The organism is Paenibacillus sp. 1SOY10 (assembly GCF_056836745.1).
In genome coordinates this window covers 115344-173014 of record NZ_JBXENK010000006.1, presented here as the reverse complement: position 1 = coordinate 173014, position 57671 = coordinate 115344, and the positions used below count along the sequence as shown (strand labels likewise).

50 protein-coding genes (2 of these 50 cut by a window edge) are annotated in these 57671 nt (G+C 49.9%); 35 read left to right on the top strand and 15 right to left on the bottom strand.

Features of this window, described 5'->3' with window-relative positions:
• The 11 genes from AC1VOR_RS15970 to AC1VOR_RS15920 all read left to right on the top strand — a co-directional run.
• On the top strand, positions 1-795 hold the 3' portion of the coding sequence (locus AC1VOR_RS15970; protein ID WP_482619144.1) for a LacI family DNA-binding transcriptional regulator. Its footprint begins 237 nt before the window's first position; the window shows 795 of its 1032 coding nt (coding positions 238-1032); the start codon falls outside the window, past its left edge; its stop codon occupies positions 793-795.
• 55 nt (positions 796-850) lie between these two features.
• Positions 851-2296: an extracellular solute-binding protein gene (locus AC1VOR_RS15965; protein WP_482619143.1), complete on the top strand. Its 1446-nt coding sequence runs from the start codon at positions 851-853 to the stop codon at positions 2294-2296.
• A gap of 50 nt (positions 2297-2346) precedes the next feature.
• Positions 2347-3225, top strand: coding sequence for an ABC transporter permease subunit (locus AC1VOR_RS15960; protein WP_482619142.1), 879 nt, complete (start codon positions 2347-2349; stop codon positions 3223-3225).
• 2 nt (positions 3226-3227) lie between these two features.
• The gene (locus AC1VOR_RS15955) at positions 3228-4100 is read left to right on the top strand and encodes a carbohydrate ABC transporter permease (RefSeq protein ID WP_482619140.1); all 873 of its coding nucleotides are present in this window, start codon (positions 3228-3230) and stop codon (positions 4098-4100) included.
• Between the two features lie 28 nt (positions 4101-4128).
• Positions 4129-5439: a CehA/McbA family metallohydrolase gene (locus AC1VOR_RS15950; protein ID WP_482619138.1), complete on the top strand. Its 1311-nt coding sequence runs from the start codon at positions 4129-4131 to the stop codon at positions 5437-5439.
• Positions 5436-6677 (top strand): MFS transporter, encoded by a 1242-nt coding sequence (locus AC1VOR_RS15945; RefSeq protein WP_482619136.1) that lies wholly within the window; start codon positions 5436-5438, stop codon positions 6675-6677. Before AC1VOR_RS15950 ends, AC1VOR_RS15945 begins: the two co-directional genes overlap by 4 nt.
• Before the next feature lie 85 nt (positions 6678-6762).
• The gene (locus tag AC1VOR_RS15940) at positions 6763-7110 is read left to right on the top strand and encodes a hypothetical protein (RefSeq protein ID WP_482619134.1); all 348 of its coding nucleotides are present in this window, start codon (positions 6763-6765) and stop codon (positions 7108-7110) included.
• A gap of 162 nt (positions 7111-7272) precedes the next feature.
• The gene (locus AC1VOR_RS15935; protein WP_482619132.1) at positions 7273-8565 is read left to right on the top strand and encodes an ATP-binding protein; all 1293 of its coding nucleotides are present in this window, start codon (positions 7273-7275) and stop codon (positions 8563-8565) included.
• On the top strand, positions 8562-9740 hold the full coding sequence (locus AC1VOR_RS15930) for a substrate-binding domain-containing protein (RefSeq protein ID WP_482619131.1): 1179 nt from the start codon (positions 8562-8564) through the stop codon (positions 9738-9740). The genes AC1VOR_RS15935 and AC1VOR_RS15930 overlap by 4 nt, the downstream gene beginning before the upstream one ends.
• Positions 9741-9859: 119 nt before the next feature.
• Positions 9860-11740: a molecular chaperone HtpG gene (gene htpG, locus AC1VOR_RS15925; RefSeq protein ID WP_482619130.1), complete on the top strand. Its 1881-nt coding sequence runs from the start codon at positions 9860-9862 to the stop codon at positions 11738-11740.
• A gap of 116 nt (positions 11741-11856) precedes the next feature.
• Positions 11857-13377 (top strand): aminotransferase-like domain-containing protein, encoded by a 1521-nt coding sequence (locus AC1VOR_RS15920; protein ID WP_482619128.1) that lies wholly within the window; start codon positions 11857-11859, stop codon positions 13375-13377.
• A gap of 2 nt (positions 13378-13379) precedes the next feature.
• On the opposite strand, the gene ald is transcribed toward AC1VOR_RS15920, so the two are convergent.
• Complete coding sequence (ald, locus tag AC1VOR_RS15915; RefSeq protein ID WP_482619126.1) at positions 13380-14495, bottom strand: alanine dehydrogenase; 1116 nt, start codon at positions 14493-14495, stop codon at positions 13380-13382.
• Positions 14496-14726: 231 nt separating this feature from the next.
• Here ald and alr point away from each other — a divergent pair, with 231 nt between their 5' ends.
• The gene (gene alr / locus AC1VOR_RS15910) at positions 14727-15896 is read left to right on the top strand and encodes an alanine racemase (protein ID WP_482619124.1); all 1170 of its coding nucleotides are present in this window, start codon (positions 14727-14729) and stop codon (positions 15894-15896) included.
• A gap of 74 nt (positions 15897-15970) precedes the next feature.
• Here the strand turns inward: alr and AC1VOR_RS15905 are convergent, their stop codons facing one another.
• The 3 genes from AC1VOR_RS15905 to AC1VOR_RS15895 all read right to left on the bottom strand — a co-directional run bounded on the left by AC1VOR_RS15905 (position 15971) and on the right by AC1VOR_RS15895 (position 19554).
• On the bottom strand, positions 15971-16900 hold the full coding sequence (locus AC1VOR_RS15905; RefSeq protein ID WP_482619122.1) for an S-layer homology domain-containing protein: 930 nt from the start codon (positions 16898-16900) through the stop codon (positions 15971-15973).
• 99 nt (positions 16901-16999) lie between these two features.
• Positions 17000-17776 carry a Cof-type HAD-IIB family hydrolase gene (locus tag AC1VOR_RS15900; protein ID WP_482619121.1) on the bottom strand — a complete coding sequence of 259 codons (777 nt, stop codon included), beginning with the start codon at positions 17774-17776 and terminating at the stop codon, positions 17000-17002.
• A 68-nt stretch (positions 17777-17844) separates the two neighbouring features.
• Positions 17845-19554, bottom strand: a complete 1710-nt coding sequence (locus AC1VOR_RS15895; RefSeq protein WP_482619120.1) for an ABC transporter substrate-binding protein — start codon at positions 19552-19554, stop codon at positions 17845-17847.
• Between the two features lie 139 nt (positions 19555-19693).
• Here AC1VOR_RS15895 and AC1VOR_RS15890 point away from each other — a divergent pair, with 139 nt between their 5' ends.
• Both AC1VOR_RS15890 and AC1VOR_RS15885 read left to right on the top strand, forming a co-directional pair.
• Complete coding sequence (locus AC1VOR_RS15890; protein WP_482619118.1) at positions 19694-21265, top strand: DUF4153 domain-containing protein; 1572 nt, start codon at positions 19694-19696, stop codon at positions 21263-21265.
• A gap of 313 nt (positions 21266-21578) precedes the next feature.
• Entirely contained in the window at positions 21579-22079 is a 501-nt protein-coding gene (locus AC1VOR_RS15885; RefSeq protein WP_482619117.1) for a CYTH domain-containing protein, read from the top strand.
• Between the two features lie 104 nt (positions 22080-22183).
• Here the strand turns inward: AC1VOR_RS15885 and AC1VOR_RS15880 are convergent, their stop codons facing one another.
• Complete coding sequence (locus tag AC1VOR_RS15880; RefSeq protein ID WP_482619116.1) at positions 22184-22945, bottom strand: SGNH/GDSL hydrolase family protein; 762 nt, start codon at positions 22943-22945, stop codon at positions 22184-22186.
• Positions 22946-23298: 353 nt separating this feature from the next.
• Between AC1VOR_RS15880 and AC1VOR_RS15875 the strand changes: the two genes are divergently transcribed.
• Positions 23299-24282: a Gfo/Idh/MocA family protein gene (locus tag AC1VOR_RS15875; protein ID WP_482619211.1), complete on the top strand. Its 984-nt coding sequence runs from the start codon at positions 23299-23301 to the stop codon at positions 24280-24282.
• A gap of 149 nt (positions 24283-24431) precedes the next feature.
• Here the strand turns inward: AC1VOR_RS15875 and AC1VOR_RS15870 are convergent, their stop codons facing one another.
• Entirely contained in the window at positions 24432-25595 is a 1164-nt protein-coding gene (locus AC1VOR_RS15870; protein WP_482619209.1) for a phosphodiester glycosidase family protein, read from the bottom strand.
• Positions 25596-25715: 120 nt separating this feature from the next.
• On the bottom strand, positions 25716-27338 hold the full coding sequence (glgP, locus tag AC1VOR_RS15865) for an alpha-glucan family phosphorylase (RefSeq protein ID WP_482619114.1): 1623 nt from the start codon (positions 27336-27338) through the stop codon (positions 25716-25718).
• A gap of 207 nt (positions 27339-27545) precedes the next feature.
• Here glgP and AC1VOR_RS15860 point away from each other — a divergent pair, with 207 nt between their 5' ends.
• A complete protein-coding gene (locus tag AC1VOR_RS15860; protein WP_482619112.1) occupies positions 27546-29384 on the top strand; it encodes an HSP90 family protein in 1839 nt (612 codons plus the stop codon).
• The gene (locus AC1VOR_RS15855; protein WP_482619110.1) at positions 29377-30450 is read left to right on the top strand and encodes a hypothetical protein; all 1074 of its coding nucleotides are present in this window, start codon (positions 29377-29379) and stop codon (positions 30448-30450) included. Before AC1VOR_RS15860 ends, AC1VOR_RS15855 begins: the two co-directional genes overlap by 8 nt.
• Positions 30451-30512: 62 nt before the next feature.
• On the opposite strand, the gene AC1VOR_RS15850 is transcribed toward AC1VOR_RS15855, so the two are convergent.
• Positions 30513-31109, bottom strand: coding sequence for an SLOG family protein (locus tag AC1VOR_RS15850; protein WP_482619108.1), 597 nt, complete (start codon positions 31107-31109; stop codon positions 30513-30515).
• 447 nt (positions 31110-31556) lie between these two features.
• The gene (locus tag AC1VOR_RS15845; protein WP_482619106.1) at positions 31557-32327 is read right to left on the bottom strand and encodes a helix-turn-helix domain-containing protein; all 771 of its coding nucleotides are present in this window, start codon (positions 32325-32327) and stop codon (positions 31557-31559) included.
• Between the two features lie 210 nt (positions 32328-32537).
• Between AC1VOR_RS15845 and AC1VOR_RS15840 the strand changes: the two genes are divergently transcribed.
• The 6 genes from AC1VOR_RS15840 (at position 32538) to AC1VOR_RS15815 (ending at position 39730) form a co-directional block, all read left to right on the top strand.
• Positions 32538-33662 carry a BMP family ABC transporter substrate-binding protein gene (locus AC1VOR_RS15840; protein WP_482619104.1) on the top strand — a complete coding sequence of 375 codons (1125 nt, stop codon included), beginning with the start codon at positions 32538-32540 and terminating at the stop codon, positions 33660-33662.
• Positions 33663-33785: 123 nt separating this feature from the next.
• On the top strand, positions 33786-35354 hold the full coding sequence (locus tag AC1VOR_RS15835; RefSeq protein ID WP_482619102.1) for an ABC transporter ATP-binding protein: 1569 nt from the start codon (positions 33786-33788) through the stop codon (positions 35352-35354).
• Positions 35341-36387 carry an ABC transporter permease gene (locus AC1VOR_RS15830; protein ID WP_482619100.1) on the top strand — a complete coding sequence of 349 codons (1047 nt, stop codon included), beginning with the start codon at positions 35341-35343 and terminating at the stop codon, positions 36385-36387. Before AC1VOR_RS15835 ends, AC1VOR_RS15830 begins: the two co-directional genes overlap by 14 nt.
• On the top strand, positions 36384-37331 hold the full coding sequence (locus AC1VOR_RS15825) for an ABC transporter permease (protein WP_482619098.1): 948 nt from the start codon (positions 36384-36386) through the stop codon (positions 37329-37331). The genes AC1VOR_RS15830 and AC1VOR_RS15825 overlap by 4 nt, the downstream gene beginning before the upstream one ends.
• A 51-nt stretch (positions 37332-37382) precedes the next feature.
• Positions 37383-38339 carry a nucleoside hydrolase gene (locus AC1VOR_RS15820; RefSeq protein WP_482619096.1) on the top strand — a complete coding sequence of 319 codons (957 nt, stop codon included), beginning with the start codon at positions 37383-37385 and terminating at the stop codon, positions 38337-38339.
• A 2-nt stretch (positions 38340-38341) separates the two neighbouring features.
• A complete protein-coding gene (locus AC1VOR_RS15815; RefSeq protein WP_482619094.1) occupies positions 38342-39730 on the top strand; it encodes an ADP-ribosylglycohydrolase family protein in 1389 nt (462 codons plus the stop codon).
• 123 nt (positions 39731-39853) lie between these two features.
• On the opposite strand, the gene AC1VOR_RS15810 is transcribed toward AC1VOR_RS15815, so the two are convergent.
• Positions 39854-40369 (bottom strand): hypothetical protein, encoded by a 516-nt coding sequence (locus AC1VOR_RS15810; protein ID WP_482619093.1) that lies wholly within the window; start codon positions 40367-40369, stop codon positions 39854-39856.
• 181 nt (positions 40370-40550) lie between these two features.
• Between AC1VOR_RS15810 and AC1VOR_RS15805 the strand changes: the two genes are divergently transcribed.
• Positions 40551-41540, top strand: a complete 990-nt coding sequence (locus tag AC1VOR_RS15805; protein WP_482619091.1) for a Gfo/Idh/MocA family protein — start codon at positions 40551-40553, stop codon at positions 41538-41540.
• Between the two features lie 194 nt (positions 41541-41734).
• Here the strand turns inward: AC1VOR_RS15805 and AC1VOR_RS15800 are convergent, their stop codons facing one another.
• On the bottom strand, positions 41735-41956 hold the full coding sequence (locus tag AC1VOR_RS15800; RefSeq protein ID WP_482619089.1) for a hypothetical protein: 222 nt from the start codon (positions 41954-41956) through the stop codon (positions 41735-41737).
• A gap of 173 nt (positions 41957-42129) precedes the next feature.
• Here AC1VOR_RS15800 and AC1VOR_RS15795 point away from each other — a divergent pair, with 173 nt between their 5' ends.
• The 6 genes from AC1VOR_RS15795 to AC1VOR_RS15770 all read left to right on the top strand — a co-directional run bounded on the left by AC1VOR_RS15795 (position 42130) and on the right by AC1VOR_RS15770 (position 46900).
• Positions 42130-42474 (top strand): hypothetical protein, encoded by a 345-nt coding sequence (locus AC1VOR_RS15795; RefSeq protein ID WP_082673049.1) that lies wholly within the window; start codon positions 42130-42132, stop codon positions 42472-42474.
• The gene (locus AC1VOR_RS15790) at positions 42423-42644 is read left to right on the top strand and encodes a helix-turn-helix domain-containing protein (protein WP_482619087.1); all 222 of its coding nucleotides are present in this window, start codon (positions 42423-42425) and stop codon (positions 42642-42644) included. Before AC1VOR_RS15795 ends, AC1VOR_RS15790 begins: the two co-directional genes overlap by 52 nt.
• Before the next feature lie 199 nt (positions 42645-42843).
• Positions 42844-44310, top strand: a complete 1467-nt coding sequence (locus tag AC1VOR_RS15785; RefSeq protein WP_482619085.1) for a spore germination protein — start codon at positions 42844-42846, stop codon at positions 44308-44310.
• A gap of 47 nt (positions 44311-44357) precedes the next feature.
• Entirely contained in the window at positions 44358-45485 is a 1128-nt protein-coding gene (locus AC1VOR_RS15780) for a GerAB/ArcD/ProY family transporter (RefSeq protein ID WP_482619083.1), read from the top strand.
• Complete coding sequence (locus AC1VOR_RS15775; protein WP_482619081.1) at positions 45482-46672, top strand: Ger(x)C family spore germination protein; 1191 nt, start codon at positions 45482-45484, stop codon at positions 46670-46672. The genes AC1VOR_RS15780 and AC1VOR_RS15775 overlap by 4 nt, the downstream gene beginning before the upstream one ends.
• 12 nt (positions 46673-46684) lie before the next feature.
• Positions 46685-46900: a hypothetical protein gene (locus AC1VOR_RS15770; RefSeq protein WP_482619080.1), complete on the top strand. Its 216-nt coding sequence runs from the start codon at positions 46685-46687 to the stop codon at positions 46898-46900.
• 95 nt (positions 46901-46995) lie between these two features.
• Here AC1VOR_RS15770 and AC1VOR_RS15765 read toward each other — a convergent pair whose 3' ends face one another.
• Positions 46996-47667, bottom strand: coding sequence for a pectate lyase (locus AC1VOR_RS15765; protein ID WP_482619079.1), 672 nt, complete (start codon positions 47665-47667; stop codon positions 46996-46998).
• A 258-nt stretch (positions 47668-47925) separates the two neighbouring features.
• Between AC1VOR_RS15765 and AC1VOR_RS15760 the strand changes: the two genes are divergently transcribed.
• The 5 genes from AC1VOR_RS15760 to AC1VOR_RS15740 all read left to right on the top strand — a co-directional run bounded on the left by AC1VOR_RS15760 (position 47926) and on the right by AC1VOR_RS15740 (position 55305).
• Entirely contained in the window at positions 47926-48951 is a 1026-nt protein-coding gene (locus tag AC1VOR_RS15760) for a LacI family DNA-binding transcriptional regulator (protein ID WP_482619078.1), read from the top strand.
• A gap of 246 nt (positions 48952-49197) precedes the next feature.
• Positions 49198-50601, top strand: coding sequence for an ABC transporter substrate-binding protein (locus AC1VOR_RS15755; protein ID WP_482619076.1), 1404 nt, complete (start codon positions 49198-49200; stop codon positions 50599-50601).
• 131 nt (positions 50602-50732) lie between these two features.
• On the top strand, positions 50733-51815 hold the full coding sequence (locus tag AC1VOR_RS15750; protein WP_482619207.1) for a carbohydrate ABC transporter permease: 1083 nt from the start codon (positions 50733-50735) through the stop codon (positions 51813-51815).
• Complete coding sequence (locus AC1VOR_RS15745) at positions 51815-52924, top strand: carbohydrate ABC transporter permease (RefSeq protein WP_482619074.1); 1110 nt, start codon at positions 51815-51817, stop codon at positions 52922-52924. Before AC1VOR_RS15750 ends, AC1VOR_RS15745 begins: the two co-directional genes overlap by 1 nt.
• On the top strand, positions 52921-55305 hold the full coding sequence (locus AC1VOR_RS15740) for a glycoside hydrolase family 65 protein (protein WP_482619073.1): 2385 nt from the start codon (positions 52921-52923) through the stop codon (positions 55303-55305). Before AC1VOR_RS15745 ends, AC1VOR_RS15740 begins: the two co-directional genes overlap by 4 nt.
• 59 nt (positions 55306-55364) lie before the next feature.
• On the opposite strand, the gene AC1VOR_RS15735 is transcribed toward AC1VOR_RS15740, so the two are convergent.
• The 3 genes from AC1VOR_RS15735 to AC1VOR_RS15725 all read right to left on the bottom strand — a co-directional run.
• Entirely contained in the window at positions 55365-56399 is a 1035-nt protein-coding gene (locus tag AC1VOR_RS15735; RefSeq protein ID WP_482619072.1) for a Gfo/Idh/MocA family protein, read from the bottom strand.
• Positions 56400-56469: 70 nt separating this feature from the next.
• Positions 56470-57582 carry a Gfo/Idh/MocA family protein gene (locus AC1VOR_RS15730; protein WP_482619070.1) on the bottom strand — a complete coding sequence of 371 codons (1113 nt, stop codon included), beginning with the start codon at positions 57580-57582 and terminating at the stop codon, positions 56470-56472.
• A gap of 8 nt (positions 57583-57590) precedes the next feature.
• On the bottom strand, positions 57591-57671 hold the end of the coding sequence (locus AC1VOR_RS15725) for a sugar phosphate isomerase/epimerase family protein (RefSeq protein WP_482619068.1). Its footprint extends 768 nt past the window's final position; the window shows 81 of its 849 coding nt (coding positions 769-849); its start codon lies off the right edge, out of view — the gene reads right to left on this strand; it ends in the stop codon at positions 57591-57593.

Sequence of the window (57671 nt, the reverse complement as noted above, 5' to 3'; positions counted from 1 at the left end):
TCGTTATTAAGCGGGATATTGCCCATTTGTTATGAGAAGGGATACAGGCTACTCATTAATTCCTTATCTCCAGCCTTTTTGAATCAAGTAGAGTACATGGCCTCCGATCCGGTTGACGGTGAGATTATTCTTGACTCGGTCATCGGGGATTCACGAATTGAAGATTGCTTGCAACGGGATGTACCGATTGTCGTCATTGGGCGGCCATCGGATGAAGATCAATCAAGGGTCTGCTATGTGGACAACGATAATGTTGGCATCGGGATGATGGCGACACAGCATTTGCTCTCTATGGGCCATCGACATATTTTGTTTCTGAATGCGCCGGCCAACCGAACCGTGGCTGTTGACCGCAAGCAAGGATTCTTGCATGCCTATGAACAGGCAGGTCTGCTTCCTGCTCCGGAGAGAATTATGCATAAGCCGGACTCGATTGCCTCCGCAGTTGCCTTTGGCTATGAGGCGGTATTGACTGAGTTGCGTGCTAACCCCGAGACCACGGCAATTCTGGCAGATACGGATTCCATGGCACTTGGAGCATACCAGGCAGCGGAAGAACTGGGTTTGCGCATTCCTGAGCAATTGTCGGTATTGTCCTTCGCCTATGACAGCCCGGTGACCCAGGAGTTCACACCACCCTTAACCGGTATTCGCATTCATGCCGATCAGTTGGGGCAGGAGTCTATCCTGCTGCTGCTGGAGCAGATCAAATCGGGGAAACGTCTGGCCAAGCGGACGCTAATTCCCGCAGAACTAGTGGTTCGAGGCTCATGTGCACCTCCAAGCCAAGTATAGAGATAGTCAGGATGGGAGTCCATTTCATGCAATTACCAAAGGAGGAAATCAAACGGTGAAACGTCAAACAAAGAGTGTGCTGTTACTTTTAACTATCGGTTCCATGTTGTTATCTGCTTGCGGGGGGCCTTCAGGCAATAATGGCCAGAATGTCGGTAATTCTCCGAGCAATGCGCTAGGTTCCGGACAGCAGGAGGCGCCTGTCGGGGAAATGAAGCTCCGCATGTTGTCGGCCAACGTAGGTGGGAAAACGCCGGAAGAGAACGCCAAGTTTGAGCAGGAGATCAAGCGGCTGACTGGTATCGATATCTCAATTGAGCGCCCGGCCAGTGATTACGACCAGAAAGTATTGACAGCGCTTGGGTCCGGAGAAAAATATGATTTGATCGAAGGCAGTGACCTTGGCAAGTTGAATAGCTTTATTGATCAGAATGCAGTGTCTGATTTGACCGATTTTGTTCAAGGCTCTAGCCAGTTATCGGATTCAACGGTGATTCCACAAGCGGAGTGGGATCAACTGAAAGGCCAGGATGGGAAAATTTATGCCGTATTCTCCAAATTCCAGGGGGGTACGATGCCCATAGTCCGCAAGGATTGGCTGGACAAGTTGGGCTTGCAGGAGCCCAAAACATTGGACGATTACTATACCGTGCTTAAGGCCTTCAAGGAACAGGACCCCGATGGGAATGGCAAAGATGATACCTATGGGCTTAGCACCGCAGGGCTCTATGAGATTCAAGGCTTCATGAGTGCCGCCGGTCTTAAATATCGTTATGTCATAGAAGATGGTAAACGGACGATCCCCTACGCCTCGGATGCGGCCATCCCTATGTATGAATGGTTCGCTAATCTGACGCGGGATGGGATCATGGACCCGAACTTCGTCACCAATGATACGGGGAAAATGCGGAATCTGTTCCTGAGCGACCGCGTGGGTATGGTTACCTACTGGGATGCCTGGGTAGGCATGTTCAATAATACGAGACAAGAGGCTGACCCGAATACGACATTCGAGGCCAAAGCGCTAGCCAGCGCGACAGGACCTGACGGAACGCTGCTGATGCGCCGGGGTGACCCTGATTACTGGATGGTGCCGGTCAATGCAGAGAATCCGGAAGCGGCCAAGAAATTTCTGGAGTTCTGGCATACGGAAGCGGGTATTATGTTAGGCAGCCTGGGCATTGAAGGTGAGGACTACACGAAGGAGGGCGGCCAATATACGCTGACGGCAACTGGCAAGGAGCACAATATGGACCACGGGGTGCCGTTCTGGTACAACGAGAATGTGGAGCCTCCTTTCGGCAAGCTGCCGGGTGTTCAGGATGCCCAGGATCTGGTCAAGCAGTATGCTTCCCTCGAACTGTCACTGCCGGAGTGGGCCGATGCGGAGAAGATTGTTCAGAACTATGCCCTCAAGGCCATGTCTGGAGAGATGCCGGCAGCCGAAGCTGTTAAGCAAATGCGACATGACCTTCAAGCAGCCGATTTAATTGATGAATAAGCCAGCGTAGAGCCTCGCTTCTTGCTATGGATAGGATGTGAAGATAAAGCGTGAAGGCGTTGCGAAAATACAGGGCATTGTACGTGATGATGGTGCCGGTAATCATTTATTTTCTCGTGTATGGATATTATCCGCTCGTCAAGGGGCTGCAAGTCAGCCTCCAGGATTATCGACTCATGGGAGGCGGTTCTTACGCCGGGCTTGCGAATTATTCGCAGGTCTGGCAGGACCCCTTTTTCTGGAGATCATTAACGAACACTCTAATTATTGGCGGGGGAATCTTGGTTTTTGGATTTATCGCTCCGCTTGTGTTGTCTCTCTCACTTAACGAGGTTCTACAAGCTCGATTTAAGAAAATGGCCCAAATGGTACTTTACGTCCCTCATTTATTGTCTTGGGTCATCGTTGGCGGCATTTGGATTCTGCTGCTCTCGCCGGATACGGGGCTGGTCAATCTGCTCTGGCAGCAATGGACAGGGGCGCCCCCTATTCATTTCCTGGCTGATTCCTTCTGGGCTCGTTGGGTGATGATCTTGGTGGCAACCTGGAAGGACATGGGATATAACTGCATCTTGTTTCTGGCAGGCATTGTGACGATTAATCCGTCTCTCTATGAGGCTGCCCTCATGGATGGGGCCTCTCGCTGGCAGCAAGTGCGATATGTGACATTGCCTCGCTTGCTGGGGACGATGAAGGTTGTTCTGTTACTTAACACGATGGGCGTCCTTCGTATTTTTGACCAGGTATTTGTATTGCGTAACCCTTCGACCTCCCCGGATGTTGATGTGTTGATGGTGTATACGTTTGAGAAGGGAATTATGAACATGCAGGTGGGCGTGGCTTCGGCAGCCAGCTTTCTGGTCCTGTTATTTACACTAATCCTGACCTTGACTGTACGGAAAATAACGCGATTTGATGAGGTGGGTTAGCGATGAACGTGGTGCGCTTTGAACGAATGGGATGGAGAAGCAAGCTGTTTGACCTGGTCAATTTGCTATTTCTGATACTGCTGATGCTGGTTATGATTGTCCCGTTCCTGAACGTGTTGGCTCTATCCTTATCGACCGGTCTGGCGTCTATGCAGCCTGATATTGTACTTATTCCCAAGGAATTTAGTCTTGAAGGATATTCGACAATCTGGGCGAGCCTGGATTTGTGGCGTCCATTCATGAATAGCGCAATCGTAACGGTTGTAGGGACGGTCCTGCATGTATTTCTGTCCTCACTGGCCGGGTATGTCTTGATTCATCCGCAACTTCCGGGCAAGAAAATGATGCTCTCGTTTATTTTGCTGACCATGATGATCCCCCAGGAGGCTATTCTAATTCCGCTCTACGTAGTTAACCGGGACTTCCACCTCATCAATACTCTGACGGTGTTGATACTGTCTGGTCTGGTATCGGGCTTCTCTATTTTGCTGATGCGCAATTTCTTCATGGTTATTCCTTACGAGATTGCAGAATCGGGACGAATTGACGGAGCCGGGGAGTTTTGGATTTTCTTTAAAATCTTTATACGCTTGGCGGCCCCGGGGCTTGCGACCGTCTCCTTATTTGAATTTGTGGGGCGCTGGAACATGTTCACTCCGCCATTAATCTTTATTAACGATAGTATGAAATACACGCTGCAAGTGGCACTCAAATCCATCATTGTCGATACAGGCAGTGTGTCGAGCAACTATCTGGTCACGGCTAACGTGAAGATGGCTGGCATTGTCATTGCTATTATTCCGCTACTCGCCATTTACCCGTTCGTACAACGTTTCTTCATGAAGGGGATTATGCTAGGAGCGAGCAAGGAATAGCAGGATTCAGGAAAGGATGCATACACGTATGGCAAAAGCTATATCGAACTCTGCACCGGAGGTTCGTTTGGCACGGACGGTTGAACTGGTTCACGAGCAGGAGCGTAGCTATCAGGAGGAAGTTTTCGACGTTCCGGCGGATGTGGAATCCCTGGAAGTTCACTATCGTTATCCCAAGAACAATCGGTCCGTGGTAGACCTTGGCTTACGTTCCCCAACCCGCATTATAGGGTGGAGTGGCGGGGCAAGAACGGGCTTTCATATAAGCAAAGAAATGGCTACGCCCGGGTATCTGGCCGGGACGTTAGTCCAGGGACAATGGGCTGTGCTGCTGGGAGCTTATCGGGTGCCGGAGGAAGGAATCACCGTGGAATTGGACATTACAATGGTCTTGAAGCATCCCCACTGGTTGAAGGGAGATCTACATGCCCATACAGTTCATAGTGATGGCAGCTATAATGTTGAAGAAGCCATAGCTTCCTGTAGGGAGCGGGGGCTTGATTTTCTGGCACTGACCGATCACAATACGTCCTCCCAAAATCAGTCGGTTGCCTTGCACAACGAGCGGTTATTGCTGATTCCTGGTGTGGAGATGACCAGTTATCGTGGCCATGCCAACTTGTTAGGCCATACCGATGCCCTGACGGATTTTCGCCGATTGACCCCGGAAGCCGCAGCGATGGAGTTGACTCTTGCCAGGGAGAAGGGGGCGTTGGTGTCGCTAAATCATCCATTTTGCCCGGATTGCCCCTGGGAGCTGGGGTTTGACGTACCTTATGATGCTATTGAGGTGTGGAACGGGCCGTGGAGAAAGCTCAATGAAAGAGCGGTAGAATGGTGGCAGCAACAGTTGTCTGAAGGACGACGAGTGGTGGCTGTTGGAGGTAGTGACACGCATCGGGTGGACCCGTTCGTCAGACACGGAAGTCCGACGGCTTACGTCCACGTTTCGGAGAATACGGCGGCAGGGGTACTGGAAGGCGTGCGCTGTGGCGCTGTTGTGCTGTCGCATCGACCGGATGATATTTTTATGACACTATCGGTAGGTGACCAAGGGGTTGGGCAAGTAATTGAGATAGCCGCTGGGGAAGAACAAGTGGAACTGCAAATCATCGTCGATGGGGCCCGGCAGGATTGTGTCACACTATGGTCGGACCGTGGGCCGGAGATGCAGTGGAGGGTAGAGCAGGCCGAGAAGTGGATAATTCATGTCCCGACAGATCGGTTGTTCTATCGGCTGGAGGCGCGTCGAAACTTGCCAGAGTTGGGCGGGGAGGTTATGACCTGCATGACCAATCCTTTATATCTGGCTGGGCACCCAAGCGGGGAATATTCATGAAGCCGGATGGCACTGGTACTTTGGCTGCTCGTCAGATTTTAGCCAGGCCAGCCAAAGCGTTGTTATCCGTGAATGGGCTGAATGCGCTGGGGAACAGCTTGTCCAATATATTTATCAATGTTTATTGGTACAAGCTTACAAATGACATGTCGCAAACGCTACTGTTCAACTTGGCTTCCTATTTGGTGTGGCTACCTGCCTTTGTATTAGCCGGATATCTTAGTAAGCGAACTGACCGTACAATCCCTTTATGGATCGGCAGTGGTTTACAAATGCTCTTTTATGTGTCTGTATTACTGCTGGGAAGCAATTCTCCCCGATACTTGTTGGGGCTAGGACTATTGTACGGCATCGGACAGGGGTTTTATTGGCTAGCTATCAATGTGTTATCCGTGGATGTAACGGAGGCGGGGAACCGCAACTGGTTCAATGGAATTAATGGAGCGCTTGGAGCATTGACTGGAATGGTTGGACCCCTGATTGCGGGAATGATCGTGGAAGCCTTACCTGCTCTGGCGGGGTATGCCATGGTGTTTTTGGCCAGCTTGCTCTGTTTTGCCCTCTCATTAAGCTCGGCCCTGCTCTTGCCTAGACAAAAAATGAAGAGCCGATTTGAATGGGGTAGCATGATCCGAGTGCTGCTCCACCAAGAATGGCGCAGTTTGAGCTGTGCTTTTGTCGGGATTGCCTTTCGCGACGCGGTATTGACTATTGCAATCTGGCTGTGGGTCTATATCGCTACCGGCAGTGAAAATGCGACGGGCCAATTCGCCTTTGCGACAACGCTGCTATCTATTGCGAGCTTCTATTGTATTGGCCGTTATGGGCGGGAGCACTCCCGTTGGTCCTATCTTGTCGTCGGCTCGTTGTTCATGGGGATATCCGTGATCAGTATTACCTTTCATTTATCGACCTGGACGCTGGTTATCTATGGTGTGTTGAGTGCGGCGGCCAGACCGCTTTTTGACACGCCGTTCAATACGCTGACCTTCAATGCCGTAGGCCGTTATGATAATGGTGGACGTATTCGCATCGAGCTAGTAGTCTGGCGGGAGATGATATTAAGTCTGGGACGGATCTCCAGCGTAGGGATGTTATACTGGATTTACCGGATGGGTTCTGAAGGATTGGAGATAAAATTGACATGGTTTCTTATCATCGTCATTGTTTTTGGTTTGCTACCCTTATATTTTATCCATAAGACCATCGCAGCCGAAAAATTGATTACAAACAAATAAATAAAGTCCTCCTGTTCAAGCAGCAGCCGAGCGCATCATCCCGGCGGCTGCTTCATATATATCGTCTAGAAGGAGGGCGATATACATGGAGCAGAAAGTACAAAGGTACCATGAACTGAAGCAATTGATGAAGGACATGGAGCAGGCGTTGTCCGAACTGCGCGGGGATATCCTGAACTATTGTCAGGATTTGGGCGTTACCGAAGTGGATGTGGGTGATTACAAAATCAAGAGCATTCAGCAACAGAGGAAGGAATACGATGACGGCAAGCTGTACGAGGCGCTTCCTGATCCCGAGGTATGGCGGCTGATATCCAAAGCGGATGCGCAGAAAGTAGCCGGCTTGGTTAAATTGAACGTCATTCCCGAAGCAAAGCTGGCGGACACCTATTCCGTCAAAAACATTACCCTGCTACAAGTAGATAAGAAATGAATCAAAGGCTGAAGACTATGGCGGTTCCGAGAAGGTTCCGGTGGGCTTCAGCTTTTTTCAAGTTTTTGTAACGACAGGAAGAAGGGTTTACGAGAAAAATATGGAATAAACAGGATATACATAAACGGGCGAGCGCTTTTTAGCCCCTGAAGGGTGACTGGCATGTTTTATCTGAAGGAATTAATCTTGCAACTTTTCTTTGCTCATATGCCGTTTGTGATGTTTCATGTGTTTTATCGTGATCAGCCACGGAATTACACAGCAAAATTCATTACAGTCACGAGCATGATTTGCCTGTTTCTTTCCATGACGTTTGGAACGAGTGTGGTGGACGGTTATTTCTACGATACTCGTTATATTATTATGTTCTTTGGCCTGATCTTTGGCGGGCTGCAAACCGGGCTTGTGCTGCTCGCGGAATTTATTCTATATCGTCTGTATTTAGGGGGCTCAGGGGCCTTGTTGGCTTTGTTTACGATGCTGATTACTTTCCCGGTCTCCTATCTTTTGTCCCGACTGTATGTGCGTGTGGAGCGTAAGCGGATGATCACCTCCGGCGCAGGCCTGTTTTTTGCGGTCATTCCCATAGTTCTGTTATATTTGGAGAATCCGGCCACAGTTAGCCATCATCTGCTTTTTCATCTGGTGGCGGTTCCCTTGCAAAATGTGCTGGGATGCTGCCTGCTGATCAGTTTGTTCCGCAAAGCCGTAGCGGATAAGGAGCTATTCATTAATTATGCGCAAAATGAGCGAGTTCGGGCGGTGAGCCACATGGCAGCTTCACTGGTGCATGAGGTGCGTAATCCGTTAACCGCCGTCAAAGGCTTCCTGACCTTGATTCGAGAGGGAGCCACTGACCGTGGAAGAACGGAACGGTATATTGAGATTTGCATGAGTGAGATTGCCCGGACCGAATATATTTTATCGGAGTACCTAGCGATCTCCAAACCGATTGGGGACAAGCTGCTTCCTACGAATTTAGGAGATTTGCTGAGCGTGACCAAAGACGTGATGAGCCCCTATGCCAACATGCATAATGTATTGCTGGAGATTGAACATCCGGAGGAACAGGTTTGGATATTGGCTAACCCTGACAAGATGAAGCAGGTGCTTGTCAATTTTATCAAAAATGCTGTGGAGGCCTGTGCTGAGGTACCACAAGGTCAAGGCAAGGTGTCCCTGGAGCTGCAAATGGCCGCTCGCAAAGTGACATTAAACATCAGGGATAATGGGGTGGGCATGTCGGAGGAACAGGCCAAGCGGCTGGGTTCTATCTATTTCTCTACCAAAGCAAGCGGCACAGGGCTTGGAATGACCTTCTCCTATCAGCTTATATTGTCACTTGGTGGCAGCATATCAGTGAAGAGTGCGCCGGGAGCCGGTACGGAGTTTAAGATCAGCTTGCCAATCTATGCCCGCAAAGATGACCACATCAAGGAGGAATTGGAAGCATGAATAAATCTTACGGAGCGCTAGTCGTCAAAATAATTATAGCCATACTCCTGGGCATGACCATTCTGGCCTTTGGCCTGGTGGGGGCCATCTTTGTCTCGTTATATGGGGGTGCGTTGTTCTATGCGCCGCTGATGTTTGTCGTAACCGGAGTGGCTATGGTGTTCACCTGGTTATATTTGTTTGTTCCGTCTCGCCATCATCGGAAGTTGCACATATCGTTAATTGCTGCGGTGGTGCTGATGGGACTGACGTCGGCAGGCTATGAGATTCGTCTGGCCTATCATAACAGTATCCCTGTCATAAGCGATCAGGAAGTGGATATGGAGCAGTATCGTCCTTTCATGGATCATGGCAATCTTGCGGAGTTATCGGAACCGGCCACCTTGAAAATAACCTCTGACTTGCCGCGTATGGATGGGGCGACTGCCTTGTATCCGCTCTATGCGGCTTTTGCCCAAGAGGTATATCCTAACCGGGATTATCCTCTGTATGACAGCGAGGTCTCGCTTACTCAAACCCAGGAAGCCTATAAGCGTCTGATTAATGGCGAAGTGGATATTATTTTTGCAGCTCCACCTTCTGAAGGTCAGAAGTCTGTGGCTCGCAGGAACGGCCGAGAGCTTAAGCTGACGCCCATTGGTCGTGAAGCGTTCGTATTCTTCGTCAACGGAGAGAATCCGGTAGAGGGCCTCACGACGGAGCAGATACGGGGAATATACTCCGGGGAGATTACCCGGTGGAACCAGGTGGGCGGAGAGAGTAAGTCCATCCGTGCCTTCCAGCGACCGGAGGACAGTGGGAGCCAGACGATGCTGGAGCAAGTCATGGACGGACGGAGCTTGGCTGATCCCCCTCGGGAGAACAGGGTATCCGGCATGGGCGGGATTATCAAGCGAACAGCGGATTATCGCAATTACAAAAATGCGCTGGGTTTCTCATTTCTGTTCTATGCCACCGAGATGGTACGGGATGGAGACATCCGGCTACTGGCCATCGATGGTGTGATGCCTGAACGGACTACTATAGCCAATGGAGAGTATCCGCTGGCCACTGAATTTTATGCAGTTACGGCGGGAAGCGAAAACCCCAATATCGAGCAGTTGATTGCGTGGATTTTGTCGCCCCAAGGGCAGAAGCTGGTAGAGCTAACCGGATATACACCGCTAAATCCATAGCCTAAGTATTGACACGTTGAGAGCGTATCGATAAACTTGAAATTGGGAATTAGCACTCTGGTTACTAGAGTGCTAACATAGGGATTATAGATTATGATCTGTGGAAGGAGATTAGCTTAATGGCCAAGAAGCAATTTAAAGCCGAATCCAAGAGATTGCTGGAAATGATGATCAACTCTATTTATACTCAGCGGGAGATTTTTCTGCGGGAGCTGATATCCAATGCCAGTGACGCTATTGACAAGATTTATTATCGGGCGCTAACTGACGACAACCTGGTATTTAATAAGGACGATTATTTCATTAAAATTGCGGTGGACAAGGCAGCGCGTACACTGACGATTTCCGATACCGGTATTGGGATGACCAAGGATGATTTGGAGAATAACCTGGGGATTATCGCCAACAGCGGTTCCTTCGCGTTCAAGAACGAAAATGAATTGAAGGATGGTCACAATATCATCGGTCAATTTGGCGTGGGTTTCTACTCCGCCTTTATGGTAGCTGATGTCGTTACCGTTATCAGCCGCGCGCTGGGGAATGAGGAAGCGTACAAATGGCAGTCGAAGGGTGCGGATGGTTACACGATTGAAGCGTGTGATAAGGAGACTGTAGGTACGGACATTAATTTGCAGATCAAAGACAATACCGAAGATGATCAGTACGATGAATACCTGGAAGAGTATCGGTTGAAGTCGATTATCAAGAAATATTCTGATTTCATTCGCTATCCAATCAAGATGGATGTGACGGGTAGCCGCGCCAAGGAAGGCGCTGAGGACGAATATGAGGAATATACCGAAGAACAAACGGTTAACAGCATGGTGCCGATCTGGCGCAAGAACAAATCCGAGCTGACGGACGAGGATTACGAGAATTTCTATATGGAGAAGCGTTACGGGTTCGATAAGCCGGTATCCCATATCCATATCAAGGCCGACGGTGCGGTGGTTTATAATGCCATTCTGTACATTCCAGAGAATACGCCGTTCGACTACTATACCAAGGAGTATGAGAAGGGGCTGGAGTTGTACTCCAATGGCGTGCTGATTATGGATAAATGCGCTGACCTGCTGCCAGACTATTTCAGCTTCGTTAAAGGGATGGTAGATTCGGAGGACTTGTCGCTGAATATCTCGCGCGAGATGCTCCAGCATGACCGTCAGCTTAAAGCGATTGCGAAGAACATCCAAAGTAAAATTAAAAGTCAATTGCAAACTTTGCTGAAGGACGACCGGGAGAAATATGAGAAGTTCTATGCCTCGTTTGGCCGTCAACTCAAGTTCGGCGTTTACAATGACTATGGTATGAACAAGGAAGTGCTGCAAGATCTGCTTCTGTTCACCTCCTCCAAGGAGAAGAAGCTGGTATCGCTCGATGAGTACGTATCCCGTATGCCGGAAGATCAAAAGTATATTTATTACGCAGCAGGCGAATCGGTAGAGCGTTTGGAGAAATTACCGCAAACCGAATTGGTAGCAGATAAAGGCTACGAGATTCTATACCTCACCGATGATATTGATGAATTTGCCATCAAGGTCATTTTGAAATACAAGGACAAGGAATTCAAATCGGTCTCCAGCGGGGATTTGGGTATCGAGGCGGATACGACTGAAGAGAAAGCAGATACCGAGGAGAATCAGGAATTGTTCACCGCTATGAAGGACCTGCTGGGGGATAAGGTGAAGGAAGTCAAAGCTTCCAAACGTCTAAAATCTCATCCGGTATGTATCTCTACCGAAGGTGAATTGACCATCGAGATGGAGAAAGTGCTGAATGCCATGCCAAATGCAGGCGGACAAGCGGTGAAGGCGGATAGGGTCTTGGAAATCAACGTCAACCATGACGTATTCCAGTCCCTTAAGAAGGCCCATGAGACTGACAAGGAGAAGTTGAGCCTTTATACCAGTCTGCTGTACAATCAGGCTTTGCTGATCGAAGGCTTGCCCGTGGGTGATCCGGTCGAGTTTACGAATGATATTTGCAAAGTGATGGTATAATCTAGAATAGTGTTCCGCAAACGGTGTGAACCACTCTCTGCTAGAAAAAGCAGCAGAGTGGTTCTTTTATTTTAATCCGGTGGTATGCCATCATGAGAGTGGGGGAGATATAATTTATGTTTAATGAATTCAGGCTTGCAGCCGGGACGCCGGTATACTTGCAGGTGAAAAATTATATTTTGAGGCTCATCACCAAGGGAGCATGGCAGGAGGGGGAACGATTGCCCTCCACCCGAGAGCTGGCTGGCTTATTGGGCGTGAGCCGCGGTAGTGTAATTGCGGCCTATGAATCCTTGCAGGACGAAGGGTTTGTTCATGCCGTTACCGGTAAGGGGAACTTTGTCGCCGGTATTTCAGTAGCTGGAGGAGACGCCCTGGAGCCTTGGCGCATGAACTGGTCTGCACGGATGAATCATCAAGCCCGAATTGCCGTGGAATTGGACCACATGAAGCGGAAGCAACCTGGCCTCACTGCCGGTCAAGGAATCATATCCTTCACAAGTATTGCCCCCGATGAACAGTTGTTTGATCTCGATAATGTCAAGCGTGCCTTCCTGGATCGTATGGCGGTGGAAGGCCGCGTGTTGCTTAACTATGGCTATGCCAGAGGTTATAAGCCCCTGATTGATTATTTGATGAAATATATGGAGCGCAAGGGTGTGAATTTGGCAGGGAAGGAAATGTTGATCACCAGCGGATTTACAGAAGGCCTGGATATCGTATTGTCATCCCTTAGCGGGACGGCCTCAGATAGCCAGCCTCTACGCTTAACAGGCCGGGTACTCTGCGAAAATCCAACGCATCAAACAGCCATCAAGAACCTGCGCAAGCACGGCTTTACCATTACGGGAATACCGATGCAGCCTGATGGGCTTGACTTGACGGCCTTGGAGCAGGCCTTGCAGAAGCATATCTATGATTGCGCTTATCTGGTCCCTTCTTATCATAATCCTACGGGTATCGTAACCTCTGCCGAGAAGAGGCTGGCCCTGCTGCAATTGCTGGGGCGTTATCGTGTGCCTGTAATTGAAGACGGGTTCAATGAAGAGTTACGTTATTCCGGCGCTCATGTGGCGCCACTAATTGCGATGGCTGGGCAGGGGAACGGCGTTGTGTATATCGGCAGCTTCTCCAAGGTCCTGTTCCCGGGTATTCGCGTCGGTTGGGTGCTGGCGGACCGGGAATTAATTGAGGTGCTGGAGAGCGTTAAGCGGGCGCGTAGCATCCACACCTCGACCTTGGATCAATCGCTGCTATATCAATATTTGCACAATGGACACTTGGAGAAATATGTGAAGAAGGCCAGGAGCGAATATAAGCGAAAATACGAGCTGGCCCGGGCATGTTGTGAGGAATTTGTTCCTTATGCCCGGCTGTCAGGCAGCGGAGGATTGCATCTGTTCGTGGAGTTCAGGGAGGGCTTCGATACGTGGGAGCTATTGGAGGCATGTACGATGCAGGGCGTTATCTTTACACCGGGGGATATGTTCTTCACGGACGGGGGCGGACGCCATACGCTGCGCCTTGGAATTTCCCGTGTCAAGGATGAAGACATTACCAAGGGTATCCGCCTGATCGGCGAAACGGCGGCCAGGTTGCTGGCCAGTAAGCCGTCAGGCGGTACGCCCACGGGTTGATTTTACAGCTTCAAGACCTGTTCGACTGGAGTATATTCAAGATGAAGATCCTGAGCAACGGAAGCGTAGGTAATGAAGCCGGCGGCCACATTTACTCCTCTTCTCAGAGCATCGGACTCGCTTAATGCCAGGTGGACGCCTTTGGAGGCAATATCAAGTGCATAAGGCATAGTGGCATTAACGAGGGCCAGTGTGGAGGTGCGGGGAACGGCACCAGGCATATTGGCTACGGCATAATGAATCACACCATGCTTCACATAGGTAGGCTCGGAATGAGTCGTGATGTGGTCGACCGTCTCAAATATACCGCCCTGATCGATCGCTACGTCAACAATGACGGACCCGGCAGACATAGACCGGACCATCTCCTCGGTCACAAGCTTGGGCGCCTTGGCTCCGGTAATCAGCACTGCACCGATCACAAGATCGGATTCCCGAACCGCCTCAGCTATGTGCTGCGGACTGGACATTAAGGTTTGCACGCCTTTGTCAAAGGTATCCTCCAACTCGCGCAGGCGTTCGGCACTCAGATCGATGATCGTGACATCCGCGCCCAGGCCCATGGCCATTCGCGCAGCGTTCGTTCCCACCACGCCGCCGCCGATGATCGTGACCTTGCCCCGTTTGACGCCGGGGACACCCCCGAGCAAGATACCTTTACCACCATGGGGTTTCTCCAGAAACTGGGCACCGATCTGTACCGACATCCGCCCGGCGACCTCGCTCATTGGTGTAAGCAGCGGCAGGGTCTTGTTCAGCTCAACGGTCTCATAGGCGATGGCTGTCACGCCGCTATCCTTCAGAGCAAGCGTTAATTCTGGCTCGGAGGCCAGATGAAGGTACGTAAACAAGATAAGTCCCTGGCGAAAATAGCGGTATTCCTCCGGTTGTGGCTCCTTGACCTTCATGACCATGTCTGTGGACCAGGCCTCGGCCGCTGTGGCAACCAGTTTGGCCCCTGCCGCTGTATATTCAGCGTCTGAGAAGCCGCTTCCCGCTCCGGCATCCCTCTCCATCCATACTTCGTGACCTGCGCCGACGAGTAGATGTGCGGTTGCTGGGGTCATTGCCACCCGGTTCTCATTGTTTTTAATTTCCCGGGGTACGCCTACGATCATATAGCTTCCTCCTGTCATATTATCTAACATTTAAATCGGGATTCGTTTCTATTTTATCCTCCAACCGGCAGAGTTTGTCAATTAACCTGACGCAAAATAGGTAGGAATTTAAAGTTTTTTCAGAAAAAATCACGGAAACTTCTAAGAAACCAAAATAACACTGACATATTTCAAATTTAACATTTCTGTTAGTGCGAGTTCAATAAGTCGGGTTAGGAAGGAGGGAATGTTATGAAGACTATAGTAGCTCAGTTGACTTCCCCCACGGGGAGCCGGGATACGTGGGCGGAGGTTTCACTTCCGGCGATTGCTCATAATACTAGATTGTTCAGCAGACAGAAGAGGCAAAGCTGCCGTCTGATGGCGGTGGTTAAAGCTAATGCCTACGGGCATGGGGCTATAGAGGTGGCTCGGACGGCTCTCAGTGCAGGTGCCGAGTATCTGGGCGTAGCGCTTGTTGATGAAGGATTACAGCTCAGAAAATCCGGTATAATACAACCTATTCTCGTGCTTGGCTACACGCCACCGCATGCAGTAGAAGCAGCTCTGGCACAGAACATCACCCTGACAGTGTTTACCGAAGAGGTGCTGGGGGAGATCGTCGCTTGTGCGCGGCGGCATAAGACCAAGGCACGAATTCATTTGAAATACGATACCGGTATGAGCCGAATTGGCCTTGCTTCCATTCCTGCTGTCATCGGGCTGATGGAGCAAGCTTCAGCGGCTGCTCCTGATGTGATAGTGGAGGGCTTATTCACCCATTTTGCTGATGCCGATGGTGCGGATACGGGATTTGCGCGGCAACAGTTTGCCAGGTTTACCGCTTGTATTGAAGCCTTGGAGAGCAGGGGCTTCCACATTCCGATTAAGCATTGCTGTAACAGTGCGGCAGCGATGCGGTTCCCGGAAATGCATCTGGATATGATTAGAGTTGGCATTGCCCTGTACGGATTGTATCCTTCGGAACAACTGCGCTTGGCTAATTATCCGCTCCGGCAGGCCATGTCACTGAAGACCAGAATCGCGGCACTACACTCTGCCCAGCCTGGTCAAACCGTGGGCTACGGACGCACCTTTCGTGCTACAGATCAAAGCCTCATTGCCACCATTCCTATTGGCTATGCCGATGGTTTATCAAGGAGCTTGTCAAATTGTGGTTACGCTTTGGTGCGCGGACAGCGGGTTCCCGTCATCGGCCAAATCTGTATGGATCAGGCGATGCTGGACGTTAGCGGAGTTCAGGGAGTATCTCCGGGTGATGAAGTGATCATGTTTGGCAGCGCGGACACAGGGCGTTCAGGTGAGCATATTGCTCTTGATGAGATGGCAAACTGGATAAACACCATTCATTACGAAGTCATTTGTGCAGTTAGCCAAAGAGTGCCACGTGTCTACGGGTAATGAAGGAATAAAAAAACGGACAGGGTGCGGCTTGGTAGGCCGCTCCTGTCCATTTTTGTTGTTGAAGGTTATTTTTATTTTGCTACAGTGCCAAGTTCTGCTTTGTAACCCGCAGGGATGTACGTAACAGCATTAACTTCAGTCAGCACTTGAGGGTAGACCATATCAGGCTCTGGTGACAGCACGCGGTAGTTGACCACGGCGGTATCCATGTTATATTCAACACTGGCAATCTCCAGAACGTAGCCTGGATGTGGAGCTGTGCCGGAAATAGTTACTTTCGTAATTTCTTTGGAAACAGCATCCGTCTTCAGACTTGGGTCATACAAGTTAACGGGTTCAGGTTCGATGACCTGAGTGTTCTCAATAAATTCCAGCGTCCGATATACCATACCTACCGCTTCGCTGCGGGTGATAGATTGAGTTGGATTAAACTTCTGATCCTTGTCCAGGGAGATGATTTTGCCGTTCAGCAATGTTTGAATGCTGTTAGCATAGCTAGGGTTGATTTGGTCGTTGTCGGCAATTTCTGTATATTGCAGTGTCCACGCGAACTCACCCTTGGTGTTCAGCGCCTTGAACAGCCAGTGCGTGAACTGCTCTTTGGTTACTGGACTGGAAGGTTTGATATCCTTGGGAATATCGAGCTCGTTAACTGCTGCAATGACGAAGGCCTGGGAATACCAGACGTTATCCTTGACATGAGTGAAGTAATCGCTGGCTTGAGGCTCTTTGACGTAATCAATGTTATCCAGATTAAGATCTAGCGCATTCACAATCAAGGTAACAGCCGCTGCACCGTTCACCTTCTCGAACGGATGGAATCGTCCGCTCAAGTCCCCTTTAATGAACCCCCGCTGCTCCAGACGTTCAATGGCCTGCTGTTCCTTGTCCCCTTTGATGTCGTTAAAGGCGGAGGCGCTGGAGCCAAATACCATCGTAAATACAATGACCATCAGCAAAGTTAGTTTTGGTGCTTTGATTAGACGTTTCTTCTTGTTCATTCCTATCTCTCCTATCATCATGAATATTATTTAATCTCCTGACGCAGAAGGACGGGCAGATGTTTCAGTTTTTGAACATTTTTTTAAAATTTAAAATGGCTAGGCTAATAATCCCGCATGTCTCAAGCCTTTGCGGATGCCACCTTCGTCCACAGAAGACGTAACATAATCGGCGAAAGGCAGCAGGTCCGGATGAGAATTACCCATGGCAATGCCAAGCCCTGCCGCTTGCAACATCTCTTTATCGTTCAGGCCATCGCCGAAGGCTACGGCTGCACTTAGTGGAATTCCAAGTCGCTCTAGCATGGCTCCAATGCCAATAGCTTTGGAGCCACCTTTCAACGTGACATCCATTGCGCTTGGATGCCAGCGAATCAGGCGGAGTTGGTCGAATTGCTCCAGATACAGATGCTCATCCTTCTCTTCGCAATGCAGAAAGGCCTGATAGATTGGTGCTTTACTCCAATATTCCGGGTCGAATCCGGGCTGAATAACTTTAAGGGTAGCTACCGATTCAACGATATAAGGGTGGGCACCTGTATTGGCGTAGTATTGCTCATTGCCTTGGAAGACCAGCGGGTGACCGTGGCTTGCGCTTAAGGTAACCAGCTTCTCCAGACTTTGCAGCGGAAGGGTCTGACTGTACAGTGTCTCGCCTTGATATACGACATATGCGCCATTAAGGCTGACGAAGGAGTTAATATGAAGCAATTCGGCAATAGGCTGGAAGAAGTAAGGGGCACGTCCGGTTGCGATAACGGGCTCAATGCCTTTGCTTTTCAGTTCGGCAATAGCATCAATGGTGTCTTGTGGCACCTGTTTGGCATCGTTGACCAACGTGCCGTCAATATCGAAAAAGACAATTTGATAGTTCATTATTAAGGTCTCCTATCTGCACTTATAGACTGGTTACAGTGTAGCATGAGCTACGATGGGGATACAGACTAGTCGGAGGGAGGGAACCAAAGATGGCGCAAGTCGACCCAGCCCTGACTGTTGAAGCTCATTCCGCGAATGGAGGGCAGGAAGGCGGTTTGCAGCGGTTTTTCCGACAGTATAAATAATTCATCGGCAGCAGTTAAGCGTCTCTCCATGTCCAGCAGTAGTTCGGCACGAGTCTCAGGCTTGGGTTCGCGGGCAACCCCATTTAAAGACCGGAGCATGTCTCGCTGATGGTCTGGCTCAACATGTTCAGCCATGGTCTTGTACAGGTCGTAGAATCGCAATTGCTCATCCTGATCGCGAAGCAGTGAGAACATAATTAAATCCGCATGCAGACGAATATCTCCCTTGAATTCCTCAGCCGTTGAAGATAGGACCTGACAGGCAAAGCCGGACTGCGTCAACCGCTGGGCTATGCGATCCGCATCGTCCTGATAGGGCGTGATGGTAGCGATGCGCAGCGGCGTTAGGTCTGTCGGGTTATCTTGGTCCGGACGATTGAGGGTGGTGGAGGCTTCAGAATCCTCTCTCAGCACAGCCATGATGGCTGAGCGGATTTGTGGATTTCGCAGCGGGCCGTCCTTGCGAGTATTACAGGTAACAAACTTACGTACGCGTACCTCGGAATGAAGCTGAGTCCAGGGACTTTCACTGGTAGCCGGTTGGCCGGGAATGACATGAAACAGAGACAACGTATCGTTCGCATCGTCCTTCTTCCCGTTCAGTCGCCAAGGCACATGCACAATTTCAACGCGGTCGAGGTGAGCCTGACCGTGATAATAATGTGGGAATGATTCCAGCACACATAGATGATTCTGCATTTCTACTAGTTTGAAGGGCCCAGTGCCGATGGGCCGAAGTCCAAATTCGACTTCACTGCATTCATCTAGGTCGCGAGGAACAATGGAGGCGCGAGTAGTACTTAGACAAGGCAGGAATAACTCACTGGGCTCCTTAAGAGCCATGCGAATGGTGACGGGATTGACAATTTGGACCCTTTGGATGAGTCGGAAAAAAGCGCTATACAGCGATCTTCCGGAGCTTCTTGCCAGCCGTTCGAAGGTATATACCACGTCCTCCGGGGTGAGAAGACGACCATTATGGAACATCACGCCTTTGCGCAGATGAAAGGTCCACTCTGTACCGGACTCATTGCGTTCCCAAGCGTGAGCGATGGCGGGAATAATATCCCCGCTCTCGCCGTCCCGGCCGACAAGTCCATCAAAGACATGGCTGGCGATAAACGATTCGGCCAGCAAATTCATGCTTAACGGGTCAATGGTATGTAGTGGCTGCCGGATGGGCAGGCGGAGCGTATCGATCTTCCGATTGCTGCGAATTTCGGCGCGATGACCGAAATACGACAGCAGCCACCCCTGCAATTGGTCTTGCAGTGAAGCGGTGTCCGCATGCTTGCGAATGTCCTGGATCGCTTGCTGGACGTCCTTACGACTGATCGCGTCCATCATGGATTGGGCGGCTATCTCTTCCGGAGAAATCTTGAACTGCAGCTTGGAGCGCGCTCCACGACCTCTCCGGGAAACCCAGTCAATCCACGAGAATTCTTCCATCTTATGAATCACCGTTAAGGCTGTCCGATGTGTGCAGCCCAATATGGAAGCCAACTCATCCAGGGTGACCTCTGTAGTCTCTTCAGGTTGATCTGCTCCGAACTGCGCGTGCAATTGCAAAAATTGGTGGTGCAATTTCACCTTGTCGAACCTCCTGAGTGAAAAATACGAAATTTCTCATTTTCATTCTTCTCTTTATCTTCTTATTTTATCATTTAAAATGGGGCATAGGAAAGCGATTGTGAATCACTTGTCAAATAGAATGGAGGAATCAAGCGTTATGGAATGGTCTGAACCTTCAATTACGCCTCGTAGGACGGTTGTGGTACTAGCTGCTGGCCTGCTACTGGCTGCCGTCCATCAGTATTTCTTTTACAATCAGGAATATGGTATCTCAGTCTCGCTATTCATCTGCCTGTTCTATATGTACGCCAGATTATGCGCACCTGAACGGTTACGACGCCCGATAACCTGGTTTGGCTGGCTCTCGTTAACTTTCATCCTGTTATTGTCACTGAGCCTTGCGTTGTTTGCCAACCCAATATTCGCGTGGTTAAATCTGCTATTGCTACCCTGTTTGATTGTGGCTCATATTACTTATTTGTTCGCTCCTCAGAAGCGGGACTGGGGGGATATAAGGCTGGTGTGGGATACACTGGATCACTTGATTCCGCAAACGTTTCGCCATCTGGCTACGGCGTTCAAGCTGCCGAGGACCTTGGGTTATTTCAAGATGAAGGATCAAAGGAAGCAAGTGATAGGTAAGGTGTTATTGGGCCTGCTGGTCTCTCTTCCGCTGCTCATTATAGTCATAGGACTCTTAACGTCGGCAGACGGCAGCTTTAATCAACTGCTCCTGGCCTGGCAGAATAATCTATATAGAGGTCTCTTAATTGGTGATGGCCCGTTCCGGCTGATTTACATTGTTGTGCTTGGCTTGCTATTGTTCGGCTACATATGGGGATTCGTCAGCCCGCGTCCAGAACATCCCGTTCCGAGCATCACCGCCTATCCCGCAGATCTGAGTGGCGGTCATCCCGTATCCGTTCCTGCTGAGGTTGCTGACTTTAAGTTTGAGCCTAAGCTGGACCCCATCATTGCGGCTACGGTGCTGCTTGTGGTGAATATCGTTTATGTCCTGTTTGTGGCACTGCAATTTACCTACCTGTTCAGTGCGTGGCAGGGGGTGCTGCCCGCAGGGAGCTCGTATGCCGAATATGCGCGTAATGGCTTCTTCGAACTGATTGCAGTAACGGTGATCAATTTTGTCTTGTTGGCGATTGTATTGACCTTCACCGGAGATTCCGGGAAATGGTTGCGGCAATTCAATCAAGTCCTGCTCTATATAGTGGTAGCCTGCTCGGCTGTAATGCTTGTCTCGGCGTTCACCCGGCTCATGTTGTATGAGGAGGCCTATGGCTACACTTATATTCGCTTCCTGTCGCATGCCTTTATGCTTTATCTGGCAGTGTTGCTGGTTTGTGCGGGCTTGCGTATCCGTTTTACCTCGGTTCCCCTTGCCAAGTGTATGATTGTGGTCAGTCTGGCCGCTTATTTGGCCGTGAATTACGTAAGTATGGACCGAATTATTTTACAGCAAAATATAGAGCGTTACCGGGTGAGTGGGAATATTGATGCTGAATATCTGGCAGGACTCTCGCTTGATGTGGTGCCCTCGCTGCTGAAGTTCAGCCGGGAGCATGGGAATGAGAACCTGGGTCGTGACCTTCATGAGCGCTGGGACTTGCTGAGTCGCCAGGATACATCCTGGCAAAGCTACAATGCGGCCAAGGCGAAGGCCTTTCATGCACTCAAGCAGGATGTTATCCTCATCCGGCAAAGTCAGAATTAACTTCTTGTAGAGGTTGTTCAAAAAGTCGCCTTCCCAGAACGAAGTTGTTCAAGAAGTGGACTCGACATCGAATCTTGAATTCACCCGGGCCTAGCATAGGCTTCCGTAGTATGTTTCCTTCAGAAACATTTCAGTTGCTCACGTACCCATACTTCCGAAGTCGTTTTCTCCGAAAACGTGTAGCTCCGCTCCTGACGTCCCTAGCTTCATTCAACCTTCTTGGTTCTGAAAATTCGACTTTTTGAACACGCACTTGTCGAGATAAGCCACGCTCGCTATACTGATGGGGATGAACTGAAGGAGGGGTGTTCCCTTGTCACTAGAAATTGAACGAAAGTTTCTGCTGCCGGCTTACCCAGAGGATTTAATCAAGGAGGGGCAATTACAAATCCAATCGGAGCATGCCATCGACCAGACCTACCTGGCTTTGCACGAGGATCAGGAGTTGCGCGTTCGCAGAATTGAAGATTTGCGTACGGGGGAAGTCCATTATACGCATACGTTTAAGCGAGGTTTTGGCCTGGCACGGGAAGAGGTTGAAGTATCTATCGCGGAAGGTCTGTACCGTCAGATTACGAAGATTCACAGGGCGATTGCATTGACCAAACGGCGGGTAACTGCGGAATGGAACGGAGTCATTCTGGAGATCGACCGCTACGATCAGATTGACTTTATCGTGCTGGAGGTTGAATTTGAGTCCGAGGAGCAGGCACTGGCCTTCCAGCCTCCAGCATGGTTTGGGCCGGATATCAGCACGGATAAGCAATATAGCAATAAGAAAGTATGGGCAGACCTACAGCAGCGGCTTCAGTAGCCGGCGGTATGCTGATTGAACGAGCAAGCAGCAACCAGTTTGAAGGCAGCCAGACAAATATGGCGTGGAAGCGGTAGCCGAAGCTAACGCTATTCCCACGCCATTTATTCTATAATCAGGTTACCTTCGCCATTATCCCGCAAGAGCTGCCGATAATTATTGCGAATGAATTCCAGTACCTTATCACAGATAATACGATGTCCGTCCTCATTGGGGTGGATGCCGTCGGAGCAAAGGAAGCGGGTGAAATCAGGATGCTCCAGAAATGCGCCGCGCACGTCAATATATCTGGTCTTGGTCAGTTCGGAAACCTTGAGAATCGTTGAGTTGTACCGCTCCTGCCACCAGTAGATCTTCGTGACGCTTCCCAGCCACTTCATGATATTTTTCTCCGCCTCAGGATCATTTTTGCTGACCCATTTGAAATACTTGTCGGCATTTAACGGCGGAAGGCTCATCAGTACAGGAATGATGTGTTGGCTCTTCACGAATTCAATCGCTTCCGTCAGCTTCTTTTCGAAGATGGCAAAATCCGTCTTGGGGCTATGCTCGGCATCCGGGTTAAGGGCAATTTCATTCCAGTTAAAGTCGCAATCATTGCCACCATATTCAATCAATACAATGTTGGGCTTATCCTTCTCCACATCCCGCTTGAGGTTGGTTAACCCCTTAACAAGTGTGTTGCCGAAGCGGGCAGTGTTATGAACAGCTCCCTTAAGCTTCTGCTGCAGCAAGGATACATAATTATTCTCCAGTACAACGTATCTGCTCCGATTCTCGTCATAAATGACGCCCTTCGAAATGGAATCCCCGCTGACGATATATTTCAACTCCTGATTCAACCAAGCCTGACTGTTCTCACTCATGAATCTCACCCCTATTCACCTTCTAATGCCTGTTCAAAAAGTCGGGTTAGCAGGACCGAGAAGGTTGGATGAAGTCAGGGACTGAGTAGCGGAGCGTAGACAGATCTACGTGAGCAACGGAAGGCCCGGCTGAATTCAAGATTCGATGTCGAATCTACTCCTCGAACAACTCCGTCCTGGGAAGACGGCTTTTTGAACATCCTCTTCTATTGTAATGGAGTTGTCTTAGCGGGTGCAAGTAAGTTGCACATGAATAAACAGGTTTTACAAAAGGAGAAGTAGACAAGGCTGACGGGGAATGAGAGAATACGGATAGCTGATTCATATACGAAAAAGGGGATGACATCATCTTGATACGTTTCGCCATCATTGGGACGAATTGGATCACAGAACGTTTTATCCAATCCGCTCTGGAAACAGAGCAATTTGTGCTGACTGCCGTTTACTCCCGGTCTGAGGAGAAGGGGAAGGATTTTGCTGCCAAGTTTGGAGATCCGCAGGTATTTACTGATCTGGCTGAGATGGCCTCCAGTCCGGAGATTGATGCCGTATATATCGCCAGTCCGAACTCTTTGCATGCCGAGCAGGCCATTCTGGTGATGGACCATGGCAAGCATGTGCTTTGCGAAAAGCCGATGGCTTCAAATGCGGCGGAGGTCCGGCGGATGATTGAGGCTGCGAGACGCAACGATGTGCTGCTTATGGAAGCGCTGAAGTCGACATTGATGCCCAACTTCCGGGCAATTCATGATAATTTGTACAAAATCGGGCGGGTACGTCGCTACTTCTCAAGCTATTGCCAATATTCTTCACGGTATGATGCCTTCAAGCAAGGCAAGGTGCTTAATGCTTTTAATCCTGCCTTCTCCAACGGAGCGCTGATGGATTTGGGCATTTATTGCATCTACCCGATGATCACGTTGTTTGGCAAGCCGGAAGAAGTACAGGCTTCAGCAATCATGTTATCCTCGGGAGTGGATGGGGAGGGCAGTGTCACGGTTCGCTATCCCGATATGGACGGGGTCATTATGTACTCGAAGATCACGGATTCTTATTTGCCAACGGAGATTCAGGGAGAGAACGGAACCATTGTCATCGATCGCATCAGCCAGCCTTACGAGGTGAAGATTATGTATCGTGACGGTACGACGGAGGAGATCACCCGCTCCCAACCCCAGGAGTCGATGTATTACGAGGCGCTGGAATTCATTGACTTGCTCAAGAGCGGACGACGGGAAAGTGATGTCAATACACATGCCCGGTCCCTTGCCGTGGCAGAGTTGATGGAGGAAGCCCGGCAGCAGTTTGGCCTGCGATACGCTTCTGACGAAGCTTGATGATTTAACCCTGGGTTCACCTGTCATATATAACAAACGGCACTTCTGCCAGGAACGTCTGAGCGTTCCTAAGCGGAAGTGCCGTTTGTCATTTAGAAAGCTGGTGACGAACAATTCACTCATGTACTTGCATGAGAATTCACCCGCTGTTAAGGATAGGTGACCAGCAAGGCGTTGCTGATTTTGCGCCCTGGGGAAGTGAGATATTTGCCGTTATAATACAGTCCGCTGGAAGCTCCGCCATCCAGGTTCATAGCTTGATAGGCCCCGGCTTGCTTCATAATCTCAGCCAGTTGCGGGATGGTAGCTCCCCCGGATGTCAGCAGAATCAGCTTGTGATCGCGTGTAATTCCCAGAGCACTCCGGGCTCCGCCGCCAGTAAGAATTTTCGGGTCTCTGAAGCCCTCGGTCTTCACATCGATGGCTACCTTGCCATCCACCACAAGACGTGGTCCGGCTTGCAAGGCACCCTCTATATTTCCTTCAGCAAATGCCTCCGTAAATTCTGTACCAGGAATGAGCCGTGTCAGCAAATTGGAGTCGTAGGCGAAGATGGTGCGCTTGTCGCCGCTGGCTCTCATTTTCAGTTCACCATTGCTCACAATGTAGCCATAAGGGGCTTTATGAGCCTCCGAGGTGTAAGCGTTGAAGAAGGTGCCGTTAATCGCTACGGCTGCCTTATGACGTTTGGCTAGGCTGCTGAGATCCTCAACCTTGCCAATCTCATCTCCAGCCAAAGCGACCTTGAGCTGAACCTTAGGGTCCATTAAGGAGATCGTCACCATTTGTACATTGAAGGAAAGGCTGCCCACCTTGAAGGTTTTGCGCTCGCTGACGATAACTTTCCCCTGGTTGGCTGCTGTACTACGGGTGATGTAGGGCAGAGTCAGCTTTGTTTCTTCTTGACCGATACTGACGGAGCTTGCCTCTTTGTTCCATTGAATTGGAATTTGCAGGATATCCTTAATTACTTGTAGTGGAAGGTAGGCCGTACCTGCTTCGGTGAAGGGCCCACTGGTCAAGGTGCGGGTCTCCTCGTTCACATAAGCAACGGTGCTACCTGCCTGTAGGGTGACGCGCAATTCGCCTTTGATAATATGCACCTTCTTATCCGCTGGATTCCACTGTACGCTGGTCTCCTCGAATCCGTTCAATACCCGGCCGGGTATATAAGCGAGGTTGGTTTTGGCATCCAGCAATACCACATTTTTGACCTTGGCTGGCGCTGCTGCGGAAGCGCTAAGACTTGCCGGGACGAGACAGATGAGGGCCAGTGCCAGCATCAGCAGCTTGTGCAGAGTGTGTTTGTTCATCATGTTGAATAATTCTCCTTCTTCTTATATAGGCATTAGTATCTATATATTATCGGAAGGAGGGCAGGGATAATGAACTATATCGGAGAGGTTTGTTAGTCCGATAGGTACGCTTTGTGTCTATTTGCGCAACGGTTGATAAAGCTGCTCGTAATAATCTAGAAGCATCCGGCGAGTGGAGAAGGCTTCATGGGTCGTTTCAATGCTTCTGCGCATCATTCTCACCCAGCGGGCCTGATCATGATAATACGTGGGCACAACCCGCTGGAGAATCGTGTCGTAAAGAGCAGCACTATCGTGGCGATCGAGTTCGGCAACATCATCCGATTCGAACCCGTCTCCGATCTGCCAGCCGTTCTCCCCGTCCAGGCAAGCTTCGGGCCACCAACCATCGAGAATGGAGCAGTTGAGGACACCGTTGACGGCAGCCTTCATGCCTGAGGTTCCGCTTGCTTCCAGCGGCCTTCGGGGGTTGTTCAGCCATACATCTGCACCCCGGGTGAGCTTGGCGCCAATCGTCATATCATAGTTCTCCAGAAATACGACGCTGCCAGGGTACTTCTTCATCATGGTGACCAGACGGCTGACAATTTGCTTGCCGGTCTCATCGTTGGGGTGAGCTTTGCCGGAGAAGACGATTTGAATCTGTCCGCTCTCCAGGTAAGGGGTTATCAATTCGGGTTGCGAGAAGATCAGGTCGCTGCGCTTGTAAGGAGCGGCCCGCCTTGAGAAGCCAATCAGTAAACGATCAGGATTCAGTGTGATCCCGGAATACCCGCGTATCCAGTCAATCAGTTCACGCTTGAGTTCCATATGAACCGCCCAGAGATCGCCACCGTGCTCATAAGCCTGAGTCATGCGTGGGTCGGCCCATGTAGGCAAATGGATGGCATTGGTGATGCCGATAATTTCCGATCTGTTAGGCACGTCCTTCCACATCCGGTTGGCCGTCCTGGCATGGAGTGCTGCTACGGCATTGGAGCGGCGGGAGAGCCGCAAGCCGGCAACGGTCATATTGAACGGGTTGCCGCCGATTTGCTCCATCTGTTCGCGGGTTAGGCCGTTATAAGCAGACATCGTTCCCAATAAATCCAGGGTATGAGCTTCATTGCCCTCTTTAACTGGCGTATGGGTAGTGAACACGACTTCTTCACGGGTTTTGCGCCAAGCGGATTCGAAGGAGAGACCGTCAGCCATCTTCTCCCTGATTAATTCTGTAGCGGCCAGGGCTGCATGGCCTTCATTGAAATGATAGACGTCGGCTTCGAGGCTGAGCGCCCGAATGGCCTTCACTCCGCCTATGCCGAGAATAATCTCTTGGGCGATGCGTTCTTCGCTAGAGCCTCCATATAGCCGTGAGGTCATCCAGCCGTGGGGGCTTCCATCGAGGTCAGTATCGAGCAAGTATAGCGGATTATTGCCAAAGTGCTCTGTTTTCCATACTTTACAGGGGACTTCGGCATCCTTGACCGTTACGGTGAGTCTAACCCCGGTATCCTCCAGAAAGTCGTATTCCTGATCAGTGAACGTATCATAGGGCTTGCCTTCGTGATCGATGCGTTGCTCGGTATAGCCTTGCTTCCATCTGATTCCGATGCCGATTAGCGGGACGTTGAGGTCCTTGGCTCCTTTGATGAAGTCGCCGGCGAGAATACCAAGCCCCCCGGCGTATATCTTGAAGTCGTTATGCAATCCGTATTCCATGCTGAAATAAGCCACCGTCGGAAGGTGCTGATTGTTCACGAGTATACCTCCTTAGGATCTGAGCAATAGCTGCGGAATTAATCTTGATATCGTATGCAGCGACCCTGGCTGTTGTCTCCCTGCTTTCGGTAAGGTGGGGCTGAGGTCCCTTTTCAAAAGGAGGAAGATTGTGCTATTTTCAGGGAAACTGGAGGTTTGGAACTAGACGAGAGTAATAGATGTTTTATAGCAAGGAAGGAGATTAACATGAGTGTAGAAGAAAACTATCGTTTTCAGGTGAATTTAAGCGGGATGATTAACATCCTGTCCAATCATTTGTACAGTAATCCTAAAGTATATTTGCGCGAGCTCCTGCAGAATGGAGTCGATGCCGTAACGGCCCGAAATGGTTTACAGGAGCATGGGTTTACGGGACGCATTGTGGTTGAAGTGGCCGGGAGTGGCAATAACGTTACATTAACGGTTGAAGATAACGGAGTGGGCTTGACCGAAGCCGAGGTGCATGAATTCCTGGCAATGATCGGGCAGTCCTCCAAGCGTGGGGAGGATTTCCTGGCTAAGGAGGAATCCTTCATCGGTCGCTTTGGCATTGGCTTGCTGTCTTGCTTCATGGTCAGCGATGAGATTGTGATGATTACGCGGTCTGCCAAGGGCGGTCCAGCGCTTGAATGGCGAGGGAAACCTGACGGAACCTATAGCATTCGTACGCTTGAGGGAGAGCTGTCCCCCGGAACCAAGGTTTATTTGCGTTGCAAGCCGGGCTGCGAGATATATTTTGAAGAAGCTAGTCTGGCGCAGTGGTTGCATTATTACGGGGCCCTGTTGCCTTATCCTATCATTCTGCAATCTGGTCAAGGGGAGCGCGTCATTAATGAAGACATTCCTGTGTGGATTCAAGAGCCTGGATTGGCGCGAAGCCATCGGCAAGAAGTGCTTAAGCTTGGGGAGCGGCTATTAGGGGAGAAATTCCGTGACTTTATCCCTTTGATGACCGATGAAGGACGTACGGGTGGGATTGCCTTTGTGCTTCCGCAAGCCGTCAACCTCAATGCAAAGAAGAGCCACCGCGTATATCTCAAGCATATGCTTGTATCGGAGAAAGCGGAGAATATTTTACCGGACTGGGCCTTCTTCGTGAAGTGCGTAGTGTGGACGGATGAACTTCAGCCGACGGCATCCCGGGAGAGCTTCTACGAGAACGACAAATTGGAAGAGGTGCGCGAGCAACTAGGCGAATCGATTCGTAGTGAACTGATGAGAATGGCGGAATATGATCCGGATCGGCTTCAGCATATTATTAATCTGCACGCCTTGTCCATGAAGGCCCTGGCGGTGGAGGATGACAAATTCTTCTCCATTATTTACCGCTGGCTACCCTTCGAGACGACTTATGGGAACCGCGAGCTTGACGAATTGCTTAAGGATCACCAGCATTTCTACTACACCCTGAGTCTGGATGAATATCGCCAGATTACGCATGTAGCCTCAGCGCAAACGATGCTGGTGGTGAACGGCGGGTACATATATGATGCCGAGTTGTTGTCCAGACTACCGTTGGTGGATGAACGCATTACCGTGGAGCGACTGCTGCCGGAGGATGTGTCCTTTTCCTTCACGGATATTACACCAGAAGAACGGATGCAGTATTATGAAGCTGTTAAGCTGGCTGATGCAACGTTGCAGCCTTTCCGCTGCCGTGTCCAGATCAGACGCTTTAAGCCTGCCGATTTACCTGCGCTCTACACGTTGTCGAAGGAATCCTCAGACCTGCGGACTTTAGAGACGGCCAAGGAGGCCAGCACGGAGCTGCTATCCTCAGTGCTGGGGAATTTGGGAGCGAATTATCAGGCAACGGCCTACGCGACGATATACTTGAATTTGGATAATCCCGTGGTAGCTCGTATATTTACGTCTGGCCATCTGGGGATGCTGCCGACTGCGGTAGAGATGTTGTATTGTAATGCCTTGTTAATGGGGCATTATCCGATGAATCGTAAGGAAATTGCCCTTCTGAATCAAGGAATCATTCGTTTCATCGATTGGGGCATGGATGTCAATCATACTGGAGGTAATTCGCATGAATAACATAAATAATATGAATGTTGAAGGCGATTTCGATGATTTGATGGAGCAGGCGTTTATGCTGCCGAATGGGCGGGCCAAGGTTGAGATGCTGGAGCAAGCCATTCAATTGGCTGATGCCACGGGAGACATTGATCAGGGTTATGAAGCTCGGGCGGAGCTGGTGGAATGTGGCGTCTTCAACGGTTATCCGTTGAAAGCTCTCGTTGCCTTCTCCTGGCAGCTTGGACAGTTTGATAAAGAACCGGAGCGCTTCGATGAATTCAGCTTGTTCTGGTCCTATAAGTGGATTCTGGACCAAGCGCCGAACTTTCCGGATATTACTCGCGCACAAATAGACCAGTTACTGGAAGATATGAAACAGAGATTTCAGCAATACGGTTATAGTGACCGTACCTATTATTTTTATAAGATGGTAACCGCTAATGAAATGGGTGAGGTTGAAGTTGCGGCGGATTATATGAAACGGGTCCAAACGATGGAACGGGACGACATGAGCGATTGCGAGGCCTGCGAGCAGAATCGGATGGTAGAGTGCGCCGTCAAGCAAGGGGATGACGAGGCGATTATCGAAGCAGCCAAGCCGATTATTGACGGGGGGATGAGTTGTGGCGAGGTGCCTCACGTTACAATTACCAAGGTTCTCTTCCCGCTGCTTCGCCTGGGACGTCAGAAAGAAGCGGATAAGCTTCAGCGCCGAGGCTATCGTCTGGTGAAGGCGAACCGCGATTTTCTGTTGTACCATGGGGAGCATATCGGATATTTGACCCTTACGGACCCAATTAAAGCGTTAGAGGTTTTTGAAGAGCATATCTCGATGGCACTGGATCACGAGAATCCATTCCATGTGATGATGTTTAACGCTTATGCTGCCAAGATGTTTGAGCGGCTGGCTGAAGAGAGCTTGGATTACCAGGTTAAGCTGCCTGCTGAATTTCCACATCGGGAAGAAGCGGGTAATGTGGCCTGGCTTGGCAAGTATTTCATGGATCAGGCGCTGACAGCAGCAGGGAAATTCGATTTGCGCAATGGCAACAACTATTATTCGGATTTTATTAGAAAAATATAAACTAATGAAGCCAACAAGAGACCTGGAACTTCGCATCAGCGGGGTGTCAGGTCTTTTGTCGTTCAATTGTAACCGTAGGGGTCAACGTTGAAAGCCTCTTGTTCCTCATAAGCATTGGATTGCTCTTCATCTGCCAGGGATTGAATCTCTTCAGAGCTAATGTTGATATAGCCATAACCTTCCTCGGTTTGCTTCTTTAAGGCTCGCGCCTTCATATATTTTGGACTGGCTTCCCCAGCATCCTCATCATAAACGAGCAAGATTCCATCCGTCTTGCGAAACAGCAACTCATCCCGCGCCTTGAATTGCCAGGGTCCCTCATAACCCTCCTTACTAGTAGAAGCATAATGATCGACTTGACGTAGAATTTGGGCGTAATATTCCCGTTTCTCTTCGCTCCATTTCTCTTCCTGATGACTATATGCCGTAATGATAGAGCATTTTAGCTGAGGATATTGCTGCTTAAGAGCAAATACGGCTTCACAAGCCCATAGGTCAACGCCGTATTGTCCTGGTGTAATGACCCACTCCAGACCTTCTTCAACGAGTGGAATCAAGCGGTTAACTATGGCCTGACGTATATAGGGAATACCCTGATGTTTATGGTTGTATATGCCTAGCTCATGTGCGCGATAGCCGGTGACAAGGATATTTTTCAAAATAAGACTCCTTCGAATTAAAGCTTAAGCTCATTATACGCTATCCGAAGGAGATGGGCTGAATCATCGACGGTATTTGTTAGCGGTTACAAGAGTGCTGAGATTACTGGCCATGGATAGCGAAAAGGGTAAATATAGTGTAGAACAGCGCGTAAAATGTGCCTAACGCAATAATCCAAAGAAATGCGTTGCCATTCATTTTGTTGCCGGGCTTCCACATAGAGATCGCTCCTTTCCATCTCGCTAGCCTATAAAAGGTTTGTTCAAAAAGTCGTCTTCCCAAGACGAAGTTGTTCGAGACTTGAACTCTTACTCAATTGTGAACAATTTGTGTCTTATCTAATTATTGAACATTTTGTGTCTAAATTCAACCTTTTTTTGGATTTTGGACGAATAATTTTGAAAATAGGGGTTGACATCGTGGGGAAACAAAAGGACTGGCCGCTATTAAAGCGGGTCCAGTCCTTTGTTGTTCATTCTGAATTTACGAGGAGTTAGGCCAATTTCTCTTTTAAAAATACTGCAGAACTGCGCGTCGTTGACAAAGCCGGAGACAGCGGATACCTCTGAGATAGGCAATTGTGTATGTCGCAGTAATGATTTGGCATAGTCTAACCGTTTTAGCAAAAGATAACGGAGTGGAGAGTGTTGGTATCGCTCTTTGAACAAGTGCCTGAAGCGATCATAGCTATAGCCAGACAACTCGGACAGGCTGGAGATGGTCAATTTTTGCAGGTAATGCTCATCCATGTAATTGAGGACGTATTGCATACGATCCTCCGAAGGCAGAGTAGATAAGCCGTCATCCACATTTCTTAGTAAATGAACGATAATCTCACTAAGCTGAAGGTTCATCAGTTCGGAGAAGCCTTCGCGTTTTCGTTGGAATTCCAGCTTGATTCGCAGCAAAGTTTGCAGTACCGTGTGCTCTTTATCATCATCATACACTCCGGCCAGGGTGGACAGACGGGAATTGTCACATAGAAAACCGATGAATAGCACTTCTGGTTCTCCCTCCGGAATATGCTTTTCATCGTGTTTATATCCTGGGGGGATAATTGCAAAGGATGAGGGACGGTAGTGAAAATTTTTTGTTCCTATATTGGAGGAACCCGTGGCATTAATGTAATAAACAAGCTCGTAGCATTCATGCTGATGCGACGGGATTTGCGTATTAGGCTCATGAACAGTATTTACAATATAAAGCACACGATCCATAAAGCACCTCCTGTAAAAATGATTAGCCGAATCATATAAAAACATGACCGAAAGCTTATAATTATTTGTGCTTATTTTTGTTATGATCTTACCAATTAGACGGAAGTTTTACAACCGGACTAGCTATCATGTTCGGAAATAAGCCGCAATGGTCTAAAAAAACACCGTGATACACACACTTTTTTCGGAAATAGGAGCGATGAGAAGAAAATGAAAAAGAACGTTCTGTTTTTGCTGTTAACTGTAGTAATGGTATTGGTAACTGCGTGTGGAAGCAATGGTGGAAATCAGGCTTCAACAGGAAATAACAGCTCTGATGCAGCAGGCCAAAGTGACAAGCTAAAGGTCATTTTGCTCATTCCGGGAACATTAGGCGATAAATCCTTCTTTGATGCTGCGAATAATGGATTGAACAAAGTCAAGGAAGAGCTTGGTGCAACAACAAAAGTGGTGGAGATGGGAACGGACAAGACCAAATGGGAGCCAACCTATAATGATATCGCTGCTGAGGATTGGGATGTGATTATTTCCGGTGGCTCTGAAATTACAGAGATGTTCAATGCGATTGCCGAAGCAAATCCTGATAAAAAGTTTATCAATTACGATACGGATATCGAGGAAGCGCCCGCTAATGTCTATAGCATGACCTATGCGACCAATGAGGTTTCCTTCCTGGCCGGAGCTGCGGCTGCATATGCAACACAATCCGAAATGGAACATGCGAATGAAGATAATGTGATTGGCTTTGTGGGCGGCATGGATATTCCAGGCATTAACGCTTTCCTGGTTGGTTACATTCAAGGAGCACAATATGTGGACCCTGATGTGAAAGTCGCTGTATCTTATGCAGGTGATTTTGTGAATCCGGCGAAGGGCAAGGAATTGTCCCTCATCCAATATAACTCAGGGGTAGACATTATTTTCAACGTTGCTGGTGGTACGGGGCTTGGTATTTTTGATGCAGCTAAGGAAAAGAAGAAATATGCGATTGGCGTAGATTCTGATCAGGCCATGCTGTTGAAGGATACAGACCCTGAAAAAGCGAATTTGATTGTCACTTCAGCGATCAAAAAAATTGATTCAGCCATTCTGGGCGCAGTCAAGAAGCTGAGTGAAGGTACGCTGGAAATGGGTAAGCGTGATCGTCTCAGCTTTGAAGAAGATGGCGTGGGTATTGCGGAAAATGACATTTACACATCGACTTTCCCGGAAGAAATTCAGGCGAAGGTGGAAGAAGTGAAGCAAAAGCTGATTAATAATGAAATTGAAGTGGATAACGCTATGGGGATGGAGACCGCTGAGGTTGAAGCGATCCGGAATGCAGTTAAGCCTTAAGCAAACGAACAGCAGGCAGTCTTATCGCAGCAAGGAGCCCTTCGAAATGAGGGGCTTCAAGCTGCGTGTTTTTTAGAATTAGCTTGCTTGCCAAACTTCAAGTCGGGAGGGTGTAAATCTACAATGGAGACTCCTTTGCTGGAAATGCGCGGAATTACAAAGGTATATCCTAATGGAGTGGTTGCTAACCGTGATGTGAATTTTTCATTGCGTGCAGGAGAAATTCATGCGCTTGCAGGTGAGAACGGGGCAGGGAAATCAACCTTGATGAAAATGATCTTCGGTATGGAGGAGCCAAGTGAAGGCGACATTTATATCCGGGGGGAAAAGACAAGATTAGTATCGCCTCAGGATGCGATCGATCGGGGAATTGGCATGGTGCATCAGCACTTTATGCTGGTACCCTCCTTCACAGTGGCAGAAAATATGGTGCTGGGAATGGAGCCACGCAAAGGCTTGGGCATACATTATGCCGAGGCTGTTCGTATGACAGAGGAAACCGCGCGAAAATACAATTTGGCTGTTGATCCAAAGGCGAAGGTTGAAGATTTGTCGGTGGGGATGAAGCAAAAGGTTGAAATATTAAAAGCGTTGCTTCGGGGCGCTCAAATATTGATCCTGGATGAACCTACAGCCGTATTGACTCCGCAGGAGACAGAAGAATTGTTCCGTGAGCTACAGCAATTGAAGGAGCATGGCCATACCATCGTATTTATTTCGCACAAGCTGAAAGAAGTCAAAGCGATTTGTGATCGTATTACGATTTTGCGCGGAGGACGAAGCGAGGGAGTGTTTCAAACTTCGGAAGTGACGGAGCAGGAAATTTCCAAACTTATGGTAGGGCGCGATGTTGTATTGAAATACGATAAATCAAAGCTGGACATGCAAGCGCCTGTGCTAACGGTAGAGAATTTGAGTGTGAACGATTCGCAGGGCAGAGCACTATTGAATAATATAAGCTTTTCAGTCCATGGTGGACAAATTGTCGGTATAGCAGGTGTTGAAGGCAACGGACAACGAGAGCTGATGGATGTTCTAACAGGTGGACTTAAGGGTGGAGCAAGCAGTGGGACCGTTCGGGTTCAGGGCACTGAAATTCGGGAAGCCAACATTCTGACTATTCGGAATTTGGGTGTCTCTTATATACCGGAGGACCGGATGTCCCAAGGATCGGCAGGGGAAGCCAGTATATCTGACAACCTCATCTCAACTCATTATCGCTCCAAAACTTTAAATAATGGCGTTTTTCTTCGTGCTTCGAAAATAGCAAGCATGGCAACCGAACTTATTGAAGCTTTTAAAATACGTTGTTCAGGTCCGAAGCAGCCGATTGGCATGCTGTCGGGTGGCAATATGCAGAAGGTTGTTGTTGCCAGAGAATGCTCAGCGAATCCGAAGTTGCTGCTTGCAGAACAGCCTACACGTGGTGTAGATGTTGGAGCGGCACAGCTCATTCACGAGAAGCTGCTGGAACTTAGGGAGAACCAGGGGGCTATCGTGCTGGTATCCGCGGATTTGAATGAGGTGCTGGAAATTAGTGATCGTCTGCTGGTGATGTACGAAGGAGAAATTGTTGCGGATATGGAGGACCCCTCCAGCCTAAGTGAAGAGGAGTTAGGGCTTTACATGCTAGGGATTAAGCGGCAGGAGCCACAGCACATCAGGAGGACTATGAACGATGTTGAAGTCTAAATACTTTGAAGTGATCAGAACTACAGCGGTGATTCTGATTGCGCTGGCCATTGCATTTCTTATTATTGCACTGGTTAGCGAGAACCCGGTAAAAACAATTGCTATTTTCCTGTTTGAACCGCTTAATTCCGTGGGACATATCGGAAATGTGATTGAAATGGCGACTCCGCTGATGTTTACGGGCCTTGCCGTCTCCTTATTATTTCGCGCTAATATGTTCAACTTGGGTGCAGAGGGTATTTTCTACTTCTCGGGTGTAGTGGCGTCGGCTATTGCTATTCATTGGTCGCTTGGCGGTCTTATGCATCCTGTGGTTGCCATACTTGCCGGCTCAATTGTAGGTGCTATTTTATCTGCGATCCCAGGTATATTAAAGGCGAAGTGGAATGCAAATGAGCTGGTTACCTCCCTGATGTTCAACAATATTTTGTTCGGAATAGGACTGTACTTGTTGAATTATCAATTACGTGATGCCAAGGCATTTGCTAATGTGTCCTTCAAATTTGAGAAGACGGCCTTGCTGGACAAGCTGATTCCAGGCACACGGATTCACACGGGCTTGATCATTGTTCTAGGGCTTATCGTGCTTGCTCACTTCTTCCTGTACAAAACGAAATGGGGCTACGAGCTACGTATGACGGGGGCAAACCGTAGTTTTGCCCGTTACTCGGGAATGAAGACAGCCAAGGTCATTGTGCTTGTCCATCTCATTGCCGGCTTTATTGCCGGCATGGGTGGCTCTGTAGAGGTGCTCGGCATGTACACCCGCTTCCAATGGACCGCATTGCCTGGTTACGGGTTGGATGGTGCTCTTGTAGCGATGTTAGCCAAGAACAATCCCTTGTCTGTCATAGCCTCGGCCTTGTTCCTGGCTTATATCCGAATTGGCGCAGATCTCATGGCTCGATTGTCCGATGTCCCTGCTGAAATGATTTCTATTATTCAAGCTGTCATTATTTTATTGATCTCGGCAGAGCAATTCCTGAAGTTCTGGAAGAACCGGATGCTACTGAAGGAGGCGCGTGAAGCATGAACGGCTTGGATAGCTTGCTAAATGTTATTTTAACGACGGATTTTGCCTTTTCGGTGTTACGGGTCACTACGCCTATTTTATTCGCCGCGCTTGGGGCCTTGATTTCTAATCGTGCAGGGATTATCAATATCGGAATGGAAGGAATTATGCTCGTATCTGCTCTGGCAGGGGTTATCGTTAGCTCCTATACCCAAAGCGCCTGGATTGGCCTGCTAGGTGCTGTACTTGCCGGAACACTCATTGCGGGCCTGCTCGCCTTTTTCACCTTGAAATTCAAGACACACGTTATTCTTGGCGGTATCGCCATTAATATGTTTGCTTCTGGCGGTACGGTGTTTTTGCTCTATTTGCTAAGTGGCGATAAGGGCTCGTCCACGTCCTTGGCCAGCAAAGTGTTGCCTAGTGTGGATATCCCGATATTAAAAGACATTCCTGTGCTAGGACCTATTTTATCCGGGCACCACATTTTGACCTATGTGTCCATTGCTGCGGTATTCGCGGTTTATTATTTGCTCAAGCGTACTTCATTAGGCTTGCGCATCCGCTCGGTTGGCGAGAATTCGCATGCAGCTCAATCCGTAGGCGTCAGCGTTGTGAGAATTCAATATATAGCCTTGTTGCTTAGCGGTTTTTTTGCCGGATTAGGCGGGGCCTATATGTCGATGGGTTATCTGTCGTTATTTACAAGAGATATGATTGCCGGGCGGGGCTGGATTGCGATTGCGGCTGAATCGATGGGACGGAGTACCACGGTAGGTACAGCACTGACATCCTTACTATTTGGTGCGGCAGATGCGCTCGCCAATGCGTTCCAGGTGCTGAAAATTCCTGCGGAGCTGATCGCTACGCTACCTTATGCAGCAACCGTAATTGGGCTTATCCTGTATGCTGTATCGGAAACACGGAAGAAGAATCGGAAAGTAAAAAGCCCACTTGCTAAATGAACAGGCAAAGCTTATCAACAGGAAGAGAAATAGCGAGGAGCGTGAACATACATGGCAACACCCATAATCATTGATTGTGATCCAGGACATGATGACGCCATAGCGATACTGCTTGCTTATGCGCATCGGGATGTGCTCGACATACGCGGCATCACAACGGTAGGCGGCAATCAAATTCTAGATAAAATTACGGACAATGCGCTACGAATTCTTAGCTTCATTCAAGCGGATATCCCTGTAGCCAAAGGTGCAGCAGAGCCGTTGCTCGGCAAACTGGTCACTGGCGAAGAGGCCCATGGGGAATCCGGCATGGATGGCCCGGTGCTCCCCCCGGCTAGGTTTCGCCCTGTAGAACAGGGAGCAGTAGAGTTCATGGCCGATATCATCAGAGCCTCGGAGGAGAAGGTCACGCTTGTTCCGCTTGCTCCATTGACCAATATTGCCTTGCTAATTACCGCATACCCAGAGGTCAAGGACAAGATTGAGCGCATATCCTTGATGGGGGGCGGGCTATGCTACGGTAATGTCACCTCAACGGCAGAGTTCAATATTTACGTCGATCCGGAAGCGGCCAAAATTGTATATGAATCAGGGATTCCCATCACGATGAGTGGGCTGGATGTGACTGATAAGGCGGCCATTTTTGAAGAGGAAATTGAGGAATTGAAGCAGCGTGGTCCTGTTTCTAATCTGGTAGGGGAACTGCTTGATTTCTACTCTATTTATGGCAAGAAGATGGGCTATGTCGGCAACGCACTACATGATCCGTGTGCGGTGGCTTGGCTGCTTAGTCCTGAATTGTTTCAGTCGCGGCACCTGCACGTTACTATAGAGACCGAGGGTAAGCTGACGAGAGGGATGACCGTAGGTGATCAGCGGACAAAGCCCGATGGTGAGTCTAATGTTGAAGTCCTGGTTGACGTAGACCGTTCTGCATTTTTGAAGCTATTATTTGATGCACTGGCACGATTGGATCAACAATACCTCGCTACTGCAAAAGGGGTGTGACCATGGCAGGCTGGGAAAGATTACAGGAAATGATGGCGTTTGAGTTAATGCAGCGAAAGGAAGAAGGCTGCAATATAGCAGGATTTCAGGAGAAGCTTGAACTGGCTGGCGAGGATGAGAGCAGGCTGATGCAGTTTTACTTTGAGCTGATGCAGCTTCCGGTTGAGCCGGATTTTCCATTTCAGGAGCCCTCAACACTGGATGAAATCAGAAGCCTGCGTCCGGAAGGGCCAGCTCACAGACTGGAAGCAAACTGGAGCGAGGCACAGTGGCGGGACAAGTTCTACGGCGCCTGGCTTGGACGATCCGTAGGATGTGCGCTGGGGAAGCCGCTTGAATACTGGGATTACTTGTACGGCAAGGATGGTCGTCCGGGCTGGGAAAATATCGAGCTATGGTTCCGAGGAGCGGATGCCTGGCCTATTCGCGGGTATACGCCGGGACATTCCCGGGCGGCCAAGCAATATGGACTGGGCCTTAGTGATTGGTCCTATGTAAGCACATCGGACAAGATCAAATACATGGAAAGCGATGATGATCTCCGTTACACGATCCTTGGCTTATTATTGCTGGAGGAGAAGGGGCTGAACTTCGATTCATGGGATGTGGGCAAGCTGTGGCACAGCCGCTTGACCTATAGTCAGGTATGTACGGCAGAGACACAAGCTTATCTCAATTTTGCGCAGGAAACCTCTCATTTGCATGGAGACAAGCCGGCAGATTGGGATATGCGGCAAGAGCGTGTGCGGATGTATTTGAATCCTTATCGCGAATGGATTGGAGCTGCCATTCGTGTGGACGGTCTTGCCTATGGAGTGGCAGGGCGTCCGGAACTGGCGGCAGAGCTGGCTTATCGGGATGCTTCTTTTTCTCACGTGAAGAACGGCATTTATGCGGCCATGCTTAATGCAGCAATGATTTCCGCAGCCTTTGTGGAGCAGGATAATGAGAAATTGCTTGAAATCGGGCTCGGCCAAATTCCGCAGACAAGCCGTCTTGCAGCAGACGTCATTAAAGGAATTGAAATAGCACATAGCGCAAAAAGCGAACGTGAGTTGGTGAGCAAGATTTGGGAGGAATTCAGTCACTATGATGCCGTTCACAGCAATAATAACGCGGCCTTGGTGGCAGCCTCTCTCGTCTATGGGGGCAACGATTTTGAGAAGGCTGTTGTCACCTCTGTGTATGGAGGTATGGACACGGATTGCAACGGAGCCACCGTTGGCTCAATCATGGGGGCGAAGCTAGGTGCAGATCAATTGCCGACAAGCTGGACCGCACCGTTAAATGATACCCTTTATGCTGATTTGATCGGTTTTGATCCCATCCCGATCTCTGTTTGTGCAGAACGCAGTTATCAGGTGTTCCGGAAGCTGCAGCAAGAAGGTTAGAAGACCTCCTGAAGAATCGCTTAACTCATATGGCACATTCCATTAAGGTATTGTTAACCCGGCAGTGATGGTTTCACTGCCGGGTTACAATACCTTTTTATGCTTGATGCTCCATAATTGTTGTTAGCCCTTGTGAGGAGTGAAGCCTTCCTCGTTCAAATATTCCCCCGCTTCTTCGCGAGTCTCAAAGGCCATTTCCAAGCTTAACCCGGAGTAGATATACCATAAATCATCTTCATACTTGAGTGTCAGGGTTTCGCCCTTATCATTGACCCATAGGCCTCCAGTTCCCACCAGACCTACATGGGAGGAAGCTAGAGGAGCAGAAGGGGCAGCTTGGGCATTCTCGGGCGCATCCTCCCGCTCCAGCAGGGAAAGCATCGATGCCTTGACCAGGCCAAGCAATTCGGCTTCTTCAAAATCACGAATGTTAACGAGCCCTTTATCATCCGTATCCGGGTGTTGTAGAAGGCCGGCATATACGAATCCGTTGCCGTTAGGATGTAAGTGGTAGACCACGGTTTTTTTATCATAGGCGCTGTCTTCAAAATGAAAATTTACGCGTCCTAGCGAAACGTTACGGCGCTCCAAGTTCGGAATAGATTCCAGAATTTTTAGTTTTTGCTCAAACGTCAGCATATCTTCAACCTCTCAACCTCAAAATTGGCGTGCACAAGCAAATACACTCATCGATTATAACATAAAAGACCAGATCAACTGGACGGGATTTCCACACTGGACCGGAACGGTTATACTATAAGAGGTTGAACACGAACTATTAAGATGAGTGAATAAAAAGACGACTCAGAAGGAGGCAATCATGGCAGACACGAAAATCAAATGGGGTATTATGGCTGCAGGAGGAATCGCCGGACAATTTGTGGCGGATTTGGCCTATGCCAACAATGCAGAGGCTTTTGCTGTGGGCTCACGGAGCCTGGATAAGGCTCAGGCGTTCGCGGACAAATTCGGGATTTCCCGCGCATATGGCAGCTATGAGGAATTGCTTAATGATCCCGAAGTAGATGTTGTGTACGTAGCTACACCCCATCCTTATCATAAAGAGAATGTCTTGAGTGTACTGCGGGCGGGCAAGCCTGTTTTGTGCGAGAAGCCATTTACCATTAATGCTTCCGAATTAGAAGAAATGATCGGTTACGCTCGTGCGAACAAGCTGTTCCTGATGGAAGCGATGTGGACAAGATTTCTGCCACCGATTCGTAAAGTTCGCGAGTGGTTGGCAGAAGGCCGCATTGGGGAAGTTCGTTTGGTGAAGGCTGACTTTGGCTTCCGTGTAGGTTGGGACCCGGAAGGAAGACTGCTCAATCTTAAATTAGGGGGCGGGGCATTGCTTGATGCCGGCATCTATCCGATCTCCTTCGCTTCCATGGTGCTGGGGGCCAATCCCAAGCAGGTACAGAGTACGGCTCATCTTGGAGAGACGGGGGTCGACGAGCATTTCTCGGTGCTCTTAACCTATGAAAATGGTGTTACCGCTTCCTTGAACGGAGCCGTCCGCTTGGCAATCGGGAATGATGCTTACATTCACGGGACAAATGGGAAGATTCATGTTCCTAACTTCCTGAGCGCCAAAACTGCCACCCTCTATGTGGATGGCCAGGAAGCAGAGACATTTACGGATGATCGTGAAGCTAAAGGCTATGCCTTTGAAGCGGAAGCGGTAGGCGAGGCGCTCCGTGCCGGATTGAAGGAGTGCGAGGAAATATCGCTGGACGAGTCGTTGGCTATTATGCGTATCCTAGATCAGATTCGTGGACAGTGGGGACTCCGTTATCCTTCGGAAGCTTAAGTTTATATGAGTTGCAAAGCAAGGAACCTCCAGTCCACGTCATATTGTGGATCGGAAGGTTCCTTTTTTCTAATTCATTTCAAAAAAGACCGGATTTAGGTGTTCTAATGGGCAAGCCACCCGAATAAGTATAATTACGGAGCCTTTTTGGCCGTGTATTCGGTACAACCTTCCGGGCTTTTTTTCACAGTTTCCTAGATTTGCTTGCCAGAACTGGAGGGCGGGGACGTCCCCTGTCGATCTTCGCCGATGATGTTGTCAAGGCGTTGTATTTCTTCAGAAAGAGTTTGCAATGAAGCGTCAATCTTGCCCAATTTATCACCGACGGTTTGCAGCACGTATTTGATCAAGATGAAGCAAAGCGTAACCGGGAACCCTACATTGGTAACCAACGACACAATATCCGCTACCTGCATGCTTATGACCTCCTTGGATTGTATTGGGCCCTTCACTATATAGGGAAATGGAAGACAAGAAGTAACAACCATTTATTTGGAAAAATGTTATAATAATTACAAAAACAAGGTTGTTAAAGGCTCGTTTGATTTTCCCTATATATAGAAGATGAATTTGAAAGGGGGAGGTTGTTTTGAAAGAACATCATACCGTGTACGAGCAATATCAGAAGGAAGTGTACCGAATCGCTTGGAGAGTTCAATACAGAGCAAGGGCCGTAAGAAACCGGGAATGTTCATTCAATGGAATCGAGCCGTCCGTCACCTGCTTCACCTCATCTTCTGATAATAAAATCGTTGTAAGACAGATGATCAGTGCGCTTCCTTCCACGACGGGGCAAACCATCATATCTAAAATATACCTTCAGGATAAAACCGAGGGGGAAGTCGCCCGCGAGTTGAATATGAGTCAGCAAGGGGTGAACAAATGGAAACGAAAAATGATCAAAGAACTATCCCGAATGATGAAGAGTTCCTGAGCCTGCTAGCGAAGGCCAAGGAGAATGATCCCGATTCCATACTAGAGCTCATCGACTTGTTCAAAGGGGACATTTCGCATGTCAGCCAGTTTATCCATTCGTCACGAGAAGATGCGATGTCCGACATTATTGTGGAGTTTCTGGAGATGATTCGCGAGAAAGATAACTAATCCAAATATGAAAATAATGATATTTGCAAAGCTTTGAGGAACGTCTCATGGAAATGGGGCGTTCCTTTTAATATGTGTTCAAAAAGCCAGCTTTTCAGCACCATCACGTACATAAAGCTAATTAGTGTTGGATAAGATAGGGTTTACTGGATGAACTAACCTGAATCTCAGGTGCAAATAGGAAAGGGGCGGGATCGCTGTGAGGAGACGGACTGGAGGTAAGGGAGCCACGAAGGGAACACTAACAGGAGAACTGTCCACGGATACAGTGATGCTGCGCTCTGTATTTGAGGATTGCTCGGATATCGTGTTCCATTCTTTCCAAACGATGTGGGGAACCACCTTCTTGTGCGTATATTGCCTTGGGGTATGTGATACGGAGCGGCTGGAACGACAAGTATTGGCGCCTCTGGAAGCGGATGAGACGGGGCTTCTTGACTTTCCTGCGGAAGGCTCTTCCAGATACTTAAGGAATAGCCCACTGCAAGAGGCTCCAGTAGCCTCTTTGGAGGTCATTCAATCTGTTGAGCAGGCAATTCAAGGGATTTTGGATGGACATGCACTCGTGATCAAGGCGGGTGTCCCTAAGGGAGTATTGTATTCACTTCATAAGCCGGTGGGGCGTTCTCCGGAAGAACCGGCGGCGGAATCCACGGTTCGAGGTGCGCGCGATGGTTTTACCGAGTCACTGGAGATGAATTCCTCTCTGCTGCGTATGCGACTGAAGACACCGGCTTTCAAACAGCGGACACTGACGATTGGAAGCTACACAAACACCAAGGTGCTGCTGGTATATATAGACGGTGTGATTGAGTCCTCTCTGCTTGAGAAGGTCCAGGAACGTCTGCAGCATTTAAATATATCCAAGGTGCTGGAAAGTCAGAATATTGAGGAAGGTATTGTGGACCAGCGCTTCTCACCTTTTCCCCAAATGCTGGCTACCGAGCGGCCGGATGTCGTGGTGTCCAACCTGCTGGAAGGACGTTTTGCCATTTTAATTGATGGGACTCCCTTTAGTCTGATTGCGCCTGTTACCCTGTTTACGATGCTTCAATCCCCTGAGGATTACTATCAGAATATGTATATGAGCGTCTTTGTACGCTGGCTCAGATACCTGTTCTTTATGTTGTCTCTATTACTTCCCTCCGCTTATGTAGCTGTCACGACCTTTCATCAGGAGATGATTCCGACCGTGTTACTGCTAAGCATCGCCAGAGCTAGGGAGGAAATTCCGTTTCCAGCCTTGATTGAGGCTCTGATTATGGAGATTTCTTTCGAAGCACTGCGTGAAGCCGGCGTCAGACTGCCACGTCAGGTTGGCTCGGCTGTAAGTATTGTGGGTGCATTAATCATCGGGCAGGCGGCGACTTCTGCGGGAATCGTATCAGCCCCTATGATTATTATTGTCGCTATAACAGGGATTGCTTCATTTATGATTCCCCGGTATGCCATGAGTACATCGACTCGTTTGCTACGGTTCCCCATTATGCTGCTCGCTGGAACAATGGGATTGACCGGCGTCATGTTGGGACTGATCTTGATTGTTATTCACTTAAGCAGCCTTCGTTCGTTTGGTACACCTTATCTTGCCCCTGTCACACCTACCTCTGCCGAAGGCATGAAGGACGTGTGGTGGCGTTCTCCACCTTGGCGCAGAGCGCGCTGAAGCGGGCTGATGTTACTACTAGATATCTGGAAGGAGTGGCCGCAATCATGCTGAGTGATAAAGGGAAAATATCGTCGGTTCAGCTTGCCTATATGATGATTCCTGCTATTCTGGCTACGTCGATACTATCCATTCCAAGCCTGTCTGTTGGCTATGCTGGACACGATATGTGGATGACGCCTCTATTGGGCTCACTAGCGGGATTAATAACGATTGGTGTATCGCTGGGATTACAGCGCTTATACCCTGGGCATACACTCATTCAAGTCTGTAATGCGATCTTTGGACGATACATAGGCCGCGTGTTCGGATTTGTTTTTCTGTTCTATTTACCTCACTTAACCGGGCTGGTGATTCAAGTATATGGAAATTTCATCATTAGCAATGCCTTGCCGAAAACGCCTCTCATTGTCATTATGGGCTCCATGGTGCTGGTATGTGCTATTAATGTACGCCTAGGCATTGAGGTTGTGGGCCGCACGTCTCAGGTGTTTGTTACTGTATTTTTCGTGTTGCTCGGGTTGACCTTCGTTCTGTTGATTCGAGAGCTTGACCCTGCTGAGCTGCTTCCATTTATGGAAAACGGGGTGCTGTCCATTGCCAAGGGGAGCTTGGCCCCTGCGGCTTGGTTCAGCGAATATATCATGTTGGCTTTTCTTCTTCCCTTCATTAATGATCATAGCCATACAACGAAGACCTTGCTGGGGTCATGGCTGCTTGTGGTCATTGCGATGATTATTACGAATTTGTTCTGCCTGCTGCTTATGGGGGACTTGACGGACAGCTTCACCTTTCCCGTGATGATTGCTGCTCGTTATATTACCATAGCCGATTTTATGCAGCATATTGAAGCCGTTATTATTGCGATTTGGATATTTGGTATTTTTGTGAAAATATCAGTTTTCCTTTATGCCTTTGTTTCCTCTACAGCGGAATGGTTTGGCTTGAAGGATTATCGTCCACTTGTATTTCCGGCTTCGGTGCTTTGTATAGGGTATGCCTATTGGGTCACGACGGGCAAGCAAGGAGCGGATAGTCTGATTCGTGCCTCTTCTAATATTTATACGCTCATGTTCCTGCTAGTAATTCCTGCTGTGCTATACGGGATTGCCGGGATCAAGCGAGTTTGGGGGAATAGCAGGAAAGGGGCGAGGGCAAAAGGAGGTTCGGCATGATGACAGGACGTGGGCTCGCCCGGATCGTACTACTCCCTCTTTTGACCAGTTCCTTGCTGCTTGGCGGCTGCTGGGACCGCAATGAGATTAATGATTTAGCCATTGTACTGGCAACGGGAGTAGATAGGACTGAGGGCGAGGTTGAGCTAGCTGCGCAAATTTTTGTTCCCCGTGGAGGGGCAGGCGAGGGGGGAGGCCCGGAACAAAGTGCAAGCGGAGTTACACTGATTCGGACAGCGAAGGGGACTACCATTGCAGAGGCCCTGAATCGATTGCAACGGCAGGTGTCGAGGGAAATGTTCTGGGGTCATTGCGAGGTCATCGTTATTAGTGAAGAAGCAGGGCAGCAAGGACTACGGGAATATATCGATTTTTTTCTGCGATATCCTCAATTTCGTGAGCATGCCTACGTATTTTCCAGTAAAGGGAAAGCCAAGGAGCTGTTAGCCTTGCTTGATCCACTGGAACGAAATTCTGCTGAATCCTTACGGGAGATGGCGATCCTGGGCTTGGGGGCGCGTGTGACTGTACTGGACCTGGCCAAAGGAATCAAGGGGCCAAGTGAAACAGTCATCTTATCGCGGTTGTTAGTCTCTCCTTCAACGCATACCGAGCAAAGCTCCATCGTCAACTCCCCGACGGTTAATGGTCTGAGTCTGTATAACCGAGGTTATTATGTCAAAACCGTTAAGGAACCCTTGAGTCTTGGAGTTCTCATGCTGGCCAATGAGTTGAACAATATTATTATGCAAGTGGAGGTGGAGGGGATTCCGGGGATTTTCTCGGTTCGTCCTCATAAAATTGAAGCCAGGTTAAAGCCTAGCATCAAAGCAGGCAAGTGGAGCATGGCGATCAATATAGAGATGAAGGGGGAGGTTGTGTTGAACACGACGGATGCTTCGCTTGCGGAACAGCAGGTAATGGCAGCAGTCGAGCAGGCCTGGGAAGAGGACATGAAGCTTTCGGCAGAACAAGCGATCCAATTAGCTCAAGATGAGCTACACGCCGATTTATTCCAATTTGCGGTGAAGTTCCGCAGGCAGTATCCAAGACAATGGAAGGCGCAGCAGGCGCAGTGGGACGATATCTTCTCCAAGCTGGAGGTGGAAGTGACGGCCCATTCCAAAATTACGGGTAGTGGAAAATCAACCTCGCCTCAAGGAATACCAGGCAGTGAGAACAAATGACCGAGGTGTGATATGAAGATTGCATACGCTATAAGCGTCTTACTGTTGTCTGGGGGAATAGGTTATGGGGAGTGGCGCGCAAGCAAGGAGAAGAAAGCTCAAATGGTTGCAGTGGGCATGATGTCAATTGCAGCTATCCTGGCTATCGCCTTGATCTTTTTCCCTGATTTGCCGGGTCCAACACAACTGGTCTTGCTATTATTCGGCTGGCTGGACAAGTATTTGTAGACTATAGGTTCAATAACAGAAATGAACAGGAATGGCGGCAAGAGAGTAGCTCTCTGATCCGCCATTCCTTTGTTAGCGTTAACAATTATGGGGTGTTAGTATTTCGTATTGCCGGACTGGCTGGTATTACCGGACGCAAAACCTTTGAAGAGTGTCGGTACATTATGATATCGGGTGTTTGTGATTTTGGCCGTGCTTGATTTGCTGTCTGTTCTGAAAATGGAGTCCTTCACATCCGAAATATCCGAATTGTCGAGCGTGAAGTTGACTTTGTAAGAGGTACCGCCATTTTGCCGAGCCAGCTTGCCGATGTCCTTGGCCTTGAAGTTCTTAATGTTGATCGTGCCTGCCGCGTTTGCCTGGAACACTTTGTCGTAGGCTTTGTAGGCTCCACCACCGGTAATATTCACCGTGCCGGAGGACTTAAGGGTCAGCGCATCCTCGCCGACATCAAGCCAGGTGACATTCGTAATCGTACCATTTCCATAGACATGCACGCCGTCAGCCCCGGGAGCACCGATATTCACATTCTTCAAGGTCGCATTGTTTTCCAGCTTGAAGATCGGCTTTTGACCTTCAGCCTGACTGCCATCGCCCAAGGCTTTCGGATCGGCAACATAGGTTTGACCTTTACCGTCGAACGTCTCCCCGGCTTTCACTACAATCGTTTTGTTAACGACAATAGGAGAGGCCGCATCCACTTGCGTAACTCCTGACAGCGCTACCAGCAAAACACCGGATAAAATAATGCCCAATACCTTTTTCAAAACATACCGTCCCTTCGTTAGATCATATTTTTGGCGGATAACAGTTGCGCGTGGCCATCGTCCACCATGACGGATGCGCCCGGATGTGCACCTCTGGGATACACCCAAATCAAACATATTCGGATTATTTAACAATATAACTATGAAATGGAATATTGTGTATTTAATTAATCTGTAAGCGCTTAAAATAGTCATTGAATTTCCATCTTTTCCTTGTTATAATCACATTGAAAAGCTTTTCAAACAAAGGAATGAACTATGACGAAGACAAAACCTACCATTAGGGATGTAGCAAGAAGAGCAGGGGTCTCCATTAGTACGGTCTCGCGCGTGATGAACGCTCCGGACACGGTGGTGGAGAGTAAGCGGTCAAGAGTGCTGGATGCGATTAGTGAGTTGAATTACCAGCCTAACGCCTTTGCCCGTGGACTAATCTATAAGAAGTCTTATACCCTGGGGTTGCTCATTCCCGATATCGAGAACATGTATTACGCGGGCATGATTCGCGGAATGCAGGAGGCCTGCAATAAGCTCGGCTATAGCCTGATGATTTGCAATACCGACCGCGACAAAGAGCGTCTGCTATCCTACATCGATACGTTCCATGAGAAGCAGGTGGACGGTATTGTGTTCGCCAGCGACAAGATGTACCCGGAGTATTATGAGAAGCTGATCGGCTGCCGTATTCCGTTCGTGATGGTATCTTCTCATTCCGACGAGTATGACATTCCTTGCGTGGAGGTGGATGATGAAGCTGCGGCTTACGATGCTGCTGCATATTTGATTGAACTTGGGCACCGACAAATCGGGATGATCGGCTTCAACCACGATAACTCTATTGCTGGTCCACCTCGTTATGCCGGCTTTGTTCGCGCCATGAATGAATATGGCTTGACAGACAATATTGTCAATACGAAGTATGCCAGCCATTACTTCGAGCATGCCTATGAGGCGGCACATGAATTGTTCAGTGAAAGGCCTGAGCTGACTGCGATTTTTTGTGTAGCCGACGAATTTGCGATGGGCACCATTTCTTATCTTAAGGATCGAAATATTCTGGTACCCGGGCAGGTGTCCGTCATCGGCTTCGATAATCACAGAATGGCAGGGATGTACATTCCCAAACTCACCACGATCTCACAACCAATCTACGATCTGGGCTTTCGTGCGGCAGAGAAGCTACACGAACTGCTGACGACCGGCGAGATACAAACACCCCGAGAAATTCTTCAGCATAAGCTTGTTGTCCGCGAATCTACGCGGGAGAGAGCCACGACCAATTAGCACTAGGATCACTATGTCTATCGCCGTATATAACAATATCAAGCTCACTCTGAAAAGCTTTTCAGAGTATTTAAAACATTTGGCTGCGATGCGCGTATCTTTATTTCTCCTCTAAATGTAACCGCATACAAAAGGAATTAAGGTATCGTAAACCTGTTAAGGGGGTGATCTGTCCGTATCTTTGCTGTTCAGTCCAACCTTTCAAGTATGCACTTATTTATAAAATCGAAGGGGATGTAGAGGTCTATGAAAAAAAGATCCAAGATTGCTTCACTGCTGCTGGTCAGCGGGTTGTCGTTTACAATGCTGCTTAGTGCATGTGGTGGGGGCAATAATGCCGTCAACGACCCGGCGCCACCGGCTAACAATAATACAGCAGAGCAAGGTGAGAATAATGGCGGGGCTACCCCGACGGGGTCAGCACTGGATTTGGCGCTTCAAGGTGAGTACAAGGGAACTACGGTCACGATGTTCGGTCCGTTCGTGGATGCTGACCAGGTCAAATTCGAGACCAGCATTAAGGAGTTCGAAGAGAAGACCGGAATCGATATTCAATATGAGGGCTCCAAGGAATTTGAAGCAACCATTAACGTGCGTGTGGACGGAGGCAACGCTCCGGATATTGCCGACTTCCCGCAGCCGGGACTGCTGGCTGCTGTAGCCAAGACAGGGAAGGTCATCGACCTGAATGGGATTCTGGATCAGGAGAAGCTGAAGGCCAACTACAACCAGAGCTGGCTGGACATGGGGACGATGGAAGGCAAGGATGGAGAGATCATGGCCGGAATCTGGAACCGCAGTAATGTGAAGAGTCTGGTCTGGTATCCGAAGAAGCAATTTGAGGAAGCCGGTTATACCATTCCACAGACTTGGGATGAAATGATGGAGCTGACGGAGCAGATCGCCAAGGACGGAGATGCAGCCTGGGCTATTGGCATCGAGAGTGGGGCAGCCACAGGCTGGCCAGCAACAGACTGGGTAGAGGACATTATGCTGCGTACGACTTCACCGGAAAATTATGATAAATGGGTAGCTGGCGAGCTTCCGTTTAATTCACCTGAAGTGAAGCATGCGATTGAAGTGATGTCTGAAATCTGGATGAACCCGGATTATGTGTACGGTGGAACCAAGTCGATTGTAACCACGGCATTTGGGGATTCCCCGACACCGATGTTCGACAACCCTCCGAAGGTATGGCTGCATCGGCAGGCTAACTTCATTACCAGCTTTTTCCCGGAAACCGCGAAGGTTGACGAGGATTACGCCTGGTTCTACTTGCCGCCGATTGATGAGCAATATGGTAAGCCGGTGCTTGTAGCCGGGGATATTTACGCCATGTTCAACGATCGTCCTGAGGTTCGGGCGGTTATGGAATTCTTCACGACCGGTGAATCCATTAAGACCTGGGTACAGTCCGGCGGGGTTATCGCTCCTATGAATGATGCTTCGCTTGACTGGTATGCTTCTGAATCGGATCGCCGCATGGCAGAGCTTGTGCAGAATGCTTCTACGCTGCGCTTTGACGGTTCTGACTTGATGCCGGGCAAGGTGGGCGCGGGGACATTCTGGAAAGGAATAACCGATTACGTCAGCGGAACAGCGACGTTGGACGAAGCGCTTGATCAAATTCAAGGGGGCTGGAGCAATTAGCTCTCTTCGTTCGATAGCTGCAAGTTAAGTCATGCTGGGGCGCGTGGGCCGATCTTGTTCATCCGGCAACTCGCGCCCTCTTTATTTGCAAGATTTCTTTATTCTGAAAGTACGTTTGAGGAGGGGTCATGATGAGTGCAGAGGCCAAGCAAACCGTAAGTTTTCGGGCCGTCCTCTTATCCCTGGCCGTGCTGCTGGCGAATATCGCCGGGCATGGACTAATCTTTCGCTTTTTTCGCGATTCTACGTTAAATCCATTATTAACGGCTATATGCGCTGTACTATGGGGTGTGGTTGGTGTTTACTTGCTGTATTACAGCTTCACCTGGGCGGTGGAGCAATATCCGCAGCAGGTGCGCCGGAGAGTGCTTCCGTATATTTTCATTGGACCGGCCGTCATTCTGTTAGGCTGGTTGCTCGTGTTGCCGGCGGTTCGCACGTTGTATTTAAGCTTCTTCAACGCTTCCTCGGAGCAGTTCGTCGGGCTGGCCAACTATGCCGCGGTCTTCACCGACAAGTTGATGGCCACGGCGTTGCGCAACAATTTGCTCTGGGTGTTTGTAGGCACGTTAGCTTGCGTTGCGCTAGGTCTGCTGATTGCCATTTTGGCCGATCGCAGCAGCTATGAACGAATTGCCAAGTCGATTATTTTCATGCCGATGGCAATTTCCTTTGTGGCCGCAGGCGTTATCTGGAAGTTCGTCTATTATTACCAGCCGGGTGATCAGCAGATCGGGTTACTCAACGCCATTGTAACTGCTTTTGGCGGAGAGGCTCAGGCCTGGACCAGCATGCTGCAGCCTTGGAACAACTTCTTCCTGATTCTGATTCTGATTTGGATGCAAACGGGGTTTGCCATGGTTATTTTCTCCGCGGCAATCAAAGGGGTACCGGAGGATATTCTGGAAGCGGCGCGAGTCGACGGGGCTGGGGAAATTCGTATTTTCTTCCGTATTATTATCCCGTTTATCTCCACGACCATTTTGACGGTGACGACAACCATTATTGTTTTTACCCTGAAAATTTTCGATGTCGTTATGGTTATGACCGGCGGGCAATACGGTACCGAGGTAGTAGCTACGCAGTTCTATCGGCAATTTTTCATGTACCGCAACTTCGGTTATGGCTCGACGTTGGCTATTGTCTTGCTGATCGCCGTGTTGCCGGTCATTATCATTAATCTGCGGCAGTTCCGCAAGCAGGGGGGATTCTAATGGCTGCATCCAATCCGGCCAAGAAGGTCAGATCACGTAAACGTGGCAAGCTGATCGTCAATTTGGCTTTGGGGTTCATCTGCTTCCTATGGCTCATCCCAACGGTGGGACTATTTGTGTCCTCCTTCCGTCCGGCTGCGGATATTTTACAGACCGGTTGGTGGAACGCCTTCCCTCACCGGGAATGGACAAATGCAGAGACGCTTCAGCTCTCCAAGGAAATGGATCTGCGCGAGCCGATTGAGGTTCAAGGTCAAACCTATAGTGATGAGCAATTGCGCGCTGGCGTGGTTGTGGATGGGGAACGGCTGATTTGGGAGAATCGCCGTGCTCGGACCCTGAACGTGCAGGACCGGGGCTGGGAGATTGTTCCTGACCTGACGCTGGACAATTACAAGAATGTATTGTCTGGCAAGGAATATAAGCTCAAGCTGGCGGATGGCAGCGAGTCGGTGCAGAAGGGCAGCGGCTTGTCCCAGGCCTTCTGGAATACGCTGACGATTGCTGTGCCGGCAACGGTAATCCCGGTGCTGATTGCTTCTTTTGCCGCCTATGCCTTTGCCTGGCTGCGGTTCCCCGGACGGCGAACCTTGTTTGTCATTATCATCGCCATGCTGGTCATTCCCTTGCAGGTGGCGTTGATCCCGGTGCTCAAGGATTTTACCGCCTTGGGACTAAGCGGCAGCTACTTGGGGATATGGCTGGCTCATAGTGCCTTTGGTCTGCCGTTAGTGACGTATTTCATGTATAACTTTATCAGCCAATTGCCCAAGGACTTGTTCGAATCGGCCTTTATCGACGGGGCTAGCCACTTTACCATCTTCTCACGGCTCATTCTTCCCTTGTCGGTACCGGCGCTTGCCTCCATCGGCATTTTCCAATTCCTGTGGGTGTGGAATGATTATCTCGTATCGTTGATCTTTATCGGAAATCAGCCGAGCGTACAAGTCATGTCCATGAAGATTGCCGATTTGGTTGGTTCTCGCGGCAATGACTGGCATTTGTTGACGTCTGCTGCTTTCATCTCGATGCTGATGCCGCTGGCGATCTTCTTCCTCCTGCAAAAGTATTTTGTCAGAGGGTTGATGGGAGGTTCAGTCAAGGGATGAATCAGAAGAATACGCAGGTGCAAGAGCCTCAGACCAGACTACACTCCCCGCGGGAATGGAGTCTGGTGGAGGATGCCCCTAGTAGTGATATGGACAATCAACGCAGTGAAAGCTTGTTCTCGCTAGGGAATGGCTATATCGGGATGCGGGGGCAATACGAGGAAGGATATAATGGCCGGGAAGGAACCACGGTTCGGGGCTGTTATCTGAACGGATTCTATGACTCTGCGCCGATTCATTATCCGGAAGGAGCCTATGGCTATCCGAGCGAGGGCCACGCCATGCTGAATGTGACGGATGCAAGCATGATGGAGCTTAGGGTTGAAGGGGAGCCCTTCCAGCTCCATCATGGGAAGATCCACTTCTACAAGAGAGTGTTGCATATGCAGAGCGGACTGCTACACCGTCTGGTGGAATGGGAGTCCCCTGCCGGACATCGGATATTGATTCATATCCGGCGTCTGGTGTCGCTGCCGCACAAGCATCTGGCAGCGATAGATTATGAGATCACGCCGCTGAACTTCGATGGCGTGATCGAGCTGCGCTCGGCGATGAACGGGGAGATCGCCGAAGCATCCGGGCCGGCGCCCGGCGGCGGGGACCCGCGCCTCGGGGCGCGCCGCGCGGAGCCCAGCCTCCTGTATGAGGAGGCTGGAAGCGACGGCCACGGCGGCGGCTGGCTCAGGCAGCGCACGCGGCACAGCCGCTTCGCGCTGCTCACGGCGATGAGCCATCGGCTCACGCTGCCGCCGTCCCGGCAGTGCAGCCCGTCGGAGTCCCGCGACGGGCAAGTGCTGTCGGTGCAGTACCGCGTGCGGCTGCACCGGGGAGAGACCGCTTCGCTCAGCAAATATATCAGCTACCATACTTCCCGGGATTACCGGGAAGAGGAGCTGATGGAGCGAAGCAGAGAGGCGCTGCGCCTGGCCGAGGAGCTTGGCTTCGAGGGTCTGGCGGCGCAGCAGCATGCCTGGCTGGACGCGTTCTGGGAGCGCGCCGACGTGGAGATCAAGGGCGCCCCCGCGCTCCAGCAGGGTCTACGGTTCAACGCGTTTGGCCTGCTGCAATCGGCCGGACGCGATGGTCACACCAGCATGGCGGCCAAGGGGCTGACCGGTGAAGGGTATGAAGGGCATTATTTCTGGGATACGGAAATGTATGTGCTACCCTTCTTCACCTTCACCCAGCCGGAGACCGCCCGGGCGCTGCTAGAGTTTCGCTGCCGCACGCTGGACCAGGCCCGGCAGCGGGCGGCAGAGATGTCGCAGCGGGGAGCGCTGTATCCGTGGCGGACGATCAACGGGCAAGAGAATTCTGCCTTCTTCCCGGCGGGCACCGCCCAGGCCCATATTAACGCCGACATAGCCTTCGGGCTGCGGCAATATGTTCAGGCCACCGGAGATGTAGAGTTCCTGGTGCATCATGCCGCTGAGATGTTGTTCGAAACGGCGCGGTTCTGGGCCGATCTCGGCCATTACAATCCAGCCAAGGGCGGAGCCTTTTGTATCGATGCCGTGACCGGGCCTGACGAGTATACGGCAATCGTGAACAATAACGCCTATACAAACCTGATGGCCCGGGAGCATCTGAATTACGCCTATACAGCGGCGGTTCTGATGCGTGAGCAGTATCCCCAGCAATATGCCCAAGTGGGGAAGAAGATGGGACTTATGCAGGAGGAAGAGGAGGGCTGGCGCAAGGCAGCGGAACGAATGTACATTCCGAGGGATGAGCATTTGGGGATTATCGCTCAGGATGATACATTTTTGTCCAAGAAGCCTTGGGACTTCGCGGGTACACCGCCTGAGAAATATCCGCTCCTGCTTCATTATCATCCACTCGTAATTTATCGCCATCAGGTGCTTAAGCAAGCGGATGTGGTGATGGCGTTGTTCTTAATGGGAGACCAGTTCTCTTTGGATGAAAAGATCCGTAATTACCGCTATTATGATCCGTTAACGACCCATGATTCTTCCTTGTCGCCTTGCATTCATAGCATCGTGGCCACTGAGATTGGGGATATGGCCGCGGCCTATGATTACTTTGGCCGCACGGTAAGAATGGATCTGGATGATGTGAACGGCAACGCGAAGGACGGGCTGCATACGGCAGCGATGGCCGGTTCGTGGATGGCAGTAGTAAATGGGTTTGCTGGCATGCGCCTGGAGGGGGGATTGCCAGGCTTTCGCCCGTCACTGCCTCCGGAGTGGGAGAGCTGCCGCTTCAGGATCATGAATCGTGGACGGTTACTGGAGGTATTCTTTGATCAGGAGCAAGCTGTGTATACTCTGGTAGAAGGGGACGAGCTGGAATTCAAGCATGAGGGTCAGCCGTTGGTAGTACGGGCGGGCGTACCTGTATGGCAGCCGCTCACCCGCTAATATACCAAGACTAGTGAAGTATAATCACAGGAACTAGAGTAAGAGGAGACCGCTCCTTGCTACCGGGATACCCGTGTACGCGAGGAGCGGTATATTTGTTCAATTAATTGCAGTGTCTTGAAGCCTTCCGTACCATTTAAGGGAAAGGGGCTTCCACTACGGATATGCTGATAGAAGTCGGCAATCAGCTTGCGATGGCTGGAGCCCCAGTAGGACTTACCTCTAACCGGAGTGGGTTCCTCTGGACCCGTGGGAGGCTCGGCAAGCTGAATTTCCTGACCGTCCCGATACAAGAACAAGCAATCCCGGCGCTGATAAAGGGTGCCATTCTCAAAGACCAACTCTAGCTCTACTGGGGAATTGGTCAGGTACCCATTCGTTGCGTAGAACAACCCGCGTACTCCGCTGGCAAACTGGATACTCGCATGGGCCGTATCCTCCACCTCGATCGTTTCTCCAAGAACATCCGCCGTCGCACTGCCTTGGACGGAAGCCACCTCGCCACCGAACCAACGAAGCAGGTCCAGCGTATGGATGGCCTGGTTAATCAGTACCCCTCCACCTTCGGTGGCCCATCTCCCCCGCCATGGACTATCTGTGTAATAAGATTCATCCCGATGCCAGGTCACGATTCCCTTCAAGCAGACTAATCGGCCAAGCGTGCCGTTGTCGATGATCTCGCGAATTTGACCAGACGGTAGGTTGTAGCGATTCTGGAAGGCCACACCTAGCTGTGCAGGGGATCGCTGCGCTGTTGCCAGCAGGTCCTCCGCCGCTTTCAGGCTGTGTGCCATCGGCTTCTCAGTCAATACATGCTTGCCGGCCTGAAGGAACCGGGCAGCCATGTCGGCATGCAGATGATGGGGGGTGCATAGGTGCACCGCCTGGATGTCCTCGCGCTCCAGCAAGGCTTGGTAATCGTCGCCAGCCTCACAGTCATACGCCGTAGCCATCTGTCTGGCTTTGGTCAAGTCGCTATCAATGACAGCCCTCAATTGAATGTGTTGCAGCTTCTGCACTTCCTGAATAGCATCGGCATGTACCGGAGCAATACCTCCACAGCCGACAATGGCAATCCCGATTTGTTCTTCCATGGCGCTTCCTTTCCTGTTCCCTGTTGTACCAGCTCGATCAAGGCTCCCCGGGGACTGACTCACTGTGATATTATTTGCCGGGCGCAGTCACCTGGATGGCCTGCTGCTGGGCTTTCAGACAAAGCTCCGCCGCCTTGAATACATGCTCCTGTGTCATGGCGTTCTCTGTACGGTGCAGGCAATCCAGAATCAGTTCGCCGAAATACGGATAGCCGATTTGTCCGCGAACGGAGAAATGCTGCTCCCCGTCCTTGTTGACCAAATATACCTGATCTCCGGCGGCATCCCGGGCAATATCCGTATATTTACGCAATTCGATATAACCTTCCGTACCTAAAATAAACGTCCGGCCATCTCCCCACGTACCCAGACCGTCCGGTGTGAACCAATCGACGCGGAAATATTGGGTGGCCCCGTTATCCCCTATTAGCGTTGCATCGCCGTAGTCTTCCAGCTCCGGATATTCAGGGTTCCCGTAATTAGCTACCTTGCTATGCACAACCTCGGCGTCTTTGCAGCCAGCATAGAACAGGAATTGCTCGATCTGGTGGCTGCCGATATCACAAAGGATTCCGCCATATTTGTCCCTCTCAAAGAACCAATCCGGCCGGGAGGGAGCACTTAACCGGTGAGGACCAAAGCCAGTCACTTGCAGCACTCGGCCAATCGCTCCCTGCTGGACAAGTTGTCCCGCGTATACCGCCGATTCAACGTGCAGGCGTTCACTGAAGTAAACGGCGTATTTGCGGCCAGTTTGCTGTACCTTTTGGCGGGCGGCTTCAAGCTGATTGAGACTGGTAAATGGCGTTTTATCGGTAAAATAGTCCTTCCCGGCATCCATGATCTTAAGGCCCAGCGGACCACGTTCAGAGGGCACGGCTGCTGCGGCAACCAGTCGCACCTCCGGATCGGCTAGCACTTGTTCCAGGCTGTCCGCTTGTAGTACGTTCGGGTATTTGCCCGCAAAGGCCACCATTTTGGCCGGATCGGGGTCGTAGACCCATTTCAGAGTAGCTCCGGCTTCAATTAGCCCGCCGGTCATGCCATAGATATGTCCATGGTCCAGGGCGACGGCAGCAAAGATGAACTCGCCGGGCTTGACGACCTCATTGGGCCGCCCCTTTGGGGCATAGTTCATTCCGTCGCTCGTTTGAAACGATTTATTTGATGAGGGAGTTGACATGATTGCATCTACAACCTTTCTTGAACAAATTCGGCAAATTGATGAAGCATTTCCTTCGATGTGTATTGTCCGCTAAAATCCTCAATGCC

Coding starts and splice junctions, on each gene's coding strand:
- AC1VOR_RS15775 (WP_482619081.1), top strand. CDS start 45,482: ATGATGACAGGACGTGGGCTCGCCCGGATCGTACTACTCCCTCTTTTG.
- AC1VOR_RS15770 (WP_482619080.1), top strand. CDS start 46,685: ATGAAGATTGCATACGCTATAAGCGTCTTACTGTTGTCTGGGGGAATA.
- AC1VOR_RS15870 (WP_482619209.1), bottom strand. CDS start 25,595: ATGAACAAACACACTCTGCACAAGCTGCTGATGCTGGCACTGGCCCTC.
- AC1VOR_RS15930 (WP_482619131.1), top strand. CDS start 8,562: ATGAATAAATCTTACGGAGCGCTAGTCGTCAAAATAATTATAGCCATA.
- alr (WP_482619124.1), top strand. CDS start 14,727: ATGAAGACTATAGTAGCTCAGTTGACTTCCCCCACGGGGAGCCGGGAT.
- AC1VOR_RS15955 (WP_482619140.1), top strand. CDS start 3,228: ATGAACGTGGTGCGCTTTGAACGAATGGGATGGAGAAGCAAGCTGTTT.
- AC1VOR_RS15800 (WP_482619089.1), bottom strand. CDS start 41,956: ATGCAGGTAGCGGATATTGTGTCGTTGGTTACCAATGTAGGGTTCCCG.
- AC1VOR_RS15940 (WP_482619134.1), top strand. CDS start 6,763: ATGGAGCAGAAAGTACAAAGGTACCATGAACTGAAGCAATTGATGAAG.
- AC1VOR_RS15790 (WP_482619087.1), top strand. CDS start 42,423: ATGGAAACGAAAAATGATCAAAGAACTATCCCGAATGATGAAGAGTTC.
- htpG (WP_482619130.1), top strand. CDS start 9,860: ATGGCCAAGAAGCAATTTAAAGCCGAATCCAAGAGATTGCTGGAAATG.
- AC1VOR_RS15780 (WP_482619083.1), top strand. CDS start 44,358: ATGCTGAGTGATAAAGGGAAAATATCGTCGGTTCAGCTTGCCTATATG.
- AC1VOR_RS15750 (WP_482619207.1), top strand. CDS start 50,733: ATGAGTGCAGAGGCCAAGCAAACCGTAAGTTTTCGGGCCGTCCTCTTA.
- AC1VOR_RS15735 (WP_482619072.1), bottom strand. CDS start 56,399: ATGGAAGAACAAATCGGGATTGCCATTGTCGGCTGTGGAGGTATTGCT.
- AC1VOR_RS15950 (WP_482619138.1), top strand. CDS start 4,129: ATGGCAAAAGCTATATCGAACTCTGCACCGGAGGTTCGTTTGGCACGG.
- AC1VOR_RS15845 (WP_482619106.1), bottom strand. CDS start 32,327: ATGGATCGTGTGCTTTATATTGTAAATACTGTTCATGAGCCTAATACG.
- AC1VOR_RS15890 (WP_482619118.1), top strand. CDS start 19,694: ATGGAATGGTCTGAACCTTCAATTACGCCTCGTAGGACGGTTGTGGTA.
- AC1VOR_RS15860 (WP_482619112.1), top strand. CDS start 27,546: ATGAGTGTAGAAGAAAACTATCGTTTTCAGGTGAATTTAAGCGGGATG.
- AC1VOR_RS15745 (WP_482619074.1), top strand. CDS start 51,815: ATGGCTGCATCCAATCCGGCCAAGAAGGTCAGATCACGTAAACGTGGC.
- AC1VOR_RS15880 (WP_482619116.1), bottom strand. CDS start 22,945: ATGAGTGAGAACAGTCAGGCTTGGTTGAATCAGGAGTTGAAATATATC.
- AC1VOR_RS15755 (WP_482619076.1), top strand. CDS start 49,198: ATGAAAAAAAGATCCAAGATTGCTTCACTGCTGCTGGTCAGCGGGTTG.
- AC1VOR_RS15820 (WP_482619096.1), top strand. CDS start 37,383: ATGGCAACACCCATAATCATTGATTGTGATCCAGGACATGATGACGCC.
- AC1VOR_RS15835 (WP_482619102.1), top strand. CDS start 33,786: ATGGAGACTCCTTTGCTGGAAATGCGCGGAATTACAAAGGTATATCCT.
- AC1VOR_RS15920 (WP_482619128.1), top strand. CDS start 11,857: ATGTTTAATGAATTCAGGCTTGCAGCCGGGACGCCGGTATACTTGCAG.
- AC1VOR_RS15905 (WP_482619122.1), bottom strand. CDS start 16,900: ATGAACAAGAAGAAACGTCTAATCAAAGCACCAAAACTAACTTTGCTG.
- AC1VOR_RS15840 (WP_482619104.1), top strand. CDS start 32,538: ATGAAAAAGAACGTTCTGTTTTTGCTGTTAACTGTAGTAATGGTATTG.
- AC1VOR_RS15805 (WP_482619091.1), top strand. CDS start 40,551: ATGGCAGACACGAAAATCAAATGGGGTATTATGGCTGCAGGAGGAATC.
- AC1VOR_RS15830 (WP_482619100.1), top strand. CDS start 35,341: ATGTTGAAGTCTAAATACTTTGAAGTGATCAGAACTACAGCGGTGATT.
- AC1VOR_RS15730 (WP_482619070.1), bottom strand. CDS start 57,582: ATGTCAACTCCCTCATCAAATAAATCGTTTCAAACGAGCGACGGAATG.
- AC1VOR_RS15935 (WP_482619132.1), top strand. CDS start 7,273: ATGTTTTATCTGAAGGAATTAATCTTGCAACTTTTCTTTGCTCATATG.
- AC1VOR_RS15740 (WP_482619073.1), top strand. CDS start 52,921: ATGAATCAGAAGAATACGCAGGTGCAAGAGCCTCAGACCAGACTACAC.
- AC1VOR_RS15825 (WP_482619098.1), top strand. CDS start 36,384: ATGAACGGCTTGGATAGCTTGCTAAATGTTATTTTAACGACGGATTTT.
- AC1VOR_RS15815 (WP_482619094.1), top strand. CDS start 38,342: ATGGCAGGCTGGGAAAGATTACAGGAAATGATGGCGTTTGAGTTAATG.
- ald (WP_482619126.1), bottom strand. CDS start 14,495: ATGATCGTAGGCGTACCCCGGGAAATTAAAAACAATGAGAACCGGGTG.
- AC1VOR_RS15810 (WP_482619093.1), bottom strand. CDS start 40,369: ATGCTGACGTTTGAGCAAAAACTAAAAATTCTGGAATCTATTCCGAAC.
- AC1VOR_RS15760 (WP_482619078.1), top strand. CDS start 47,926: ATGACGAAGACAAAACCTACCATTAGGGATGTAGCAAGAAGAGCAGGG.
- AC1VOR_RS15900 (WP_482619121.1), bottom strand. CDS start 17,776: ATGAACTATCAAATTGTCTTTTTCGATATTGACGGCACGTTGGTCAAC.
- AC1VOR_RS15855 (WP_482619110.1), top strand. CDS start 29,377: ATGAATAACATAAATAATATGAATGTTGAAGGCGATTTCGATGATTTG.
- AC1VOR_RS15945 (WP_482619136.1), top strand. CDS start 5,436: ATGAAGCCGGATGGCACTGGTACTTTGGCTGCTCGTCAGATTTTAGCC.